This window comes from Kitasatospora sp. NPDC017646 (assembly GCF_044329365.1).
GTDB lineage: Bacteria > Actinomycetota > Actinomycetes > Streptomycetales > Streptomycetaceae > Kitasatospora.
Map to the genome: position 1 here is coordinate 1 of NZ_JBIRJC010000048.1, position 48,103 is coordinate 48,103.

Consider the following 48,103-nt stretch of genomic DNA (forward strand, 5'->3'; position numbering starts at 1 on the left):
TCCGATCGGTGAAGTCCCGGTACTTGAACCGCTTCTGGATCTCCGCCGCGTGCTCGTACACCGTCGATCGGCGCTCCGGGTACCGCTTCACGCACGAGGCGTCGGCGATGCCGAGCTGCCCGGCCAGGTACTCCACGGCCTCCCACGGCACCGCGAGTGGGTCCTCACCCAGGAACCGGCCGATGTAGCAGACCGTGCAGATCTGCAGGGCCATGCCCAGGCGATGTGCGTCCGTACGACGCAGGGCGATCAGGTCACGGTCGTCATCGTCGAGAAAGAAGAACCGCTCCAGTTCCGGGCGGGTGGGCACCTCGGTGAACGTCCCGTACGCCTCGGCCTGCTCATCAGAAATTCCACCGGCATGCGGCGGACGGTAGCCATGCCCCGACAGCGATCGAGGATCTTCCTCTGAACCCCCGCAACAGGCCGATCACGTGTGCTAGAAGACCATGATCGTTCTCACCGGGATTTTCCTGTACCTCAACTACTCCACACCCGCTACCGGCAGGGCAAGGTCTCCTGGGTCATCATCCCCGTGTACCTGCCGACGCCGCTGGTCGGGGACGAGACGGCCGGCGCCGACCCGTCCTGCGCGCCCTGGCCGCCCACGACGCCCGGGTCGTGGGCCGCATCACCGAGTTGCGCGCCCACCGCGCCCAGCCCCAGTACGCCAGGGCCTGCTCGATGCCGTTCGGGCCTCGGAGCTGGACGCGCTCGGCATGATCTGGTCCAAGCACGCAGGCGCCTGGGAACGCGGCTACGCCTACGCCCGTGCCTGGGCCGCCCACCACGGCCACCTCGCCATCCCGGCGACGGAGAAGCTGGACGGCTACGCGGGGGGCGCGTGGATGCGCCGTCAGCGTAAGGCCGAGGCCCTCGGCGCCGACCAGGTGGCGAAGCTGGGCGCGCTGGATGAGCTGTGGCGCCTGGAGCCGGACTGGAACAGGTCGTACCGGCGACTGCTGGCCTACCTCGCCGCCGGCGGCACCCTGGACGGCCCCGCCAACCGCACCGGCGGCGAAGCGGACCCGGCGTTCCGGCCCGGCGCGTGGCTGCGCAAGCAGGACAAGGCGCGTAGCGACGGGAAGCTGACCGAGCAGCAGACCGCACTCCTGGACGCGCTTCACCGGCACGCCGAGACCGTCGCCGGCTGACCTCGGCGCCGAACTGGCCGCCGAGCCCGCCGAGTGGATCGAGCAGTGGCTGGTCCCCGTGTTGGGCGGGGCGCTTCACGGCTCTCCGGCTGCCGGCTGACCCCGGTGGCGGGCGCGGCAGGCCCTATCCCAGCGCACGGTCGAGGTTGAACGCGGCGCTGATCAGCGAGAGATGAGTGAACGCCTGCGGGAAGTTGCCGAGCTGTTCCCCGGTGCGTCCGATCTCCTCGGCGTAGAGGCCGAGGTGGTTGGCGTAGGTGAGCATCTTCTCGAAGGCCAGCCGGGCCTCCTCCACGCGTCCTGCGCGGGTGAGCGCCTCGACGTACCAGAAGGAGCAGATCGAGAAGGTGCCCTCGGGTCCTTGCAGACCGTCCGGGCTGGCCTGCGGATCGTAGCGGTAGACGAGCGAGTCGGAGACCAGATCCGTGCTGAGCGCGTCCAGAGTCGACAGCCACTTGGGATCGGTGGGGGAGATGAACTTGGCCATCGGCATCATCAGGACCGAGGCGTCGAGGACGTCACCGTCCAGATCCTGGAGGAACGCCCCGCGTTCCTCGGACCAACCCTGTCGCATGATCTGCCGGTATATCTCGTCGCGGCACCGCTGCCAGCGGGGGAGGTCAGCCGGCAGGCCCCGCCGGTTCGCTATCCGGATGGCCCGTTCGATTGCCACCCAGCACATCAGGCGCGAGTAGACGTAGTTCTTCCGGCCGCCCCGGGTCTCCCAGACGCCCTCGTCGGGCTGGTCCCAGTGGTCGCAGAGCCAGCCCACGACGGCGCCGACCTCATCCCAGCGGTCGCTGCTGATCGGCTGACCCCACTTGTCGTAGAGGTAGACCGAGTCGATCAGGGCTCCGTAGATGTCGAGTTGGAGCTGTTTGGTCGCGGCGTTGCCCACCCGCACGGGAGCGGATCCCAGATGGCCTTCGAGGTGGGACAGGTCGGTCTCGGGCAGGTCGCTTCGCCCGTCGATGCCGTACATGATCTGCAGCGGTCCCGTGGGGCCGGAGCCTCGCATGATGCCCCGCTCGGACAGGAAGCCCATGAAGGCCTCGGCCTCGGAGGTGAAGCCCAGCCGGAGCATGGCGTAGATGCAGAAGGCGGCGTCGCGGACCCACACGTAGCGGTAGTCCCAGTTGCGCGCGCCACCGACCTGCTCGGGCAGGCTGGTCGTCGGCGCGGCCACGATCGCGCCGGTCGGCACGTAGGTGAGCAGCTTCAGGGCCAGGGCGGAGCGGTGCACCATCTCGCGCCACCGGCCGCGATAGCGCGACTGCGAGAGCCAGCGGCGCCAGAACCGGACCGTCGTCTCGAACTCGGCCTCCGCCTCGGCGGCCGGACAGGCCCGGGGCCGCACGTCGTCGCTGATCCGGTCGAGGGCGAACACCACGGACTCACCTTCGAGCAGCTTGAAATGCGACACCACGTCCATGCCGTCGGGTTCCAGCGGTGCGGTGGAGGTCAGCGCGAGGGAGAGCGACGGGGACTCGAAGACGGCCTCGTGTCCCCGCACGCGCACGGTGTGCGGTTCGGCCCCGTAGCCGAAGCGCGGAGCGATCCGGGCGGCGAACGGCAGGGTGCCGCGTACGCAGACCACCCGGCGGATCAGCCGGTGCCGGGCCGCCTCGCGAGACTCGTCTGCGACCGGCATGAAGTCCTGGATCTCCGCCACCCCGTCGGCTGCGTAGAACCGTGTGATCAGCACGTTGGTGTCGGGGAAGTAGAACTGCCGGGTCCGGGCCGGCACGTCGGCGGCCAGCTGGAACGAACCGCCCTTGTCGGCGTCGAGAATGGCGCCGAACACGCTGGGCGCGTCGAAGCGAGGGCAGCAGTACCAGTCGACCGTGCCGTCGGTACCGACCAGTGCGGCGGTGCGCAGGTCGCCGATCAGACCGTGCTCGGAGATCGGCATGTAGCGCGGGTCGTCCACCCAGCCGGACACGCTTCCGATGGCCATGCCCGCCTCCCTACCGTTCGGCTGTGGGCAGGTGCGGCCTCTCCAGGACCTCACCCTCCATGGTAGATCGCGTCCGGCCTGCGGCCAGTCGGCCCGAGGGCAGCCGGGTGGGGGCCCGATGCCCCCGGCCGTGCGAATCAGTTCGGTCTGGTGATGCCGACTCGCCCGGTCGGTGATAACGCGAACCTGCCCGGCGTTCGAGTCCTCGACGACTCGCGACCGGCGGTGTCCGCCCACCGCCACCGGGCCGCACACCCGCGCAACCAGCACCTTCAAAGGCTCGGGCCCCAGCCGTCGTCGGGCCCGGCCGATCGCGGCGGTCGTGGGCACCTGCCACGACCGCCGCCCGTTCCCGAGCCCCTCGCCCAGGAGCCGGGCGACCTCCTCATAGCCCTGCCCGAAGAACAGGCACATCGCCGGCACGAAGTTGACCCCCGCGCCAAGGGTGACGGCCTCACCGCGCCTGTGCAGCGCGGCCGTGCACGTGCGCGGGACGCGGCAGTGGGCCTTGTGCCTGGACGGGGGCGTAGGCGACGGTGGTGCGGTAGGTGTTGCCGCCGGGCCCGGCGGAGCGGGCGTCGCGTGTTCGGGCTCGGCGTGCTGATCGCGCTGCTCGGCCCGGTCTCCGGCGCGCACTTCAACCCCGTGGTCACGCTGGCCGCCTGGTGGACCGGGCGCCGCGGCGGCAACGGGTCGAACCTGCGCGAGGTGGCCGCCTACGTCCCGGCCCAGATCGCCGGGGCGATCGGCGGCGCGGTGCTGGCGGACGCGATGTTCGCCGAGCCGCTGGTGCACTGGTCCGCCCACACCCGCTCCGCGCCGCACCTGTGGCTGGGCGAAGTCGTCGCCACCGCCGGGCTGGTGCTGCTGGTCTTCGGCCTGACCCGGGTCGGCCGCGCGCACCTGCCGCCGGTCGCGGTCACCTCCTACATCGGCGCCGCCTACTGGTTCACTTCCAGCTCTTCCTTCGCCAGCCCGGCGGTGACCATCGGCCGCGCGTTCACCGACACCTTCGCCGGCATCGCCCCCGCCTCCGTGCTGCCGTTCGTGGCCGCCCAGCTCGTCGGCCTGGCCGCCGGCCTCGCCCTGGTCGCCGCGCTGTTCGGCCGCCCCACGCCGACGGCGGCCGAGGACCAGGCCGTGGCGGAGCACGGCGGGCACCACCCCGCCGCCGTCCCCGGCTGCTGAACCCGCCCCGCTTCGCTCCTGCCCGAAAGAAGAACCCGTGAGCTCTGCCGCCGTCCCCACCGTGCTGTTCGTCTGTGTCCACAACGCCGGCCGCTCCCAGATGGCCGCCGCCTTCCTCACCCACCTCGGTCGCGAGCGGGTCGAGGTCCGCTCGGCCGGGTCCGCCCCGGCCGATGCGGTGAACCCGGCCGTGGTCGAGGCCATGGCGGAGGCCGGGATCGACATCTCCGCCGAGGTGCCGAAGGTGCTCACCACCGAGGCGGTGCAGGCGTCCGACGTGGTGATCACCATGGGCTGCGGCGACGCCTGCCCGTTCTTCCCCGGCAAGCGGTACCTGGACTGGAAGCTGGAGGACCCGGCCGGCCAGGGCGTCGCCGCGGTGCGCCCGATCCGCGACCGGATCGAGCAGCTGGTCCGCGGACTGCTCGCCGACCTCGGCATCGCGGCCGCGGCCTGAGCCCAGGCCGCTAACCGAGGCCGGCCCCGGCAGTTACGGGACGTCACGGCGCTCACGGTGCCAAGGGTCGGCCGGGTCGACGAGACCAACGATCCGGTCCTGCCCTACCGGCTGCTCGACCGGGACGGGGTCGAGGTGGTGGCGGTCAGCGAGTTCCTGCTCAACATGCTCGCCGACGACGACAGCCCGGCCGCGCTCCGCCAGAACTACTACCTCGACGCGGCAGGCCGTCTGTGCTGGCGCACCGCTGACGACGGCGGGCTTCCGCCCTCCTCCTCGGCGTCCGATGAACAAGTGGTGCTCATCGGGTGATGTTGTTGCCCCACAGCGTCCGGTCGTCGACGTTCTCGCGGGTCACCAGGGGCGCCGGCAACCGGTCCTCCAGGCCGTTGGGCAGGGCGACGATGGTCGAACCGTGATCGGTCGGGCCGGTAGGGAAGGACCTGTTCTCGGCGGCGGCCCGCGCGTAGTACAGCGCGTACTTGGCGTAGAGGTCGGCGGGTTGGCTCACCGTGGCGTCGATCTGGCCCTTGCGGATGGCGTCCAGTTCCTCGGGGATGCCGTCGTTGGAGACGATCGTGATGTGCCCGGGCTGGCCGGCCGGCTTCAGCAGGCCCTTCTGCTGCAGGAGCGACAGCGTCGGCTGCAGGAAGACTCCGCCTGCCTGCATGTAGACGCCGTTGAGATCCGGGTTGGCGGCCAGCGTGTCCTGCAACTTGGCCGAGGCGGTGTCGCCGTTCCACTCGGTGGGGAGCTCGATCACCTGGATGCCCGGATACTTGGCCTTCATGCAGCCGGCGAACCCGCGGGTGCGCTCGTAGGCGTTGATCGAGACGAGTGCACCCTGCAGTTCGGCGACCTTCCCCTTCCCCTTGAGCTGCTTGCCCAGGAATTCGCATGCCTTGGTGCCGTACGCGACGTTGTCGGTCCGGACCACCATGTACACCTCGCCGTGTTCGGGCTCGGTGTCGACGACCACCGTGTTGATCCTCTCGTAGGACAGGTGGTCCAGAATCTGGTCCGTGTTGGGGGTGGACTGCGGTGCGATCACCACGGCCTTCACCCGACTGGCCTCGAAGTGCTGCAAGTTCGCCTTCAGCTGGGCCTCGTCGTTGTGCGAGTCGGTGATCGGCAGGGTGCGCGCATCCCCGGCCGCTATGCCGTCCTTCAGGTAGCGCTCGTACGACTTCCAGAAGGACGAGTCGTCACGCGGGATGTCGATGCCGATGTCCGCGCCGCTCGCGTCGGCGGAGGTGGAGTCCTTCGTGCAACCGGTCAGTGACCCGGCGATCAGGACGGCTCCCGCCGCCGCGCCGGCGACCGCGCTTCGGCCCTTGAAGTGGTGCATTGCTTCAGCCCTTCTTTGCAGGGGGATGGTGACGTGGCGGTGCTGTGGTCGAGCCACTCCTCGACGGCCACGACGTGCATGGCGGCGGCGCACGCGGCCAGGCTCGCGTCGCGTGCGGTGAGGGCGCGCAGGATCGCCTCGTGTTCGGTCTGCGCCCGGGCCCGGGCCCGGGCGTCGCGGGTGCCGCGGACGATGCGCAACCGCTGGGTGTGGGTGGAGAGGGTCGACAGCAGGGTGGACAGGACCGGGTTGCCGACGGAGGCCACGATGATCCGGTGGAACTCGATGTCCAGCTCGACGAACTCCTCCACACCGATGTCGCCGGCCGACCGGGCGAGGATCCTTTCCAGTTCCGCGAGCTGTTCCGACGTCAGGAGGCCCGCCGCCTGCGCGGTGGCCGGGGGCTCCAGCAACCGTCGTACATGGAGGAGTTGCCGTGCTCCGTCACCGGCCGAGACGTCGGCTGCGAAGGCCATGGTCTCCATGAGGCGGTGGGGTTCCAGGCCGGAGACGTACGTGCCGTCGCCCTGTTTGGGCACCAGGATGCGCATGGCGGTGAGCGCGCGCACGGCCTCGCGCAGCGAGTTGCGGGACAGACCCAGCTGCTCGGCGAGGTCCGCCTCGTTGGGCAGGCGCGAACCCGGTTCCAGACGTCCCGTCACGATCATCTGTTTGATCTTTGCGATCGCCAGATCGGTCACGGCCGTTGGAGACGCCTTGCGGGCGCCGTTGTTCGGGCGTTCTGGCATGCTTCAGCGACCTCCTTTCGCTCGCGGGGAGTCTGTGTGGGCAAGGGGGAGCAGCCCGCGCGGTACGAGCACCCGGCGCAGGCGATGCACGGGGGCGGTGCGCCACGCGGGCTGCGGTGCCGGATCGTCGGGGGGTCAGTCCTGTTGCTCGCCGGAGGTGAAGCGGGAGACGATCAGGGCGAGGATGATGATCACGCCGTTGAGGAACTGGTTCCACAGCGGCGGCACCCCGGCCAGGGTCATGACGTTGACGACGAGTTGGAGGGTGAGCACACCGGTGAGGGCGCCGAAGAGCGTCCCGCGCCCGCCGTTGAGGCTGACTCCGCCGATGACGGTGGCGGCGAACACCTGGAAGATCCATCCGTTGCCCTGGTCGGCGGAGATCGAACCGTAGTGGCCGGTGTAGAGGATGCCGGCGAAGGCGGCCAGCACCCCGCCGAGGACCAGGACGGTCCAGGTGATCCGGTCGACCCGGATGCCGGCGGCGCGGGCCGCCTCGGCGTTGCCGCCGATCGCGTACAGGGCACGGCCGTGGCGCAGCCAGGCGAGTGCCGACCCGCCGACCAGGAACAGCAGGCCGCAGATCCAGATCGCGGCGGGGATGCCCAGCCAGGAGGCGCCGCCGAGGTAGCGGAAGGAGTCGGGCAGGTTGACGATCGACTGGCCCTGAGATACGGCGACCTGGAGGCCGCGTAGCAGGGTCAGCGCGCCGAGGGTGACGATGAAGCCGTTGAGGCGCAGCTTGAGGATCAGGAAGCCGTTGACCGCTCCGATGAGTGCGCCGATCAGCAGGCAGAGTGGAATGGCGGCCCAGCCGGGGAAGAGGCCGAGGCCGTTGAAGCGCGCGCCGTGGTCGGGAAGCACGAGCCACACCGCGATGACGGGGGCGACGCCGATGGTGGACTCCAGGGAGAGGTCCATCCGTCCGGCGATCAGGATCAGGGCCTCGGCGAGCACCAGCACGCTGAGTTCGGTGGCCTGCTGGCCGACTCCGAGCAGGTTGTCCGTGGTCAGGAAGGCGGGTGAGACGGCGAAGCCGATGATGCCCAGTACGAGCAGGACCGGCAGCAGGGACAGGTCGCGGTAGCGGGCGAGGTCGAAGCGGCGGCGCGATGCCGTGGCGGCGGTGGGCGCGTTGAGTTCAGTGGCGGCCATGGCCTTCCTTCGTGTCAGGGGAGTCGGCCATGCCTTCCATGGCGGCGACCAGTTGTTCGTCGCTCCAGCCGCGGTCGAACTCCGCGACGATCCGGCCGTGGAACATCGCCACGACGCGGTCGCAGACCCGCAGGTCGTCGAGTTCGTCCGAGACGATCAACGCCGTCTTCCCGCTGTCTGCGACCTGGCGGATGGTGCCGAGCAGGGACTCCTTGGACTTGACGTCGACGCCGTTGGTCGGGCGGATGGCGACCAGGACGTGGGGCCGGGTGGCGAGCGCCCGGGCGATGACGACCTTCTGCTGGTTGCCGCCGGACAGCGCGGAGACCGGGGTGGTGGGGCCGGGCGTCTTGATGTCGAGATCGGCGATCATCCGCTCGGCGAAGGCCCGAGTGCGCGAGGGCAGTACTGTTCCGTACGGTCCGAGCTGGTCGGAGACGGTCAGGGTGGCGTTCTCGGCGACGCTGCGCTGGGGGACCAGGCCCTGGATGTGCCGGTCCTCGGGGACGAGGCCCACCCCGGCGGCGAGCGCGGCGGGTACCCGTCCGGTGCGCACCGGACGGCCCGCGACACTGATCCGGCCGGCGCGCGGGCGGTGCAGGCCGGCGATGGTCTCCCCGAATTGGACGTTGCCGCTGGTGGTGGCGCCGGCCAGCCCGACGACCTCGCCGGCCCGGGCGAGCAGGGTCACGTCCCGGTAGGCGCCGGGCAGTTCGAGGCGGTCGACGTCGAGCAGCGCAGCGGCGTCGGCGGTGGGCCCGGGACCGGTCGGTGCGGGGCCGGTGCTCACCGTCGCGGCCTCTCCGGTCATCGCCTCGACCAGCGCGTGTCGGCCGAGTTCGGCGACCGGGGCGGTGACGATGTGTCGGGCGTCGCGGTAGACGGTGACCGTGCTGCAGAGGTCGTAGACCTCCTGGAGATGGTGCGAGATGAAGAGGAAGGCGACACCCTGGGCCTGGAGTTCCCGCAGCTTGGCGAAGAGCCGGTCGATGCCGCGGGCGTCGAGCTTCGCTGTGGGCTCGTCCAGGATGATGAACCGGGCGCCGAAGGAGAGGGCCCGGGCGATCTCGATGAACTGCCGCTGCTCGACGGTCAGTTCCTCGGCGCGGGCGGTGGGGTCGACCTCGACGCCGTACTCGCCGAGCAGGTCGGCGGCGCGCAGGCGCAGCTGTCGCCAGCTGATCGGGCGCAGCGATCGGAGGCTCTGCCGGTCCAGGCTGTGTCTGTTCAAGAACAGGTTCTCGGCGACGGTGAGGGCCGGGATGACGGTGGAGCGCTGGTAGACGCAAGCCACCCGGGAACACCAGGCGTCGGTGTCGCCGGGCGCCGGGGCGGGTTCGCCGTTGAAGCGCAGGGTGCCGGTGTCGGGGGCCTGCAGGCCGGTCAGGATCGAGACGAGGGTGGACTTCCCCGCGCCGTTGCGGCCGACCAGGGCGTGGGACTCGCCGGCCTGGACCGAGATGCGGGCGTCGCTCAGCGCGACGGTGGCGCCGAAGTGCTTACTGATCCCATCGGCCTCGACGACCGGGCTCCTGGGGGGACCGGAGTCCGCCATGGCGGGTGTCCTTTCCGCTGGATGGGTCGGTGGGCGGCGGTGACGCGCCGTCGGGCCGGGCGCCGGTCCGCCGCCCACGGGTGGACCGGGGTCACTTGCCGACGTTGTTGCCCCACAGGGCCTTGTCGTCGACGTTGTCCTTGGTGACCAGCGGCGCGGGCAGCTGGTCCTCCAGGCCGTTGGGCAGGGAGATGATGGTCGAGCCGTGGTCGGTCGGGCCGGCCTGGAAGGTCTTGCCCTCGGCGGCCGCCTGCGCGTAGTACAAGGCGTACTTGGCGTAGAGGTCGGCGGGCTGGGAGACGGTGGCGTCGATGTCGCCCTTGCGGATGGCGTCGAACTCCTGCGGGATCCCGTCGTTGGAGACGACCGCGATGTGGCCCGGCTGCCCGGCGGGCTTGAGCAGGCCCTTCTGCTGGAGGAGGGCGATCGTGGGCTGCAGGAACACACCGCCGGCCTGCAGGTAGATGCCGCCGAGGTCGGCGTTGGCGGCCAGGGTGGACTGGAGCTTGGCGGAGGCGACGTCGCCCTTCCAGTCGGTGGCCAGCTCGATCACCTGGATGCCGGGGAACTTCTCCTTCATGCAGGCGGCGAAGGCTTCGGAACGGTCGCGCCCGTTGACCGAACTGAGGGCCCCCTGGAGTTCGGCGACCTTGCCCTTGCCACCGAGCTGCTGCCCGAGGAACTCGCAGGCCTTGGTGCCGTAGGCCTTGTTGTCGGCGCGGACGACCATGTAGACGTCGCCCTTGTCGGGGCGGGTGTCGACGCTGACGACCGGGATCTTCTTGGCAGACAGCTGGTCGAGGGTGGAGGCGATCGCGCCGGTGTCCTGCGGGGCCATCACCACAGCCTTCGCTCCGGTGTTCTGGAAGACCTGGACGTTGGCGACCAGCTTGGTCACGTCGTTCTGCGAGTTGCTCACCGGCAGGGTGTTCAGGCCCTCGGCGGAGGCGTCCTGCTTGACGTACTGCGCGTAGGAGTTCCAGAAGTCCGAGTCCGCGCGGGGCAGGTCGACGCCGATCGCCGGCTTGCCGGCGGCGGAACCGCCCGAGGAAGCGCTGCCGCGGTTGCATGCGGTGCCGAGGCCCAGCAGGAGGACCGCCGTGGCGGCCGCGGCCACGGTCCGAGAGGTACGAGGCTTCACAGTGACGTTCTCCTTGGATGGGTGTCCGGGGCGCGTGGGTGCGGGCGAGCGGGGGCGCTCGGCTCGGCGGGACGGGCGATGCCCTCGAGTGGGGGAGGAGGCGTCGGCCCGCCCCTGTGGCCCTCCCAACGGAAGGGTGGGCCGGCACCTGCTGGATGCGGTCGGGTCGGGGCGGTCCCAGCCGCGGGCCTTTGCCACCTTCGACACCCACATAATCATCGGATGGCTGATGGGCAAGAGGAGACTACGAGCTTGTCGCTGGGGCGACAAGACCGGACCTCGGATGATTCCAAAACGTGACGTTCGGTCCGGGATTGAGCGCCTTCTGCGCGGCCTGGCCTGGAAGTTGGCCTTGATCACCACGAGCAACGGGAAAACGTCGGAGGACTTCTTGTGCTTCCTGTGGAGCATCCGTATGGTTCAAGCACCTCCGATTCATCCGATGTATGGCCGGAGGGGGAATGCTCCCTTCAGCGTCGAGAGGCATGACATGAAGCTGCTGCGCGTCGGAGCCCCGGGCGAGGAGGTTCCGGCCGTCCAGGACGCGGACGGACGCACCTTCGCCCTGTCGTCGGTGACCGATGACATCGACGGGGCGTTCCTCGCCTCCGGCGGCGTCGAGCGGGTCCGCCAGGCGCTCGCCGCGGGGACCCTCCCTCCGTTCGACGTCGCCGACCGCCGCATCGGTTCACCGGTGGCGCGCCCCGGCAAAGTGGTCTGCATCGGGTTGAACTACCGCGACCACGCGGAGGAGACAGGTGCACCGGTCCCCGAACGCCCGGTGGTGTTCATGAAGGACCCGTCCACGGTGATCGGCCCCCGCGACACCGTGCTGATCCCGCGCGGATCGGCGAAGACCGACTGGGAGGTGGAACTCGCGGTCGTCGTCGGCGAGCGGGCCCGCTACCTCGCCGACCGCGCGGAGGCCGCGCGGTGCATCGCCGGCTACGCGATCAGCAACGACGTCTCGGAGCGGGAGTTCCAGCTGGAGTTCTCGTCGCAGTGGGACCTCGGCAAGTCGTGTGAGACCTTCAACCCGCTGGGTCCCTGGCTGGTCACCCCGGACGAGGTCGGTGACCCGCAGTCACTCGGGCTCCGGCTGGACGTCAACGGTGCGCGCCGGCAGGACGGCCACACCGAGAACATGATCTTCGATGTCCCGTACCTGGTCTGGTACCTGAGTCAGTTCCTGGTCCTCAATCCGGGTGACGTCATCAACACGGGGACCCCCGCCGGCGTGGCCCTCGGGCTGCCGGGCAACCCCTACCTGCGCACCGGCGACATCGTGGAGCTCTCGATCGACCGCCTCGGCAGCCAGCGCCAGACGTTCATCAACGCGTGAAAGGCACCTCCTTGTCCGCAGACACCGCGCGGATCGTCGCCGTCGACACGTACGACATCCGCTTCCCGACCTCGCGCGAGCTGGACGGCTCCGACGCGATGAACCCCGATCCGGACTACTCCGCCGCCTACCTGATCCTGCGCACCTCCGCGGAGGGCTTGGAGGGCCACGGCTTCACCTTCACCATCGGACGGGGCAACGACGTCCAGGTGGCCGCCATCGAGGCGCTGCGCGAACACGTCGTCGGCCGCTCCGTCGCCGAGCTGTGCGCCGACCCGGCCTCGCTGCACCGGGACCTGATCGGTGACAGCCAACTGCGCTGGCTGGGGCCCGAGAAGGGCGTGATGCACATGGCCATCGGCGCCGTGGTCAACGCTGCCTGGGACCTCGCGGCCAAGCGCGAGGGCAAGCCGCTGTGGCAGTTCCTCGCGGACGCCGACCCGCAATGGCTGGTCTCCCAGGTCGACTTCCGCTACATCGCCGACGCGATCAGCCCCGAACGGGCACTGGAACTTCTGCGCCGGGGCAAGGACGGCGCCGCCCAGCGCACCGCCGAACTGCTGCGCCGCGGCTATCCCGCGTACACCACCTCGCCCGGCTGGCTCGGCTACTCCGACGAGAAGCTCACCCGGCTCGCCCGTCAGGCCGTCGCCGACGGCTTCCGGCAGATCAAGCTCAAGGTCGGTGCGGACCTGGAGGACGACGTCCGCCGCTGCCGCACCGCGCGGGCGGCCGTCGGTCCCGACATCCGGATGGCGATCGACGCCAACCAGCGCTGGGGAGTCGAGCAGGCCGTCACCTGGACCACGGCGCTCGCGGAGTTCGACCCGTACTGGATCGAGGAGCCGACCAGCCCGGACGACGTCCTCGGGCACGCCGCGATCCGTCGGCAGGTCGCCCCGATCCGGGTGGCCACGGGCGAGCACGTCCAGAACCGCATCGTCTTCAAGCAACTCCTCCAGGCCGGTGCCGTCGACATCGTGCAGATCGACGCCGCCCGTGTCGGCGGTGTCAACGAGAACCTCGCCATCCTGCTGCTCGCCGCCCACTACGGCGTCCCGGTCTGCCCGCACGCCGGCGGCGTCGGCCTGTGCGAACTCGTCCAGCACCTCTCGATGTTCGACTACGCGGCGCTCTCCGGCACCACGGAGGACCGGGTCATCGAGTACGTCGACCACCTCCACCAGCACTTCCTCGACCCGGTGGTCGTCGACGACGGCCACTACCGCGCTCCCACCGCGCCGGGCTTCTCCGCCGCCATGCACGGTGCCTCCATCGAGACCTACCGCTACCCGGACGGGGACTTCTGGACGGCGGACCTGGCCGCGCGCCGCGCGGACGAGCAGCAGGAGGTGCGGGCATGACCATCGACCTCGACGGGCTCACGGCCCTGGTCACCGGCGGAGCGTCCGGCATCGGGCTCGCCACCGCGACCCTGCTCGCCGGAGGCGGCGCCCGCGTCGCCGTCCTCGACCTCGACCCGCGCGCGGTGGAACCGCCGCTGACCGGCTTCACCGCCGACATCGCCGACGACGCCTCGGTCCGCACTGCGGTCGAGGACGCGGCAGGGGCGCTCGGCGGGATCGACATCCTGGTCAACAACGCCGGCATCGGCGCTGCCGGGACGGTCGAGGACAACCCGGACGAGCAGTGGCACCGGGTGCTCGACGTGAACGTCGTGGGCATCGTCCGCACCACCCGCGCCGCCCTGCCGTACCTGCGCCGCTCCCAGCACGCCTCCGTGGTCAACACCTGCTCGATCGCCGCCACCGCCGGCCTGCCTCAGCGCGCGCTCTACTCGGCCAGCAAGGGAGCCGTGCTCTCGCTCACCCTGGCCATGGCCGCCGACCACGTCCGCGAGGGCATCCGGGTCAACTGCGTCAACCCCGGTACGGTCGACACTCCGTGGGTCGGCCGGCTGCTCGACGCCGCCGACGACCCGGCCGCCGAACGCGCGGCCCTCGACGCCCGCCAGCCGCACGGCCGCCTGGTCACCGCCGACGAGGTCGCCGCCGCCATCGCCTACCTCGCCTCGCCCGCCGCCGCCTCCGTGACCGGCACCGCACTCGCCGTGGACGGCGGCATGTCCGGTCTGCGACTGCGCCCGGCCGCCCGGTGAGGGGCACGACGATGCACCGTGCACCTCTCGGGCGTAGCGGCGCCACGGTCACCCGGCTCTCCTTCGGTGCCGCAGGGATCGGCAACCTCTTCTCCCCTGTTCCGGACGAGGCCGCAGCGGGCGCCGTCGAGGCGGCGTGGGCAGCCGGCATCCGTTCCTTCGACACCGCGCCGCACTACGGGCTGGGCTTGTCCGAGCGCAGGCTCGGCGCCGCCCTGCGCCGGTACCCGCGCGAGGAGTTCACCGTCGCCACCAAGGTCGGCAGGCTGCTCGTGCCCACGACGCCCGTCGACGGGGACGACCGGGCGAACGGCTTCGCCGTCGCCGCGACCCACCGGCGGGTCTGGGACTTCACCACGGACGGCGTACGACGCTCGATCGAGGCCAGCCTGGAGCGGCTCGGGCTGGACCGGATCGACATCGTGCACCTGCACGATCCGGACGACCACTACGACGAGGCCCTCGGCCAGGCCTATCCGGCCCTGGAGCGACTGCGCGCCGAAGGAGTCGTCCGGGCGATCGGGGTGGGCATGAACCAGTCCGCGATGCTGACCCGGTTCGTCCGCGACACCGACGTCGACGCCGTACTGCTGGCCGGACGGTACACCCTGCTCGACCAGGGGGCCGTGGCCGACCTGCTGCCCGAGGCGGCCGCGCGCGGTGTCTCGGTGATCGTCGGAGGGGTCTTCAACTCCGGTGTACTGGCCGCGCCCAGCCCCGGCGCCACCTTCGACTACGCGGCCGCGCCGGCCGCGCTGATCGACCGGGCGCTGCGGATGCAGGCGGTCTGCCGACGCCACGGCGTGCCGCTGCGCGCGGCGGCGGTCCGCTTCGCCCTCGCGCCGCAGGCCGTCACGGGCGTGCTGATCGGAGCCCGCTCGGCCGAGGAGGTCACCGATGCGGCCCACCTGCTGGAGCTGGACATCCCGGAAGCCCTCTGGTCGGAGTTGACGGCTGAAGGTCTGCTGCCCGGTGGGCTTCCCCTTCCCGAGGCAGGTTAGCCATGCGCATCGCCCTGTTCATCACCTGTATCAACGACTCGTTCTACCCCGGCACCGGTCGGGCCGTCGTCACCGTACTGGAGCGACTCGGCCACACCGTCGAGTTCCCGCAGGAGCAGACCTGCTGCGGGCAGATGCACTTCAACACCGGCTACCGCCCCGAAGCGCTACCCCTGGTCAACCGCTTCGCTCGCACCTTCGCCCCGTACGACGCCGTGGTCACTCCGTCCGCGTCCTGCGCCGGAATGGTCCGCGAGAACCATCTCACCGTCGCCGAGCAGCACGGCAGCCCCGCGCTCGGTCGTCAGATCGCCGAACTCGCCCCGAAGGTCCACGAGTTCACCGAATTCCTGACCGACGTGCTCGATGTCACCGACGTCGGCGCCCGCTTCCCGTACCGCGTCACGTACCACCCCACCTGCCACTCCCTTCGCGGCCTGCGCCTCGGCGACCGGCCACAGCAGCTGCTGCGGGCCGTACGGGGCCTGGAACTCGTCGATCTGCCCGCCGCCGACTCGTGCTGCGGCTTCGGCGGCACATTCGCGGTCAAGAACGCCGACACCTCCGCCGCGATGCTCGCCGACAAGACCGCGGGGGTCCGCTCGACCGGCGCCGAAGTACTGTGCGCCGCCGACAACTCCTGCCTGATGCACATCGGTGGTGGCCTGTCCCGTCAGGGCGCGGGCGTGCGCACCATGCACCTGGCCGAGATCCTCGCCGCCACCGAAGGAGACCCACGATGAACACCCCCGAGAGCCGGGGCGTGGTGTGGCTCGACTCACCGTCTTTCCCCGAGGCCGCCCGTGACGCCCTGAAGAACGCCCAGCTGCGCGGCAACCTGAAGCGGGCCACCACCACCATCCGTGACAAGCGCCTCCAGGCGGCCGGCGAGCTGGAGGACTGGGAGCAGCTGCGCGAGGCCGCCGAGGCGATCAAGAAGCGCACCACCCGTCACCTCGACCGGTACCTGGTGCAGTTGGAGGAGACGCTCACCGCCGCAGGCGGCACCGTACACTGGGCGACCGGCGCCGCCGACGCCAACCGGATCGTCACCGAGCTGATCCGGGCCACCGGAGAGCGGGAGGTCGTCAAGGTCAAGTCGATGACCACCCAGGAGATCGGTCTGAACGAACACCTCGCCGAGGCCGGCATCACCGCGTACGAGACGGACCTCGCCGAGCTCATCGTGCAGTTGGGGGACGACCGGCCCTCCCACATCCTCGTTCCGGCGATCCACCGCAACCGGACCGAGATCCGCGACATCTTCAACGCCGCGATGGGCCGGTGGGGCCGCCCCGCCCCCGACCGGCTGACGGACGACCCCCGCGACCTCGCCGAGGCCGCGCGACTGCACCTTCGGGAGAAGTTCCTCACCGCCAAGGTCGCCGTCTCCGGCGCCAACTTCGCGATCGCCGACACCGGCACGGTGGGCGTCGTCGAGTCCGAGGGCAACGGCCGGATGTGCCTCACCCTCCCGCGCACCCTCATCACCGTCATGGGCATCGAGAAGGTCCTGCCCACCTGGACCGACCTGGAGGTGTTCCTCCAGCTCCTGCCCCGCTCCTCCACCGGCGAGCGGATGAACCCCTACACCTCCACCTGGACCGGCACCACCGAGGGCGACGGCCCGCAGGAGTTCCACCTCGTGCTGCTCGACAACGGCCGCACCGGCACGCTCGCCGACACCGTGGGCCGACAGGCCCTCGCCTGCATCCGCTGCTCCGCGTGCCTCAATGTCTGCCCGGTCTACGAGCGGACCGGAGGCCACGCCTACGGCTCGGTGTACCCCGGCCCGATCGGCGCCGTCCTGACCCCCCAACTCGTGGGAGTGGGCGGCGACACCAGGAATGCGGCCGCCACCCTGCCGTTCGCCTCCACCCTGTGCGGCGCCTGCTACGACGCCTGCCCCGTCAGGATCAACATTCCGGAGCTGCTGGCGCACCTGCGCGCCGAGGTGGTCGAGAGCAAGCGGGCCTCCCGGCGGGTCCCGAGCGCCGAGGCGTTGTTGATGAAGGCGGCCGCCACCGTCCTGGACAGCCCGGCCCTCCTGGCCGGCGCCCAGAAGGTGGGCGCGCTCGCCGCCAGAGCGCTGAGCCGGGACGGCCGCATCGGACGCCTTCCCGGTCCCCTGAGCGGGTGGTCCGACACCCGCGACACCCCCGTACCGCCTGCGGAGTCCTTCCGCAGCTGGTGGCGCGAGAACCGGGAAGGTGCCGAATGAGCAGCCGAGAGACGACCCTGAGCCGCATCCGCGCCGCACTCGCCGACGTTCCGGCCGACGAGCAGCCCGCCGACGTCGCGGTACCCCGCGGCTACCGGCGCAGCCACGTCCGCGCGGGCCAGGACGTCGTCGCCCTGTTCACCGAACGCGTCGGCGACTACCGGGCGACGGTCGTCCTGGCGGATCCGGCCGGTGTCCCGGGCGCGATAGCCGCCGCGCTCACGGCGCGCGGGGTCCGCCGCCTGGCGCTGCCGAGCGGATTCCCGGCCGAACTCCTGCCGCCCGGCGACTGGCAGTGGCACCCCGAGCCGCTGGACGTCCCCGCCCTCGACACCCTGGACGGCGCGCTCACCCTCGCCGCGGCCGGCATCGCCGTCACGGGCACCATCGTCCTGGACGCCGGGCCGGGCCAGGGCCGACGGGCCCTCACCCTGATCCCCGACCACCACCTGTGCGTCCTGCGCGCCGAGCAGATCCACGGCGACGTCCCCGACGCGCTCGCGCAGCTCGATCCGGTACGCCCGCTGACGTTCGTCTCCGGCCCGTCCGCCACCAGCGACATCGAACTCGACCGGGTCGAAGGCGTCCACGGCCCGCGCACACTGGACGTCATCGTCGTCATCGAGGAACAGTCATGAGGAGACCAGCTGTGAGAGTGGCCCTGCACACCCGCCTGCGCCCCGACCGGATCGCCGAGTACGAGGCCGCCCACCGAGAGGTGCCCGCCGAACTGGTCCGCGCGATCCGGGCGGCCGGCGCGACCTCGTGGACCATCTGGCGCAGCGGCACCGAGCTCTTCCACCTGGTGGAGTGTGAGGACTACCCACGGCTGCTGGCCGAGTTGGCGCACCTGCCCGCCAATGTCGTATGGCAGTCCCGCATGGCGGAGCTGCTGGAAACCGTCCACGACTACTCGCCGGAGGGCGCCGCGGCCGGCCTGCCGAAGGTGTGGGAGCTGTGACCGGGCGCCGCATCATCGACGCCCACCACCACGTCTGGGACCTCGCGGTCCGGCCCCAGCCCTGGATCGCGGGCGATGCGCTGAAACCCCTGGCCCGCTCCTTCTCGGTCACCGACCTCGAACCGCAGGCCCGCGCGGCAGGAGTTACGGCCACCGTGGTGGTGCAGACCGTCTGCGTGCCGGAGGAGACCCCGGAGCTGCTGGCCCTCGCGGCCGAGGACGGTCCGGTGGCCGGAGTGGTCGGCTGGACGGACCTGACGGCCCCTGATGTGGCCTCCGCCCTGGCCGCGCTCCGCGAGTCACGGGGCGGGGACCGCCTGGTCGGCATCCGCCACCAGGTCCAGGAGGAGTCCGACCCACGGTGGCTGCTGCGCACCGACGTACGGCGCGGCCTGCACGCCGTCGCCGAGGCGGGTCTCGTCTACGACCTCGTGGTCAAGCCGCACCAGCTGCGCGCGGCCGCCGCAGCCGCGGCCGGGCTGCCCGGTCTGACGTTCGTCCTGGACCACCTGGGCAAGCCCCCGATCGCCTCGGGGACACTCGACGCCTGGGCAGCCGACCTCCGCGCGCTGACAGCCCTGCCGAACACGGTCTGCAAGCTCTCCGGCCTGGTCACCGAGGCGACGCCCGGCTCCTGGACGGTCGAGGACCTGCGGCCGTGCGCGGAGACGGCCTTCGACGCCTTCGGCCCGCACCGCCTGCTGTTCGGCTCCGACTGGCCGGTCTCCACCCTGGAGGCCGGGTACGGGGAGATCGTCGGGATCGCAGACCGGCTCACCGAGGGGCTGAGTGCGGACGAGAAGGAAGCGGTCTTCCAGCGCAACGCCGCCCGCGTCTACCGGCTGACCCAGTAACCGCTCGTCTGGGCCCGGCGCAGCCACTGCGCCACCCCGGTGATGTGGACGGTGGCCACCGCTCGGGCGGCCTCCACGTCGTGTGCGGCGATTGCGTCCAGGAGTGCCCGGTGCTCCGCGATGGTCTGCGCCACGGCGGACTCCTGGGTCAACCCGCGCCAGATCCGGGCACGGGCCGTCCGAGCGGCCAAGGAGTCGATGAGCGAGCTGAGAACGCTGTTGCCGGCCGCCGCGGCGATCCGGGCGTGGAACTCCAGGTCGGCGGCGACCAGCGCCTCCACCGCGGGGTTGTCACCGAGGTCGTCCAGGTTGCTGCGGAGCTCGGCCACCTGGTCATCGGTCATCCGCTGAGCGGCCAGCGCTGCTGCCGCCGGCTCCAGGATCGCCCGGACCTGGAGCAGTTCCAGCACCGACTCGTCGCGCTGCAGGTCCAGGATGAAGGTCAACGCCTCCAGCAGAAGGGCCGGCTCCAAGCTGCTCACATAGGTGCCGTCGCCCTGCCGGACGTCCAGCACGTTCAGCAGCGACAGTGCCTTGACCGCCTCGCGGAGCGAGCTGCGGGAAAGACCGAGCTCCGCGGCCAGGTCGGGCTCCTTGGGCAGCCGGGCGCCAGGCTTGAGGGTTCCGGAGAGGATCATCGCCTTGATCTTCTCGATGGCCTCATCGGTGACAGCCACGTCCGAGCCTTCCACTGGTCCGATGTTTGACCAGTAAGTATGCACCCAGCCGGCGGATCGGGATCCGGTGAGCCGGTCAGCGGGGCGAGACCTCCGGCGGGCTCTACCCCGGTTTGTGGGCACCTCGACTTGGGTGCGTTTCTCGTTGAGTGATGTCGGCGAGGACGCCGTGTCCGGCGTGATGGCTGTCTCGTTGCGATGACTGGTTGATCAGCTGGCGCGGGAGGCGGGTCGGGTGAGCTGCGACGAGGTGCTGCGGCTGCTGCGGGAGAGGGAGGCGGCCTGCCGGGGCGAAGCGGAGCGACTGCGGTCCGAAGCGGAGCGGATCACGGCTCTGCTGGCGTTGTGCGAGGAGGAGTTGGCGCGCATCTCGACGGCGTGCGAGGTCGTCGGTGAGCTTCCGCGAACCGCACGGGTGACGGCTGCCACTGCTGGCGTGGTTCCGGCTCCGCGCCTGGGCGAGCGGCCGCCGAACACCGAGGACCGCGAGTGCCTGCTGGAGGTACTGGCCCGGTATGCCGGTCCGGTGCGCTGCCGGCAGGTGGTCGAGGATCTCGGCCTGGAGGTGACGGCCCGCCGGGTGGAGACGGTGCGGCACCGGCTGAAGAAGGCGGTCGCGGCGGGTGCGGTGGTGCAGACCCCGGGCGGCTTGTTCACCCTGGCGCGTGGCACGGTCGTGGCGGGCGGGTGAGCTTGGGCAAGAGGAAGGTCTTCTCCTCGTTGGCCGGGTTGAACCGCCTGACCGCGTAAGAAAGAAGACCTGGTGGCAGTCTACTCTCCCGAGCCCGCCGCAGCCGATGCCTTCACCGCCAGTCGTACCCGGATGGAGGAGATGCTCGCGCATCTGTCCGAACCGGCGATGATGGCCTGCACCCAGGAGCGGCTGGAGGACTACGTCACCACGGCGGGACGGGAGTTGCTGCGGCAGATGATGCAGGACCAGCTCGATGCCCGCGCCGCGGGGAGGTGACCGGCGCGGACGGGCGGACGCGCACCCGGGCCGAGCGCGGGCACCGGCGCTGGCTTGCCACCACCGTCGGGCGCGTGGAGGTGTCCCGGATCGCCTACCGGGCCCCGGCAGCGGCGAACCTGCACGTCGCGGACGCGGTGCTGTCGCTTCCCGTCCAGCTGTACTCCCGCCCGCTGCAGCGGGCGGTCGTCCACGAGGTGGCCTCCGGCTCCCTGCGCGCCGCCGCCCACGGCATCGAGCGCACCACCGGGCACAAGATCGGGACCCGACAGCTGATGGAGGTCTGCGTGCGGGCCGCCGCCGACATCGACGCCTTCTACACGGCTGCCGCCCATGGCGCCATCGATGCGGGACCGTGATCCGGCTATTGCGGGCGACCGTGGGCGTCAGGTCGATCCCGCAGTCGTAGTCGTCGGCGGGCAGCGGCCGAAGCCGGTCGCGCTCGGCCTCGAAGTCGAACCCGATCGAGGTCGGACGGCCGTGGATGTGCCTTGCGTCCTCCGCGACGTCGATCGCGGCCAGGCGCTCGTTCAGCTCCGCCAACGAGTCCACCTGCGGGGGCGGCACCAGGTGCTTCCTGCGGAACCGGCCGCCCTCGTGCTCGACGCCGCCCTTCTCGTGTGCCCCGGCCTCGCCAGGGGCGCAGTAGAAAGCCGAGAACTGGTACCACGACTTGAACGACGCCCACCTGGTCGACTCCAGCCGTGAGCGCCCGAACAGCACCTGTTTCACCGCGGGCTTCAAGTTGTCGTAGCGGATGTGCACCGACGGCACCCCGCCCAGCACGGTGAACGCCTCCGCGTGGCCTTCCAGGAACGCCTCCTGGGAGGCGGTGGCGTAGACCCGGTGGACGGCCTTGCCGGAGTATGACAGGCGCAGGGTGAACAGCACGCACTTGCGGCGCTGCCCGGCCAGGTCCAGCCAGAAGTCCGCGAAGTCGACCTCCGCCTCCTCCCCAGGCCGTTTCGCCTGCGGGACCACGCCCTCCAGGTGCCGCCGCCCCTCCAGGGCCTCCGCCTTGATCTCCGGACGCCGTCTGGTGACGTACTCCGACACCGTGGTCTGCCGTGCCAGCTCGAAGTCGTGCTCCGCGGCCAGGCGCTCCATGATCCGCACGATCGTGTGCTTCTGTTTCGGCGGCGCGTCCAGGTCCTCGCGCAGCATCGCGTCGATGAAGCCCTTCACCGGCTCCAGCACACTCGGACGCGGCGGCGGCGACTTCCGCTTCGGCGGCAAAGGCGACTCGATCGCCTGCCGCACCGTCCGCCGCGACACCTTGAACCGCGCGGCCAGCTCCCGCCCCGACAACCCCTGCTCACGATGGGCCCGGCGGATCCTCTCGAACAACACCTCACGCGACCTGTGCACCAGCGGTCTCCCTGACCTGGACCGTGATCAACAAGCACAGCGTGACGGCCAAACGGCCCACCACCCCCGATTACTCCGAAAGCGGCATGCGGCTGCGTTGTGCCCACGACAGCCACCGGTCCAGGGCGTCGACGGCTGCGCCGGCGTCCTGCTCGCGGGCGATGGCGAAGACCGTGCGCAGGCCTTCCTTGAGCAGGTAGGCGCGATGCAGCCGGGGGTCGGAGGTGGCGATCCAGGTCAGTTTGGCCTGCTGGCGGTCGGTGAGGTCCTCCGGGTTCTTCCACAGGGCGAAGCGGGAGTCCTTCAATGCCCGGGCGGTGCCGGCGTCCCGGGCCTGACGGCGGGCCCGGTTCCACGCCGCGCGGCGCTCGGCGTCCAGCGCCTCGGTGGCCCAGGCGACCACGTGGAACGGGTCCATCGCGCGTACCGCCTGCGGCGCGTGCGCGGCGACGGTGTCCGCGATCCACCGCGCGCCGTCGGCGGAGACGTGCGTCAGCTTCGCGGCCCGCTTCGGGCCGAGCGCGGTGAAGAAGGCCTCCGGGACGGCACGGCCGTGTCCGTCGGCCATCCACACCACCTGCCGGGTGTGGTGGTCGACCACCACGGTCATGTACCGCTGCCCCTTGCGGTAGGAGATCTCGTCGATGCCGATCCGGCGCAGGCCTGCCAGCCGGTCGAGACCGGCATCGCGGTCGGCCACGAACCGCTCCACGATCGCTCCGACCGTGCGCCGGGAAGTGCGCATCAGCTGCGCGACCGCGGACTTGGAGCACTGCCGTGGCAGCCCTGACCGGCCCGGGGCCCGCGTGAGACCGCCAGCACGGCGCAGCGGCCCGCACCCGCCCCGGCGACGGCGCTTTGCGACGCGGGCGGCCCAGGCGTACCGACGCAGCCCGCCAGGTCCCTTCCGCGGCGCCCTGCACTTCCTGGACGCGAGCTCTCCGCCGACCTTCGCCGCCGAGTACCGTCTGTTCCTCCTCGACGGACAGATCAGAGCAGATGCGCCAGGACGGCACGGACCAGGTGCTGGGGCGTAACTATCGCCCGGGCTTGCTCCTCCGGGATGTCCATGCCGAATGCGCTCTCCACAGCCATGACGATTTCCACCATGTCCAGCTCGTCCGCGCCCAACTCGTCGACGAGTCCCTCGTCCGGGCCTATGTCGTCCGGGTCGATCCCGAGTTGCTCGCCGATGATGGCCTTCACCTGATCCACGGTCTCCAGGATCACGTCGTTGCGAGCTGGCAACGCGACGATCCCGGCGCGCAGTTCCTCCGACGCGGCGAGCAGGTCCCCGTAGGCTCCGGGGTCGGCCGCGGCAAGCGCGCGGTGGAGAGCGAGGGATTCGTCGATGGCGGCGAGACTGGGCCGACGCCGCCCCTGCGTGGCGAGGGCACGGGCGAGGTGGTGCAGGTTCCTGGCAAGTTCCGCTCGGTGGCGGCCGGGGAAGCGCTCGGCCAGGTCCCGGAAGACGTCGACCGCGCGGATCGCCGTCTGCAGGGCATCGTACGGCTGGTTCAGGTCGGTCAGCCGCATGAACCTCCGGTCGAGTGCGGTCCCGAGTTCCGCCTGGTAGGCGTCGGGGTAGTCCTCCGCCAAGCGCTCGAACATCGTGATGGCCTCGTCGGCGGCTGCCAGTGCCTCTTGGATCCGCCCGACGGCGGTCAGCCTGGCCGAGAGGTTGGAGACGAACCGCGCCAGGATTGGCAGATAGGTACCGCGGGGATGTCCCTGGTCCAGCACCCGGTAGGTGGCAACGCAATCCTCGGCCGCAGCCAGCGCCTCCTCGGTCCTCCCGAGCGCCCCCAACTCCACGGCCATGTTCCCGAGGACCATCGCGAGGTCCGGAAGGTGGGCATCCGGGCGGCGCTCGGCCATCGGCCGGAGACTGGCAAGTGCGCTTTCCAGCGCGGCGAGCGACTCCTGCCGCCGTCCCACCGCCGCGAGTCTGGCCCCGTGATTGGCCGTGATCCTGGCAAGCTCGGGGAGGTACTTCTCGGGATCGGAATCAACCAGAAGACGATAGTCGAACAGCGACTGCTCGACCGCTTCCAGCGCCTCCCGATGCCGGCCCATAACGGACAGTCGGGCGGAGAGGTTGTTAAGCGCCATCGCGTGGCCGTCGAAGGATTCGAGGAGCAGCTCCGCCGTGCTGAGCCGGCCCTCCTCGGACCGGGAGAGGTGAGCGGACAGGTCCTCCGCCGCGGCGTTGTTGGGGAAGATCTCCGAGAACAGCGCCCCGGTGAGCTGGCTGCGGATCCGTACCGAGGTCTCGATCGCCGCGAGGGCCTCCTCGTGCCGTCCGAAGTCGCTGTATCGGTTTGACAGGTTGTTGAGAGCCTTGGCGTAGTCGCGCAGGTGCGATGGGTCGCTCATGGCCAGCGTTCGGCTGACCTCGACGGCCTCCTCCACGGCGGCCAGTGCCTCCTCGTGCCGTCCCACGTTGCTGAGCCTGTTGGACTGCTCGATCAAGGCGTTGGCAAGGAGCGGCAGCCGGTTCGGGTTGCCCGGGGGGATGTTGCGCGTGCGGTTCGCGAGCAGCGTGGCGGCCCTCGCCACCCAGGCCGCGAGGCGCTGGGTGGATTCCGGGACCCAGTCGACAAGGCGTCGCAGTTCGTCCAGCGCGAGCTGGTCACCGGTGATGCGGTCAAATGCCGCCAGCAGCGGGCCGGGGTGCTCGGTCTGGATGGCGACGTCGATGAGTTGCGGAACGAACCTGGTGCCGTTCCGCACGCAGAGACCGGTCAGTCGGTCGTCCAGGCGACCGCGGACCTCGGGGTAGGCCGCGGCCCGGCTGTAGACGGTCAGCAGCTGTGCGACCTGCAGGTCGTCCGCCCCCTGCACCAGGTTCTCCGCCAGTTCCGGGTCCTTCTCGAGCCGCAGCCCGACGAACCGCTCGGCCAGCCGGTCGGGATAGAGGCTTCCCCACAGACGGCCGGAGTCCAGCGACGGGAAGATCGCCACCAGCCAGAGCGCGACGGCCTCCCGTCGGTCGCGTGGCAGTTCGGCCAGCCGGGCCAAGCGCCGCAGGGTGGCCTCCGCCTGCGCGCCGTCGGAGGCACCGACGAGCAGGGCTGCGGTGACCGCGTCGTGCAGGGTGGCCTCGAGTATCCCGGTCAGGCCTTCGGAGCCGGCCGTTCGCGTCCAGTAGCGGGTCTCGTGGCCGAGCAGTCGTTCTTCCACGCTCGGGCGCGGCGCGGTCGTGAGGGAACCGGGCCAATCGGCCTCGTCGAGCAGGTCGGCAAGGGCCGTCATCTGCAGGGTCAGCGCATTTCCCAGGCCTTCTCGGGTGAGCTGCGGAACGGGGAGCTTGGCGGCCACGCGCGGCCAGTTGTGGTGCTCGTAGCCCTTGACCCGCGAGAGGCTTCCAGCGAAGGCCGTCGCCGCGTCCTGGTAGGCCTTCAACCGGTCCGGTGGGTCGGGATCGAGCGGGGGGAGGGCGACGTCCGGGGTGCCCTCCAGGTAGCTCTCCGTGATGCTGGTGAGGTTCTTCGCCCGGCTCCACCAGTCACCGGCCGTCCGGGCCAGCAGCAGGACCTTGAACGGGCTGCCGCCGCCGTGCTCGGCGGCGGCCTCCACCAGTCCGGCGATCTGGTCGGTGCGCGTCTCCGCATAGTCGACGACGATCAGGAGCGGCTTGGCGGCGCGTCTCAAGCCCCGGAGCTCTGCTGCGGTGGCCCCTGCGCGCAGCCACAGCACGGCCCATTTCTCCTCGGCGAGGGTACCGGCAAGATGGCGGGCGATTCTGGTCTTGCCTTGGCCGCCGGGCCCGTGCAGCAGCCAGGCGCCGAACCCGCCCAGGCCGCACCAGGCCCTCAACTGGTCCATCAGCTCGACCCGGCCGCGGAACGGGACCGTCTGCCGGTCCGCCGTGAGCAGCGCCGCCGGTGAGGCCGGACCCTTGTTGAGGGTGGGCTCCACGGCGGCCAGGTCCTGGAACTCCACTGCTTCCAGTTGCGGTCGTCCCCCACCGTGGGTGGCCAGGGCGGCACGGAACGAATCGTCGTGGTGAAGCACGTAGGCAGGGACGACCTTCAGCGCAACGCGTTCGGAGTGCGCCGACTCCGCGAGGACCACACCGGTCAGCAACCGGTCGCAGAACATCGCACCGCCCGACAGCCCTCCCCAGGGTGAGGTGGCGTCGGACGGCCAGCTCGGCGGGTGCGCACGCAGGTCCATGACGTAGTGGTTGTTGACGAAGCCAGTGCCGGGGTTGAGAAGACCGCGCTGCTGACTGGCCTCGACCGCCGTGCCGCGCCGCTGGATCAGCTCGGGCACGCCCCAGGTCTCGCATTCCTGGCCGGGCCGCGTGGTCGCGAGTCGCCCCCAGCGCACATCCGGTCCCGACGGCGGCCGCCAGCCGGCGTCGGTCACCACGACCAGAGCGGCGTCGTCGATGTCGCCCGGTGTCCCGCACCACACGCTCTCGCCCACGAACTGCCGGTCGCCACCTGGGTGGAAGACCTTCACCCGCGCGCCGTACCGCGCCACGACGTGCGCCGAGGTCAGGATGAGCCGCGGCCCGACCGCGTACCCCGATCCCCGCCCGCCCGCGCCGGTGACCGCCACCAGCCTCGCCTCGTCCACCACTGACCCCCAGCCCTCTCAGGCGACCGACTCCCTGTTCCCGACGCACCGTCAGTGCGGGATGTGCCGACTGGTGTCGCCCGGCCCGTCCTCAGCTCCCAGGGCCCCGCTGATCAGCAGGTCCGCTCCGCTCGCACTCTTGGGCGTCAGCGTGAACGCGACCCGGTGCGTCCGCCCCCGGGAGACCCCTGCCTCCGTCTCCCCGGAGACCGCCCACAGACGGAATCCGCCTTTCGCTTTGACGTCGGCACGCAGCTCGACCTGGAACTCCATCTCGACGGGTCCTACCGCGAACTGGATCTCCTGGTCCACACCCTGCGCCGCTGCGGCCAGCAGCTCGTCACGCACTGCCGCTACGGCGTCCACCAGAGGAATGTCCATGTACCCCACCCCCGACTCTGACACTGCGTTACATCGACCGCTGGTCAGCATAGGAGCTGGAGCCGGTGCCATGCAGAACAAACCGCGAATCCTGTCGTGGAGCGGTCCGCGTCGCGCCCGGCAGACCGCATGGAGCGCCGCCTGGGTCAGCGCAGAACCGCGGCCAGCACGTCACTGCCCAGCGTGGTCAGCGACGCCGGGTCGAGCGTGTAGCTGACGTACCGCCCGTGCCGGCGGGTGGTCAGCAGACCGGCGCGGCGAAGCAGCGCGAGGTGCCGGGCGACCTCCGGGGGTCAGGTCCCAGGCCTGGGCCAGTTCGACGGTGGTGTGCGGGCCGTTCGGGCCGCCCTGGCCTGAGTGGGACGGGCGGTCCGTGCGGGCCGCCCCGGGGCGGGGGTCGGTGGTGCAGTCGTGGTCGGCCTCGACGTAGTCGCCGTCGGCGAACTGGGTCTCCAGGGCCCAGCCGCAGGTGCCGCATTCGGCGCGGCCGTCCCAGTTGATCTCGGGTCCGTCGTCGCTGCTGCAGTCGTGGTCGGCGTCGACCAGGGTGCCGTCCTCGAACAGCGCGTCGCCACCGTCGCGGCAGGCGGCGCATTCCCACTGGGCGTACCAGGAGATCTTGGGGGGCCGAGTGGTAGGGGTCACTCTGCGGGTGCCGGTTAATCATCCGGCCTGGTCAAGCGGCGTGTCGGTACTCGTGGAGGGTGCCGCCGAGTCGGTCTCTTCGGCGGACCTGAAGCTGCTTGACGTGCGCAGGCGGGTTGATCAGGTCGGGTAGCGGGCGGAGCGGAGCGGCTTGGTCCAGGGTTCGGTGTGGCCGGTGCTCGTTGTAGAAGGTCTCGAACTCGCGGAGTGCGTGGAGGAGGTGGCGCTGGTTCCAGATCAAAGTGCGGTCGAGGAGCTCGTGGCGGCAGGTCTGTATCCAGCGCTCCATCAGGGAGTTCATCCGCGGTATCCGGATGCCGGTGGTGACGATTTCGAGTCCGGCGTCGGTCAGCAGGGCGTCGAAGGCGGCGGTGAACTTGGAGTCGCGGTCGCGGATCAGGAACCTGGCCCTGCTGCCGGGCGTCCTCAAGGTCCATGAGGAGGTTGCGTCCGAGCTGCACGATCCAGTCCGCGGTCGGGTGTGCGGTGGCACCCAGGATCCGGACCCTGCGGGCGGCGTGCTCGATGACGGCGAAGACGTACAGGCGCGCACCGGCCAGCGTGCGGACCTCGAAGAGATCCCAGGCGAGCAGGGCCTCGGCCTGGCCGCGCTGGAAGTCGGCCCAGCTCGTGCTCTGCCGCTCGGGCGCGGGCGGGATTCCGTGCTCGCGGAGGATCTCCCAGACGGTGGAGACTGCGACCTTGATACCGAGCGCGGCGAGTTCGCCGTGGATCCTGCGGTAGCCCCACGAGCTGTTCTCGCGGGCCAGGCGCAGCACCAGGGCACGGACCGAGCGGACGGTGCGCGGGCGCCCCGGTCGCTTCGGCACGCAGGTCGCGCCGTGGCGCCGCTTGATCAGGTGGCGGTGCCAGCGCAGGAGCGTATCGGGGCGGACCAGCACCAATGCCCTTTGCACATGAAGACTCCCGAAGCGGCTGGCGGGTATGGCCGGAGATCGGTGATCAAGGCGGCGACCTGCGCGAATGATTTATCGGCACCCGCAGAGCCGGTCGACCTGACCGTCCCGGAGATCCGCCGCCTGATCGGCGCACTGTTCAGCCCGCCGATCACAGCCCCGAACGCACTCCTGCACTGGTCGAACTGGCGCAGAAGCCGCCAAGCTTCGGCACGTCACAACCGCTACCAGCATGGCTCCCCGCCCCCTCAGCGCGTAGATCGCGAAGTCACACTGAGTACCAGTCGGACACGCCTTGGTGCACCGTGACTCCGGCGGGCAGGTGGAGGCACGGATCAGTCTGCCCCCCGCTCAGGAACTGCCGGAACGCGCTACCGGGTTGGGCCCACAGGACGGCTGTGACGTACGGGTTCGCCATGAGCGTCGGGCATTCGACGCGCTGCCAGGTGTTCCCCCTCCGTACGACGTCGCCGAAGACGATCCGGATCTCGCCGCGGGCCGCCTCGGAGAATCCCACCGAAGCGTTCCGCCAGAAGGCCGCGGCCCTCTCGGAGTAGTCGGAGTAGTACGGGGTCTGCAGGTTGAGGTCCTCGATCAGCATCATCATCGTTCGCCCGCCGTACCTCTTGGCCGTGGCCTTCGCCGACTCCTCGACCGGCTTCCCCCGGTAGGTCCCGCAGTAGTACCACAGGGCGGTGGGACCAGCACTCTTGGTGGCGTTGCGCATCTGTTCCCTCGTCACCCACCGGGACACGTCGTCCGTCTGGCCGGGCAGGACGACGCCGCCGCCGTTCGTCGGTGCCTGGTCCGCGTAGGGAACCCACTCCCCGAGCAGCTCGGCCCTGATGCTCCCGGCGGAGCCTGGGTGAGGTATCGGGGGCGGGCCGAGCAACATCCGAGGTCCTCTCTCTGGGGCTGCGCGTGGGAGACCGGACCATCCGCGCTGCGGAGCCTGTCAGATCGGGAGCATAGGCCGTAACGACACCACCGACGCGGCGCCGCCCCCGACGCCACCGCACCCTGCCGCCGCCGCGCCGACGCTTGCACGGATCCGTTCCACCGCTGCGACGGCGCACAGTGCCCAACCCGCGGCGCCGCCGGCGTCGCCCTGCGCCAGCAGGGCCCAGGCGGCACGGACACTGCCGGATCGGAGCATGTCATGGAATTGTCAATTCTGCCCGAGTCAACGCGAAATCGTATCTCCACATTGCGCCAGCGCGCACAGCTCCGGTCGACACCCACCGCAATCGGGGCACCCCGCCCGGCGTGCATCCGAGCCCGTACGGCGCGGTCGGCTGCACGCTGGCACGCTCCGGGGAAACCAGAACAGCACGACCCCGGCCCGGCGCAGGTGCCGGTACTCCCAGGCGACTCGGTCGGCTGCCGGGATCGGCGAACTCGCTGCATTCTGACGGGGTTGAGCACCGCAACCTCGTTGTCACCGAACATCCGGGTCGCTGTGGCCTGCCAGTCCGGGGCACCCGGTGATGCGGCCCGCCAGGAACACCGTGGGCCGGCAGCCGGGGCGGTGCTCGGCCGGAGCCTTGAAGCATCCCATCAGTTGCTCCCACACTGGTCGGGCCAAGCCGGAAGCGGCCCGGGACCGCCCATGGTCCGGGCTGCGGCAAGGGGACGTCCAAGGCGGCGAGGCGGTCTGCCGCCGACCGCGGAGAGAATCGATGGAACCGTCCCCGCCCCGCCATGCACGCTTCGGGGGAAGAGTCGGGAGTTCCTTGTGCCCTCCGGACCGGGGCCCATAGCTTCGAGGCGTCTCAGCAAGGGACAAAGCATTCCGGTGGAGGCCGGTCGATTCCCCGAACGGCCTCCACCGGTGTTCCGGAATCTTGGAGGAATTGTGAGCGACACCCAGAACACCACCTCGGAGACCGCCAACGACGAGTTCGCGGCCGAGATCGGCGACGAGGACCTGGAGGCCATCTCGGGTGGTCTCGAGCGCATCTGACGTCCACTTCTCGGCCGGGGGTCGGCGCTGCTCGCCGGCCCCCGGCCGGCCGTCCGTACGGAGGCCCGCGTTGAACCTGCCCAGCGACCTGGCACACGCATCCGAGCGGCTGCGCGAGCGCATCACCCGCAAGGCGTCGTCCCGCTGGTTCCTGGAGAAACGCCGGGAGATCGAGGACCTGGCGCCGTACGATCCGGACCGGGGGCGCGAACGCCTCGACCACCTGCTCGCCACCGCCGTGGACCGGGCGCCGTACTACTCCGCCCTGCGCTCCGACGAGCGGCCGGGCCTGCGCCACTTCCCGCGGGTCCACAAGAGCGACCTGCGCGAGCGCTTCCTCGACTTCGTCACCCGCGACGCGACCGGCCGGATGTCCCCCGGCGCGTTCTTCCTGTCCCAGACCAGCGGCAGCACCGGACAGCCCGTCACCCTCCTCTCCACCGCGGAGACCGGCGGGCTCCTGACCAACGTCATCCGTGAGCGGCTCAGCGCCTTCCTCGGCCTGCCGGACACCGGCACCGTGCTCAACCTGGGCCTGCTGTTCCCCGGCACCCGCCTGCTGGAGCCAGTGATGCTGCCCCGCCCCTACGTCAAGTGCAACCTGCGCGGATACGACCCGGACGACCCCGACATCGTCGCCGACTACGAGGCCGTGGTCGGCCGCCTCCCCGTCGACCAGATCACCGGTACCTCCAGCCGTGTCATCGCCCTGGCCCGGTACTGCCTGCAAAGCGGCATCGCCCTGCGCCCGCGGGCAGTCGTCGCCACCTACGAGCAGATGCCCGACAGCGGCCGCCGGCTGGCCGAGGAGGCCTTCGGCTGCCCGGTGACCATGCTGTACGCGACGGCGGAGACCGGCTACGCGGCCTTCGAGTGCGGGCGGCGGCGCCTGCACTTCCAGGACGACTTCGTCCTGCCCGAGATCGAGCCCGCCGACGGCCAGGACGTCGGCGAGATCGTCCTGACCTCCCTGGTGTCCACGCCCATGCCGGTCATCCGCTACGTCACCGGTGACCTCGCACCCCGCCCGATCGCGTGCGACTGCGGCCTGCCCGGCACCGTCACCGAAGGGCTTGTGGGCCGCGCCCGCAGCAGCCTGGTCGGCCGGGACGGGGCCCTCTACTCGCCGTACGCGCTGCTCGCAGCGCTCGCCGCCGCCGGCCTCCCCGACTACCAGATCGTCCAGGACGAACCTGGCGCGCTCGACCTCGTCACCGCCGGCCCCGCGGAACCCGCCGCAGCCTGCGTCCGCGACCTCAACACCCGGCTCGCCGCGCACTTCGGCCCCCGCCAGGGCTTCCGCCTGCGTCACCGCCCGCACCAGGAATTCCGGTTCACCCCGGGCGGCAAGCGCAACCCGGTGGTCCAGCACCTGCCGTTCCCGGACGGCCCCGAACGCTCGGGCTACCTGTGACGGTCGGCGCCTACCGCGGCCCCAGAGCCGAGCCAGGCGACGATTGGGATCCCCTGGAGGCCGAGTGCTGCCCAAGAACGACGGGGGACTCCGACTACTCGGACCGGGCCGAAGCCATATGACATCTCGCCCCGGCACCCTCTTCCACCCCCTGCCGAGCACCTGGCGCACCGACCCCCGGCACCGACTGCCCCCGGCATCACCCTCCACTGACGATCGCCACGACGAGGTGACCATCACCTCGCGCGCCCCGTCGGTCGTCGCCCCATTGGTGGGCTCGGCAGGTGCGCCTGGTCGACGGCAGAGCTAACCGCCCGGGTTCGGCCTCCTTGCGCCGGGCCAACTCCGCCCCGCCGCTCGAGGCCCGCAGGCGGCTCGGTTCTCGGGGGGCGAGGACGATGCCCACGTGTGCTGCCGAAACCCGGTCCCAGCGGTGTGGGGTGGTCGGCGAACGGCCGCCGCCGATGGACGCGGCGTGCCCGTGACCCCGGTGTCGGGGTCGCGGGCACGAGGGCTCACACGTACGGCGGGTAGGTCGGCTGACCTCCGTCGCCGCCGCCGATGGCCTCCAGGTCCCCGTCGCTGATCTCCTCGTCGACCTCCGTGCCCGCCACGGCGGCGGCGTCCTCGGTGGCGGTGTTCCGGGAGGTGTCGTCCTTCATGGTGGTGTACTCCTCTGGTGGTGTTTCGCGGGGTGTGCCTGGCAGTGCTCAACTGACAGCTGTGGGGACCTCGTTGTATCCGATGACCTGGGCCTTCGACCCCGAGGCTGCGGTCGGGACGTACGTCAGGAAGGTCTGCAGCCGGCTGATGGTGAACCGGTTCGCCGTCGCGCCACCGGGTTTGCCCAACTGCGCGGCGTCGCTGCTCCTCGGTCCCAGGGAGACGGTGCCGTCGGCCTGGACCGGGGTCAGCGTGTCGGTGACGACGTCGGCGGTGAACACAAGCACGCCGCCGTCCTCGGTCCGCAGGGCGTAGGTCTCGGGGAACGTCCGGGTCAGCACCCGGGACAGGGTCGTACCGCGACCGCTCAGGGCCTTCGTGCCGGCTGCGAACCCGTTGGAGAGGTTGTCGTCCAGCGGCGCGCTGGAGGAGAACCTGTCCTTACCGACGAGGTTCTGCTGGTAGTGGGCGAGGATCTCGGTCGCCAGTGATCCCGGGGTGATCAGCAGGCCGTCCGGGCTCGTGACGGCGGTGGCGGTGCCCGCACCGTCGACGGCGATCTTCGGCACCGGCCCGCTGGCCGTGAGCGAGTACGCGGCCAGGTAGGGCGCTCCGGGGCCCGCCTGCACGAAGACGCGGTACGTCGGACCGGGGAAGGGCTTGCCTCCCTGTGCCCGGCTGGACACGGCCAGGAACCAGCGGGGATAGGCCGAACCCGCCGTGGCGTGGATGGTGATGCCCTGGTCGCTGATCGGGGCGACCGACTGGTTCAGCTCCTTGCTGATACGCATCCAGGCGACGTCCGCGCTGAGCAGCGGTTCGGTCTCGATTCCGGGCAAGCCCGTGCTGTCGAGGGCCCCGTTCACCCGGTTGTTCTCCTCGTCGTAGCGGCCGACCGCCGCCGTCGCGCCCGCCTGGGAAACGACCGCCTCCGGTGCCGAGGCCTGTGCGCCGGTGGCGCCACCGCGCACCGAGCCGCAGCCGGCCGTACCTCCGAGCACCAGCAGGACGGTGGCCGCGGTGGCCTGCAGACGGAGTCTCCTCCTCCTGTGGTTCATGTCATCGCTCCTTCTGATTCGTGCATCTGCCTGCGCACCAACTGGTGGAAGAGGCTCATGGGGTCGTCGAGAAGTTCGGAGGGAGGACCGCACTCGGCGACCCGGCCCTCGGCGAGGACGACGACCTTGTCGGCGTCGAGGACAGTGGAGAGCCGGTGTGCGATGACGACCCGGGTCGCCTTCAGCCGCTGGGTGCTCTCGGTGACGACCCGTTGGGTCTCGTTGTCCAACGCGCTGGTGGCCTCGTCGAAGAACAGGATCCTGGGGCGGCGGATCAGGGCGTGCGCGATCGCGAGGCGCTGCCGCTGGCCGCCGGAGAAGGTACCGCTGTCGCTCACCATCGTGTGCATCCCCATGGGCATGGCGCGGATGTCCGCGGCGATGCCCGCCAGTTCAGCGGCCGCCCACGCGTCGTCGTGGCTGTAGTTGAGGGTGCCGGTGATGGCCTGGAAGACGGTGCCGGCGAACGGCTTCGTCTGCTGAAGGACGACGCCGCACTGCCTGCGCACCGCGGCGCTGTCCAGGGTGGCCAGGTCCTGACCGTCGTACAGGACGTTGCCGCTGGAGGGGGTCTCGAAGCCCAGCAGCAGTCGCAGCAAGGTGGACTTGCCGCACCCGCTGGGGCCGACGATCGCCACGAACTCGCCCGGCCGCATGCTCAGGGACACGTTGTCGAGCACCGGTGGACTGTTCTCGTCGTAGCGGAACGTCACCCGGTTCACCTCGATCTGCCCGGTCAGGTCGCCCGGCACCGTGTGCGTCTCCGAGGCCTCAGGCAACTCGGCGAGCAGCGGCTTCATCCGCTTGAACACGGGTATCACGGCGAAGGCCGAGGAGAGGGAGTTGGTCACCTGGATGACGGCCGCGAGGACGATGCCCAGGGCCGCGTTGAACGACAGGAACCTGGTCATCGACAGCGTTCCGCGGGCCGGCCCGCTGATGATCACGAAGGTAAGCAGCACGCAGACGAGCGGGTAGACGGCGTTGAACGTGGCTGCCGCGTTCTGGTACCTGCCGATGCGCTTCTGGAGCTCCTTCTGCTGCGCGAACTCGTTGGCCCAGGCCGCGAAGGCGCGGTTCTCGGCACCCGCCACCCGCAGTTTGGGGAGTCCCCGCAGCCTCTGGTACACCCGGTTCGCGAGTTTGTGCTCCAGGTCCAGCGACCGGGTCTGCCACTTCATCTGCCGCGCGCCCAGCACGAGGAAGAACACTGCGCTGATCAGGACGTACAGCCCGGTCAGCAGGGCCAGCGGCACGCTGAACCAGAACATCAGAGCGAGGTTCACCACCGCGACCACGCTGGAGTAGAGCACCACGTAGCCCACGTTCATCAGCACCGTACGGATGTTCTTCACCCCCAGGGCCGCACCGGCCAGTTCACCCGTGGAGTACCGGCGGAAGAACGGCGCCGGCAGGCGCAGCAGCCGGTCCCAGACGGCGGCCTGCAGGGTGGCCTCGAAGCGGCCACCGACGCGCAGCAACGCCAGGTTCTCCAGCACCGCGAAGCCCGCCGACGCGAGGGCGGCCACCAGGGACAGGACGCACACCTGCACGATGAGGTTCGTCTCGGCGTACGGGACGAAGGTGCCGAGGACCAGCCCGGTGCTGATGGGCACCGTGGTGCCGACGGCCACCGCGACCAGGGTGAAGGCGATCAGGTTGCGGATGTCCCGCCCGCTGCCCTTCAGGCCGAAGAGGATCAGCCGTCCCGTGCCGATCGGCCGCTCGGGCAGGGGCGGGTAGAACAGCACCCCCGTGTCGTCGAACTCCCCAGCAGTCCGGTCCCGCACCGGGTCCTGCTCGCCGGTGACGGGATCCCAGGCTACGTACCGTCCGTGCCGCCAGACGAAGGCCACCGGATCGCCGGAGGCGGCGCGGCGCCCGACGAACGGGCCGATGTTGATGCGCCACCAGTGTGCGTCCAGGTCCACTGCCCGGATGCGGAAGCGCGAGCGCACCGCGATGGCCTCGATCGGGCCGGTCTTGCCACCGGCCGCCGAGCCGCGGGCGGGCAGGATGGAGATGCCCAGTTCGTCGGCCACGATCCGGCAGGCCGCCTCGGTGGGGTCCTCGTTGTGGACGGGGCCGCTGTGCGAGACGTGCTCGGCCGGCTCGAGCACGGCCCGCAGGACCCGGTTGGCCTTGTCGGTGAGCGCGTCCTCCATCTCGCGTACGGCCCGGATCCGGGACTCGGTCTGCTCCCCCTCGGCGGCGATGACCCGGTCGGCCATCCGCATCAGGCGCCCGTTGGCCTCGGCCAGACAGTCGCGCCACCGGCCGTCGGCCAGCAGGTCACTGGTCGAGCTGGTGGTGAATGAGGCCGTGGGGTCGCCCTGGACGGTGCTGCCCCCGGTGACCACGAACGTGTCGCCGCGGTGGAGCCACTCGCCGCTGTCGGGCGTTCCGACCCGCAGCCGACCGGCGCGGACCTCGATCCAGACCAGTCCCCCGGCCGCGCGGCCGCGTTCCCCTTCGGACAGTTCGCCCCGGCTTCCGGCGCTCAGGAGCACGTGGTCGCGGGAGCCCGGCTGCTCGGCGACGAAGCCGAGGAGGCCGTCGAACCAGACGTCGATCCCCCGGGCGAGGGCCGCACGCCCTTCGGAGGACTCCCGGGTGTCCCCGGAGCCGGCACGCAGGAGTCCTGCCAGGTCCGCCGCGTCCACCCGCAGGACGCGGGCGCCGAGGACGGCTCGCAGGACCGGTACGCCGACGGGGCCCAACGGGGGTGCGGCGAGGACGGCACCCGGGGTGAAGCGGTTGACGTAGTGCCACGGACCGCCCTCGGCGGCCTCCATCACGAACAGGTCGACGGCTCCATCGGTCACCACCCACAGCGCGTCCGTATCCGTCAACCGGACGTGTCCCTCACCAAAGTCGACCTCGGTCCCGATCCCGGCTGGGGGTCGCCAGGCCGCCGTGACCTCGGGCCCGGAGGATGTCGTGCTCATACGTCAGTGCTCCCGGACGAGCTGGGCGTAGGCGCCGCCGGCCGCGGACAGGGACTCGTGCGTTCCCCGCTCGACCACGTCGCCCCGGCTCAGCACGACGATCTCGTCGCTGTCGCGGATGGTGCTCAGCCGGTGGGCCACGACGACCGTGGCGCAACCGTGACGGCGGATGTTGTTCATGATCAGGCGTTCCGTCTCGGCGTCCAGGGCACTGGTCGCCTCGTCCAGGACGAGCAGCCGGGGGTTGCGGACGAGCGCCCGGGCGATCTCCAGCCGCTGGCGTTGTCCGCCCGAGAAGTTGCGGCCGTCCTCCGCCACGTGCGCGTAGATGCCGCCCGGACGTGCCGACACCACGTCGTAGATCGCGGCGTCGCGGAGCGCGGCGATGACCTGGTCGTCGGAGATGGAGGTGTCCCAGAGCGTGACGTTGTCCCGCACCGTCCCCTCGAACAGGAAGACGTCCTGGTCGACGAAGCCCACCGAGGCGGCGAGCACTTCCGGCGTGATGCTCTCGCGCGGGAGGCCGTCGATGTCCACCGAGCCCTCCCAGGGCCGGTAGAGGCCCGAGATCAGGCACACCGCGGTGGACTTGCCGCTCCCCGAGCCGCCGACCAGCGCGACCTGTCGGCCGGGGCCCACCGAGAAGGAGAACTCGGTGACCAGCGGGGCGTCCAGCGGGCTGTAGCCGAAGGTGACCCGGTCGAAGGTCAGGTTGCCGGCGAGCCGCCCGGCCGGGGCGTCGGAGGCGTCCGGGCGTGCTTCCGCCCGGTGGTTCTCCACGTCGCGCAGCCGGGTCACCTGAACCGCGAAGTCCTGGACCCGCTGGGCCACCGCGATGAGCTGCGCGATGGGGTTGACGAAGGCCGATACCAGGGCCTGGAAGGCAACGAGCAGCCCGACCGTCAGGTCTCCCTTCACCGCCTCCAGGCCGCCGATCAGCAGCAACAGCGAGGTGGTGACGGAGGCCAGGGTGGGGGCGACCACCGCCATGATGGCACTCGGCACGCCGATCTTCTGCTGCCCGGTGACGACAGCGGACTGTTCCTTGGCCCAGCGTCGGAAGAAGGCGTTCTCGCCGCCGGTGGCCTTCATCGTCTCGATGAGCTGCAGGCCACTGTACGAGGTGTTCAACAGCTGCGCCTCGTCCGTGGCCAGCCGGCTGACGCCGCTGGCCCTGATCCGGGCCACCGTGCGCAGGGCCACGATGTTGAGCAGGGACAGCGACACGCTCAGCACCGTCAGCCAGGGGTCGTAGGCCCACAGCAGGCAGGCGTACAGCACGATGGCCAGCGCGTTGACCAGGACGCTCGACAGGTCGTTGGACAGGGTCACGGCGACCTGGTCGTTGGACTGCATGCGGCTGCTGATGTCCGCCGGACTGCGCTGGACGAAGAAGTTGACGGGCAGTCTGAACACGTGACGCAGGAAGCGACTGCTGTTGATCGTCGCGTTGGAGATGCGCAGCCGTAGCAGGAAGGTCTGGCGCAGGAAGGTGAGCACGCCCGTCACCAGGACGGTCGCGGCCATCAGGCCGAAGAACGACATCAGGAACGAGCGGTCGCCGCCCAGCAGGATGGAGTTGACGAACGCCCGGGTGAGCGCCGGGTACGCCACACCGACCACCGCGAGCAGCACGCTGACGTAGGTGCTGAGGGCGAGCAGCCCCCAACTCCCGCGCAGCCTGGTCGGCATGCTCGCGAGGAAGCCGGGCCGCCGGCCGCCGGGGCGGAACCCCTCCCCCCGGGACATGGTGAGCACCACGCCGGTGAAGCTCTCGTTGAAGTCCGCGAGGTTGACAACCCGCGGCCCGCTGCCGGGGTCGTTGAGGTGGACAACGTCCTGGCCCTGGCGCCGGCCGAACCCGTTGAGAACCACGAAGTGGTTGAACTCCCAGAACAGGATCGCCGGGGGCTCCAGCTTCGACAGGGCCTCGATGTCCATCCGTCGTCCGGTCGCCGTCAGGCCGTAACTGCGAGCGGCTTTCAGGACGTTCGACGCCTTCGAGCCGTCCCGCGAGACCCCGCAGGCGACCCGCAGCTCCTCGAGCGGTACGTAGCGCTTGTAATGGGCGAGGACCATGGCGAGGCTGGCGGCCCCGCACTCCAGTGCTTCCATCTGGAAGATCACCGGTGGCTTGACGCGGCGGGCCGTACGGCGCCTCCGCCGGGCCCGCGTCTTCGACGTTCCGTCGGTGGTGGTGAGTACGGACATCTACGACAACACCCAGCCAATCGGTCTGACCGATGGCAAGTGCACGGAAGCGCTCACCAGCGTGCGGGAATCAATCAGGTACGGCGGGCCGGTCCGGGTGGACCACTGGAACCCGCTCGTGGTGCCCGGTTCCGTCAACAGCCTCACGACCACTTGCATCGGTTGGCCCTGGCCGGAGAACTGGCCGGCCAGTTGGGCATCGCCCAGGAAGCCGGCGATCTGCTTCTGCGTCTGGGAGAACTGGCTGACCGACTGGACGACGCCGCGCAGTACCCCGTACTCCTGGGCCGGAGCGGACCGCAGGTCGAGGTCCACGGTGCTGCCCTGGGTGATGAGGCCGGCACTGCTCGTCGGTGCGTACAGCACCGCGATCAATGGATCGGTCGGTCCGCTGACGCGCTCGACCACGGCGAGGTTCGTGCCCGCGGTGACCACCTGACCGACCTGCGCCAGGATCGCCGTGGTGCGTCCGCCGCTGAAGGCGCGGACTGTCTGCTGGGTCGAGTCGACCTGGACGGTGAACAGTGGAGCCTGCGCCGGGAAGGTCGTACCCTGCTGGGCGAAGACCCCGGTGACCTGTCCGGAGACGGGGCTGTCCAGGGTGTAGCTGCCCTGACCGTAGGTGAGGATGCCGGGCACGGTGACCTGGCGCGGTATCGCCCCGGTGAACGCCCACAGTGATCCTAAGGCGACGAGCACCGTGACCATGAGCAGCGCGACCAGGCTGCGCGGTTTGGCCAGCATGGCTGCTGTGCCGAGGTCGGTGGTGGACTGGAGTCTGGCGAGTGCCTGCTCACGGAACTGCACGGGTGAGCTTCCTTCCTTCCTGCGGTTGAGGGGCTGACCGGCTGTCAGACGGTTCGGAGGGTGCCGGCATCCGAGTGCGCCCTGCCCAGCGCCCTCTCCGTGCGCAGGAGCATCCGGACCACGTCAGCGAGCCTGGCGTTCGGGTCGTCGTGCACCGGGAGGCCCGGACGGATCAGCCGCGGCGTGGCCCGCACGTCCTCGCGGCGCACGTGACCGAGCTCGGCGCCGACGGCGATGGGCTTGAACGTCGCCCCGGGCGATGCCGACTTCGTAGAGCGCGATCGGCTGCGTGGACGCCTTCTCGTTGCCTCCACCAGCGATCGCACGACCAGGAGGGTCGTTCCGTTCAGGGCACAATCTTCTCTGCGGGGCGGAAAGCCCGTCAGCGGTCGGCGCGCCGTCGAATTCGACGAGCCTCTCGATTTCCGCCCGCTTCTCCGCGCGACGGGCCGACCGACGGAATCGGGTCAGCGTCTCGCTGGGATCCGCACCTCGTTTTCGAGTCGGAAGCATGACTCTGCATCACGAACACCCCCTTTCGACCGGTTGCCGAGGACTCGCCTGTCGCGGGCCGCCCACCGGACTGGATCCTGGGCGCGACACCGAGTGCCGATCCGTCACATGTCCGATGAGCAGCCTCTTTGCCGACACCCAGAAAGGACTCGGACGGAACACTCGGCTTCGCTCGGTGGTGATGCAGACGCTATTTCCGGGCGCCGACGGCCGGCAAGCCTTCTGCGGAACTGCCACCAAGACGCGCAGGGAAACGCTCCACCGTGACAGCGATCCGTGTCATCGACCGCGATTCACCGGCGTCCGCGATGCTCCGGCAGGCCGAGATGACCCCGGATCGTTCCGGACCAGTACCCTGCGGGATGCCGGAAAATGATTCCGGGGCTGTCATTCTCCGGGGCCCGCCGAGCGGAGGTCCGGAAAGGCGGTGGCGCCGAAAAACGGCAGCGGCACGATTCGGTGGAACTGTCCGGATTCACTCGTGCCCGTACCCGAGCAAGTGTCGGCGAATTCTTGCGCCGCCCGTTCGGCGAAGCCTAGATTCGGCGCGAGATCGCCCCCGATTCGGAAGGCCACTCCCCCGAATGGAAACTCTTCGCTCCCTGGTGGGCGACCCCGCACCGTTCCTGGAGACGGCGTGGCGTCGCCGGGCCTGTCTGCTGCGCCCGCCCGCACCGCTCGCCGCGCCGGTCGCCCTGGCGGACGTCGACGACGTCCTGGCCTCGGGCATGCTGCGCGTCCCGTACCTCGAGCTCGTCGCCCAGGGGAGGACGCTGGAGCAGGAGGAGTACACCAGCGCCCGCCACCTGATCGACCGCAGCTTCCGCGGCTACGCCGACGCCGCCAAGGTGATGCGCCACGTCGATGCCGGCGCCACCTTACTGATGCGCAACGTCGAGCACTGGCACTCCGGGGTGGCGGCGCTCGCCGGCCGCCTCGCTGCCGAGCTGAACCGGGGTGTCGAAGCCTTCCTCTTCGTGACCCCGCCCGGCCGGAAGGGGTTCGGCTCCCACCGGGACGACGCGGACGTCCTTGTGCTCCAACTGCACGGCAGCAAGCGGTGGCAGGTCCACGCGATCCCCGAGGACGGGTGCTGGCAGAGCGGCCTCGAGCCGGAGCCGGGGCCCGTACAGCTGGAGACCACGGTGCACGCGGGCGAGGTCCTCTACGTCCCGCGCGGCGCACCGCACTCGGCCGTCGGTCACACCGACGGTCTGTCCTTCCACCTGTCGCTGACCGTGCGGCAGCCCGGCACCACCGACCTGCGCTCGGCCCTCACCCGTCGCTTCGAGGACGGTCTCGACCTGCCTCCGCTCCCGGTGGACCCGGAAGAACTGCGCCGGACCGCAGCGGAGTTGCTCGACCACTACCGGAAGCGGCTGGCTGAGCTCACCCCGGAGGAGCTGTGCGCCTCCGTGGAGACCGTCTCGTCCTCGACGACCGGTGCCGCTTCGACCGAGCCGCACCGCACCCTGGCGAACCTGGCGCCGGCACTGAACGGCTGAGCCGTGGTGGTGAGCGCCGGAGCCGGGTCCGCAACGGCCCGACCCGCGCGCCCGCCGTCCCGGTCCCCGGTCCTCCGGCGGATCAGTAGGGCATCTCCGGAAAGCCCTGGACGCCCACGCCGGCCACCAGCGCGTCCAGTTCCTCCTCCGAGAGGTCCCGCTCCTCGAAGCGACCGGGGCGGGGCACGAACAGCGTGAGCCGGCCGCTGACGGCTGCCTCCTCCCAGGACCGGATCTGCGCGTCCAGTACGTCCGGTGCCGCGGGCCGGTCGCGGTCGACGACCACGGTCGTTCCCGTCGGCACCCGGATTCCGTGCTCGGCGAGCAGGATGCGCGGGTCCTCGGCCAAGAGCCTTTCCTGACCCCGATCGGACCAGACGGCGGCCACCGCCGCGCTGTAGCCGGAAGCGAAAGCGGTGCGTTCGGTGGCGTGCATGGCGCGGTCCTCTGCTCTCGGGTGCGGTGGGGGAACATGTCTCTGCCGGGCCGGGGCTCCCGGGGCGCGCAGTCTCATGCCGGCTCCCGGCCGTCGGGCGGGCAGGAACCAAGAACAAACTCGGCGACGGCCGGCTCGGCCAGCGTGTCCAAGCCGGCCAGTGCGGAGAAGGAGGCCGTGTCGCCCGCACCGAGGGCACAGGGGGCGAGGCCCATGTCGGTGGCGACCAGGTACATCCAGGCGCTCAGGATCCCGGCGTCCTTGAGTGCCAGCGTGTACGGGATCCCCTCGTACTTGCGCATCAGCGGTCCGACCCGGGCCGTGATCACGAACAGGACCTGCGGCGGGCCCGGCATGGTGGCCGTTCCCCGGGCGAAGGACAGCATCCGTTCGGTCGCCGGCCCCGGCGCGGCCACCGGCGCGAGCCGGTGGTGCGTCGAGTCGTAGTGGTAGAGGCCGCCGGGCAGGCCCGCGCACCGCGAGACCAGCGGGTAGACCTCCAGCTCACCGAGACCGCCCGCGCCTGGATAGGGCCGGACTCCGGTCGTCTCGCCGTCGCGGTCACGGATTTCGAGGCGCTGCACCCGGTGGAGGAACTCGCCGAGCTGGGCCAGGGTCACCGGCCGACTGTCGTCGTGCCCTCGCACGCTGCGGCGCCGCGCCATGACCGTCGACAACGAACTGGACTCCCGGGCCGCGTACGGGGGTGCGGGCAGGGCGATCGAGGAGCGGCCCTCGGCGGCGGCCGTCCGCCCGCAGTCCGCCGCCGGCGGACTGCGGAAGCGGTCGGTGGCGCCGATCGGCGCCGCGTGGCGCTCCGGGCGGGAGCGGTCGTGCAGCCAGAGTTCCTCCGCCGACCAGAGGGCCATCGGTGCCGCACGGGTCTCGGCCCCGGCTTCCTCCGGGGTCACCAGGAGGCGGGCGGCGAGCAACTCGTCCAGCAGGAACCCCGCCCCCGACTCGTCCACCCCCGACTCCTCCGCCACCTCGCCGAGGCCGATCTCCTCCGCACATGCTCGGGCTAGGACGGCGGCCGGCCGGAACCCGGAGAAACTGATTCCGACGGTGCTCAGCGGCGAGTACGCCACCATCCGGCCCTGCTCGGCACGCATCACCGCGAACCTGGACATCCGGTAGACCGCTCCGGGCCGGTGGCGGCGCTGCGGCGGAACGCTCTTGGCGCCGATGCTGCGGGGCACGACATCCAGCAGGGCGCGGGCTCCGACGGAGACCCGGCGTTCCAGCCAGGAGTGCAGCAGCAACCGGCGCACCAGCAACTGGGTCGGCAGCAGCCGCGAGTCACCCTCCAACCCGGTGACTAGCTGAGCGATCTGCAAGTCGCTGAGCCAGTTCTCCACCATCCGCAGCAGCACCGCGCGGCGCCCTGCCTCCAGCCCGGGCAGGCGCAGCCGGTAGCGGGACTGTTCGAGGACGAGCGAGCCCCCCGGCCCCTCGGTCAACCGGGCGTCGCTGCGGAGCCGGTAGCTCTCGGTCTTCACCGTGCCCAACAGGGGAGTTGTTCGATTCACTGGTTCTTCATGCTTCCGGTACTGAGACGGCCGTACGGCACGTCGGCAGGGCTTGTGGTACTTGAGGACCCGCGGGCGCGGCACCGCAACTCCGTTGGTGACGGCGCACCCTGGCGGAGTGCTGGCGATGCGACTGTTCTACAAAAAAGGAACGGGATCGGGCGTGCCATCGGCTCACGATTGCACCGATTCCTGCCACCGGCCGGACGCTGCGGGCCAGGCCGCGCCGGTTCATCCGTTCTCGACCACCAGGTGCTCCTCGACCCAACTGTCGGAACCGTCAGCGTCCATGAGCAACTCGGTGACGATCTCACGGCCCCGATCCTCCGCGGCGGCCCGGAACGTGCTGACCAGCAGCTCCACCACGCCCTCGGTCAGCCGCGCGATCCGCTGCCCACCGGCCGGCCCTCGCACCGCCGCCGGTGCCGAAGAACCCTGTTCCTCGGCGGCGCCGGCGAGGAGTTCCGCGCTCGACGAGGCGACCAACTCCTCGGCGGCGCTGGTGATCCGGTCCAGCGAGCGGGCCAGGCACCGCAGGGCGGCCGTCGGCGGGACGCCGGTCCGCACGAGTTCCACCGTCGCCCGGTGCACCTCCGGCCGTGCGACGGTCACGGTGCCGTCGGCCTCCCAGCCGAGCATGCCGTGGCGGTTCAGGGAGCAGAACACCGCGAGCTGGTCGCGCACCGCGCGGTTGACTGCGGAGGCGAGCCGGGCCTCCTCGGCGTCTCGGTCCCCCACCCCGAGGAAGGCCGCGATGGACACCAGGTTGAAGCCCTGGCGCTGCAGGTGGACGATGTGGCGCAGCCGACGGATGTGGGTCTCGTCGTAGTACCCGACCCGACCCCGGCGGGCCGGCGGCGGGAGCAGCTTGCGGGACTGGTGGGCCCGGATGTTGCGCGGCGACATCCCGACCAGCCTGGAGACCTCCTCGACCGTGTAGGACGCGTCCGGACGATCCGCGTGGAGTACGGCCTGCGGCGGACTCGGTTCCATCTGTTGCTCCTCGGTGGTGCCATGGCCTGGTGGTGCCGCTCGGTCCCCGTCCTGCCATCGACGGGCCCCCTCTGGCGGCGGCGGGCCGGCTGCCCGCCGCCGGTCCCCTTCCCGCCCCTCACTGGCGGCGATCTGGTTCGTCGGGACGCCGCCCTGTGGACCGGCGGCACCCCGGGTGGCGCCTCTGGCCACGGCGGCGCGCCTGGCCACCGACGCGTGGGGCCGGATCATCACCGCCCCCCGGCGCTCGGTCGCCGACCCCTGTGTGTACACGGTCGGGGACGCCGCCGACCCGGTGCGGGTCGGCTGGGCCCCGTGACCGACCACACCGAGAAGGAACCGCTGCCGATGCGAGTGCCGCCGCCCGCGACGAGAAGGGCCGGCGCAAGGCGATGCTGATCCGCGCCCCGATCTACATCGCCGGTACCCACCTGTTCGCGGGCTTCGTGATCCTGCTGTTGTTCCTGGACGGGCGTCGGCTGAGTCAGCCGTGGTCGGGGACGACCAGCTGGGAGATGACCTTGCCCGCAGAGTCGTAGACGGTGACCTTGCGGACGTCCGAGTGGAACGGGTGCTGCGGGTCGATGGCGTGGCGCGGCTTGAACGGGCCACCGTCGGCGTACCAGACACCCCAGCCCGGGTGGCCGGCCAGCGTCAGGATGTGGCCGGAGAGGGTGTCGTCCTGGGTGGCGATCTCGACCCGGGCCGCATCGCCCGTGCCCATGAACACCCCGGACAGGAACAGCCGCCCGTTGACGCCCTCCTGCTGGGCACTCGCACTTCCCGGCGCGAGGTTGCCGTCCACCACACTGCGGAACTGATCGCTCTGCTCCGGGGCGGACCAGTGCTTGCCCTCCGCGGTCAACCACAGCGTCACACCAGGCAGGGCCTGCACCTTCTCCCCGGCGGCCACCACCCGCACCGCCGAGGGCACTGCGGTGGGTGCCGCGGTGGGTGCCGCGGTGACTGCCGGAGCGATCCGAGCGCGGTCGGCGGCGGAGAGGTGGTCGGCGGCGGAGAGGTGGACGGCGGCGGCTGCGAGGGAGCCGAGTAGCAGACCGCAGCAGACCGCCAGCCCGGCCGCGCGCCGACGCTTGCGGGCGCGGCCGGCCCGTTCGATGGCGGCCAGCGGGGGCGGGGCCGGCGTGATGTCGTGCGCGGTTTCGGCGAAGACAGCGCGCATCCGTTCGGCGTCGGACCGGGAGGTCATCTGGCGGCTCCGGCGGCAGTGTCGTGGGCGAGCAGGGGGTTGGCGCGGAGGGCCTGCAGACCTCGCCGGATATGGGTCTTGACCGTACCGAGCGAGCAGTTGAGTACTGTGGCGGTCTCCAGCTCGCTCAGATCCTCCCAGAACCGCAACACCATGACGGCGCGTTGACGGGGCGACAGTGCCTCCAGCGCCTCGATGAGCGCGGTGCGGTGTTCGATGGACTCGGCGTGCCCCTCCTGGGAGCCGTGCACCGACTCCGGCAGGAAGGGCATCAGCAGCTGGGCGACGCGTTTGCGGCGCAGTCGGCTGAAGTTGTTGTTCACCAGCGCCCGGCGCACATACCTGTTGACCTCGTCGCGCGGGATCCGCGACCAGCGGGCGTAGACCTTGACGAGCGTGGTCTGCACCAGGTCCTCGGCCTCGTGGAAGTCGCCGGTCAGCATGTGCGCCGTGCGCACCAGCCGTGGCCAGGCCAGGGCGGCGTAATCGGCGAAGTCCGCGGAACTGTCATGCGTCACGAGCGGCGGTTCCTCTGGATCAGGGCGTCCGGGGCGGGGCGGAGGGGCCCGGACATCGCCCGGACCCCTGGGGCACATCAGCCGTGGTCGGGGACGACCAGCTGGGAGATGACCTTGCCCGCAGAGTCGTAGACGGTGACCTTGCGGACGTCCGAGTGGAACGGGTGCTGCGGGTCGATGGCGTGGCGCGGCTTGAACGGGCCACCGTCGGCGTACCAGACACCCCAGCCCGGGTGGCCGGCCAGCGTCAGGATGTGGCCGGAGAGGGTGTCGTCCTGGGTGGCGATCTCGACCCGGGCCGCATCGCCCGTGCCCATGAACACCCCGGACAGGAACAGCCGCCCGTTGACGCCCTCCTGCTGGGCACTCGCACTTCCCGGCGCGAGGTTGCCGTCCACCACACTGCGGAACTGATCGCTCTGCTCCGGGGCGGACCAGTGCTTGCCCTCCGCGGTCAACCACAGCGTCACACCAGGCAGGGCCTGCACCTTCTCCCCGGCGGCCACCACCCGCACCGCCGAGGCCGCCGAGGCCTTGGACGACTCCAACGGCTTGGGCGTGGCGGTGGACTTGGCGCTGGCTGCCGGGGCGCTCGCGACGTGTGTGGCCGGGCCGACCGGCTTCGTGTCGGCGAACGCCTGGGCAGTGGTGGCGGCACCCGCCATGGCAGCCGCGACCGCCGCGGCGGCCAGGTACTTCTTCATCCGCGTCATGATGTACAGCTCCTTGCGGTTTCCGATCGAACAGGACGGAGTGGGCGCCTCTCCACCCGTAAGAACCCCGTTCGCCCGGAGCGCGGATGACACTACTTCCATTTTTCTTTTTGTCAGACTGACGCGGGCGCAGGCTCCTGCTCGGCGGCAGTGGTGCGACCGGCTCGGGTTTCGGGCGCGGGGCCGCGCGGGATGAGCGCGGCTGCGTCTTCCCCGGAACCGTCACCGCGGCTGCTCGTTATCCGGGCCCGCACCTGACCGCGTGCCACGACCTGACCCGCCGCCGTCCATCATCTTTCACCAGAGAGGTGGGATCCATGAGTAGCCCCGAAGGCACCCACTGCGGCGGCGTCGACTGCGACGCCCGTCATCGCCTGCCCGAGCGCTGGGACGAGGTGCAGCGCAGGGCCAGCAACCGCGAGCGGTGCACCAGCAAGGGCGCGGCCCGGCCTGCGGCCACGACGCCGTTCGTCGGCCGCCGGGACCCGGACGAGCTGGCCGCCGACACCTACAGGGACGACTACACCGGCTCCCGGATGGACTGGTGACTCTCAGCTGGAAGGCGTGACGAAGGCGCCGGCCGGGACAGCGAACTGTCCCGGCCGGCGCCTTTGTGGTTGTTGGTCAGCTGTCGGCGGCCGGGGTGGCCAGGCCGCCGGGCCCCAGCGGGCGGCGGGTGCCGGACGCGAGCCGTGGAGACGGCGCCACGGGTTCGAGGAACGGAGCGTGCTCACCGCGGTGAGCCGGGCCTCGGGGGACGCCTGGACGGCGGCCGGGTCGCTAGGTGTACTGCCCACGGAGGTTGGTGACAGGGGTCACGGTCAGCTGATCTTGAAATGAGTGAGGGCCTTCTGGCCAGGTGTGGATTGCGAGAT

General features: G+C 70.8%; 45 protein-coding genes and 3 pseudogenes. 21 read left to right on the plus strand and 27 right to left on the minus strand.

The annotated features are described in order from the left end of the window. The coding region (locus ACH4J0_RS37285; RefSeq protein WP_396245666.1) for a DUF4158 domain-containing protein at positions 1 to 352 on the minus strand (352 nt) is incomplete at its 3' end. A 367-nt stretch (positions 353 to 719) separates the two neighbouring features. On the opposite strand from ACH4J0_RS37285, the gene ACH4J0_RS37290 reads away from it, so the two are divergent. Then, positions 720 to 1,154 (plus strand): helicase associated domain-containing protein, encoded by a 435-nt coding sequence (locus tag ACH4J0_RS37290; RefSeq protein WP_396245628.1) that lies wholly within the window; start codon positions 720 to 722, stop codon positions 1,152 to 1,154. Positions 1,155 to 1,278: 124 nt separating this feature from the next. On the opposite strand, the gene ACH4J0_RS37295 is transcribed toward ACH4J0_RS37290, so the two are convergent. After that, the gene (locus tag ACH4J0_RS37295) at positions 1,279 to 3,111 is read right to left on the minus strand and encodes a glycoside hydrolase family 15 protein (RefSeq protein WP_396245667.1); all 1,833 of its coding nucleotides are present in this window, start codon (positions 3,109 to 3,111) and stop codon (positions 1,279 to 1,281) included. A gap of 324 nt (positions 3,112 to 3,435) precedes the next feature. Next, a pseudogene (locus ACH4J0_RS37300) lies at positions 3,436 to 3,525 on the minus strand (hypothetical protein); the annotation flags it as partial. Positions 3,526 to 3,693: 168 nt separating this feature from the next. On the opposite strand from ACH4J0_RS37300, the gene ACH4J0_RS37305 reads away from it, so the two are divergent. The 3 genes from ACH4J0_RS37305 to ACH4J0_RS37315 are packed head-to-tail and all read left to right on the plus strand — an operon-like array spanning position 3,694 to position 5,068. Next, positions 3,694 to 4,299: an aquaporin gene (locus ACH4J0_RS37305; protein ID WP_396245629.1), complete on the plus strand. Its 606-nt coding sequence runs from the start codon at positions 3,694 to 3,696 to the stop codon at positions 4,297 to 4,299. Between the two features lie 37 nt (positions 4,300 to 4,336). Beyond that, positions 4,337 to 4,756, plus strand: a complete 420-nt coding sequence (locus tag ACH4J0_RS37310) for an arsenate reductase ArsC (protein WP_396245630.1) — start codon at positions 4,337 to 4,339, stop codon at positions 4,754 to 4,756. Between the two features lie 57 nt (positions 4,757 to 4,813). Continuing rightward, positions 4,814 to 5,068 (plus strand): hypothetical protein, encoded by a 255-nt coding sequence (locus ACH4J0_RS37315; RefSeq protein WP_396245631.1) that lies wholly within the window; start codon positions 4,814 to 4,816, stop codon positions 5,066 to 5,068. Here the strand turns inward: ACH4J0_RS37315 and ACH4J0_RS37320 are convergent. From ACH4J0_RS37320 to ACH4J0_RS37340, 5 genes are all read right to left on the minus strand, one after another. Beyond that, positions 5,058 to 6,104, minus strand: a complete 1,047-nt coding sequence (locus ACH4J0_RS37320; RefSeq protein ID WP_396245632.1) for a sugar ABC transporter substrate-binding protein — start codon at positions 6,102 to 6,104, stop codon at positions 5,058 to 5,060. The genes ACH4J0_RS37315 and ACH4J0_RS37320 overlap by 11 nt on opposite strands. Further along, the gene (locus ACH4J0_RS37325; protein ID WP_396245633.1) at positions 6,047 to 6,853 is read right to left on the minus strand and encodes a FadR/GntR family transcriptional regulator; all 807 of its coding nucleotides are present in this window, start codon (positions 6,851 to 6,853) and stop codon (positions 6,047 to 6,049) included. The genes ACH4J0_RS37320 and ACH4J0_RS37325 overlap by 58 nt, the downstream gene beginning before the upstream one ends. Positions 6,854 to 6,988: 135 nt before the next feature. Further along, positions 6,989 to 8,008 carry an ABC transporter permease gene (locus ACH4J0_RS37330; RefSeq protein ID WP_396245634.1) on the minus strand — a complete coding sequence of 340 codons (1,020 nt, stop codon included), beginning with the start codon at positions 8,006 to 8,008 and terminating at the stop codon, positions 6,989 to 6,991. Further along, positions 7,995 to 9,563, minus strand: a complete 1,569-nt coding sequence (locus tag ACH4J0_RS37335) for a sugar ABC transporter ATP-binding protein (protein WP_396245635.1) — start codon at positions 9,561 to 9,563, stop codon at positions 7,995 to 7,997. Before ACH4J0_RS37335 ends, ACH4J0_RS37330 begins: the two co-directional genes overlap by 14 nt. A 91-nt stretch (positions 9,564 to 9,654) precedes the next feature. Further along, positions 9,655 to 10,704, minus strand: a complete 1,050-nt coding sequence (locus tag ACH4J0_RS37340; RefSeq protein ID WP_396245636.1) for a sugar ABC transporter substrate-binding protein — start codon at positions 10,702 to 10,704, stop codon at positions 9,655 to 9,657. Between the two features lie 490 nt (positions 10,705 to 11,194). Between ACH4J0_RS37340 and ACH4J0_RS37345 the strand changes: the two genes are divergently transcribed. Genes ACH4J0_RS37345 through ACH4J0_RS37385 form a run of 9 tightly spaced genes read left to right on the plus strand, consistent with a single transcriptional unit; the run spans position 11,195 to position 19,202 of the window. Beyond that, on the plus strand, positions 11,195 to 12,046 hold the full coding sequence (locus tag ACH4J0_RS37345) for a fumarylacetoacetate hydrolase family protein (protein ID WP_396245637.1): 852 nt from the start codon (positions 11,195 to 11,197) through the stop codon (positions 12,044 to 12,046). Between the two features lie 11 nt (positions 12,047 to 12,057). Beyond that, a complete protein-coding gene (locus ACH4J0_RS37350; protein ID WP_396245638.1) occupies positions 12,058 to 13,410 on the plus strand; it encodes an L-fuconate dehydratase in 1,353 nt (450 codons plus the stop codon). Continuing rightward, positions 13,407 to 14,165, plus strand: a complete 759-nt coding sequence (locus ACH4J0_RS37355; protein WP_396245639.1) for an SDR family NAD(P)-dependent oxidoreductase — start codon at positions 13,407 to 13,409, stop codon at positions 14,163 to 14,165. Before ACH4J0_RS37350 ends, ACH4J0_RS37355 begins: the two co-directional genes overlap by 4 nt. Positions 14,166 to 14,176: 11 nt before the next feature. Beyond that, complete coding sequence (locus ACH4J0_RS37360; protein WP_396245640.1) at positions 14,177 to 15,166, plus strand: aldo/keto reductase; 990 nt, start codon at positions 14,177 to 14,179, stop codon at positions 15,164 to 15,166. A gap of 2 nt (positions 15,167 to 15,168) precedes the next feature. Further along, positions 15,169 to 15,909 (plus strand): (Fe-S)-binding protein, encoded by a 741-nt coding sequence (locus ACH4J0_RS37365; RefSeq protein ID WP_396245641.1) that lies wholly within the window; start codon positions 15,169 to 15,171, stop codon positions 15,907 to 15,909. Further along, positions 15,906 to 17,387 (plus strand): LutB/LldF family L-lactate oxidation iron-sulfur protein, encoded by a 1,482-nt coding sequence (locus tag ACH4J0_RS37370; RefSeq protein ID WP_396245642.1) that lies wholly within the window; start codon positions 15,906 to 15,908, stop codon positions 17,385 to 17,387. The genes ACH4J0_RS37365 and ACH4J0_RS37370 overlap by 4 nt, the downstream gene beginning before the upstream one ends. Next, positions 17,384 to 18,025 carry a lactate utilization protein C gene (locus ACH4J0_RS37375; protein WP_396245643.1) on the plus strand — a complete coding sequence of 214 codons (642 nt, stop codon included), beginning with the start codon at positions 17,384 to 17,386 and terminating at the stop codon, positions 18,023 to 18,025. Before ACH4J0_RS37370 ends, ACH4J0_RS37375 begins: the two co-directional genes overlap by 4 nt. Positions 18,026 to 18,036: 11 nt before the next feature. Further along, positions 18,037 to 18,348, plus strand: coding sequence for an L-rhamnose mutarotase (locus ACH4J0_RS37380; protein ID WP_396245668.1), 312 nt, complete (start codon positions 18,037 to 18,039; stop codon positions 18,346 to 18,348). After that, the gene (locus tag ACH4J0_RS37385) at positions 18,345 to 19,202 is read left to right on the plus strand and encodes an amidohydrolase family protein (RefSeq protein ID WP_396245644.1); all 858 of its coding nucleotides are present in this window, start codon (positions 18,345 to 18,347) and stop codon (positions 19,200 to 19,202) included. The genes ACH4J0_RS37380 and ACH4J0_RS37385 overlap by 4 nt, the downstream gene beginning before the upstream one ends. On the opposite strand, the gene ACH4J0_RS37390 is transcribed toward ACH4J0_RS37385, so the two are convergent. Continuing rightward, positions 19,184 to 19,879, minus strand: a complete 696-nt coding sequence (locus tag ACH4J0_RS37390) for a FadR/GntR family transcriptional regulator (RefSeq protein WP_396245645.1) — start codon at positions 19,877 to 19,879, stop codon at positions 19,184 to 19,186. The two genes, ACH4J0_RS37385 and ACH4J0_RS37390, sit on opposite strands and share 19 nt — an antisense overlap. A gap of 235 nt (positions 19,880 to 20,114) precedes the next feature. Between ACH4J0_RS37390 and ACH4J0_RS37395 the strand changes: the two genes are divergently transcribed. The 3 genes from ACH4J0_RS37395 to ACH4J0_RS37405 all read left to right on the plus strand — a co-directional run bounded on the left by ACH4J0_RS37395 (position 20,115) and on the right by ACH4J0_RS37405 (position 21,208). Further along, positions 20,115 to 20,570: a hypothetical protein gene (locus ACH4J0_RS37395; RefSeq protein ID WP_396245669.1), complete on the plus strand. Its 456-nt coding sequence runs from the start codon at positions 20,115 to 20,117 to the stop codon at positions 20,568 to 20,570. 72 nt (positions 20,571 to 20,642) lie between these two features. Then, the gene (locus ACH4J0_RS37400) at positions 20,643 to 20,849 is read left to right on the plus strand and encodes a hypothetical protein (RefSeq protein WP_396245670.1); all 207 of its coding nucleotides are present in this window, start codon (positions 20,643 to 20,645) and stop codon (positions 20,847 to 20,849) included. After that, positions 20,846 to 21,208, plus strand: coding sequence for a hypothetical protein (locus ACH4J0_RS37405; protein WP_396245671.1), 363 nt, complete (start codon positions 20,846 to 20,848; stop codon positions 21,206 to 21,208). Before ACH4J0_RS37400 ends, ACH4J0_RS37405 begins: the two co-directional genes overlap by 4 nt. A 67-nt stretch (positions 21,209 to 21,275) precedes the next feature. Here ACH4J0_RS37405 and istA read toward each other — a convergent pair. From istA to ACH4J0_RS37440, 7 genes and pseudogenes are all read right to left on the minus strand, one after another. Further along, positions 21,276 to 22,217, minus strand: a pseudogene (istA, locus tag ACH4J0_RS37410) (IS21 family transposase); the annotation flags it as partial. 70 nt (positions 22,218 to 22,287) lie between these two features. Then, on the minus strand, positions 22,288 to 22,917 hold the full coding sequence (locus ACH4J0_RS37415; RefSeq protein ID WP_396245646.1) for a transposase: 630 nt from the start codon (positions 22,915 to 22,917) through the stop codon (positions 22,288 to 22,290). A 290-nt stretch (positions 22,918 to 23,207) separates the two neighbouring features. Further along, positions 23,208 to 26,804, minus strand: coding sequence for a tetratricopeptide repeat protein (locus ACH4J0_RS37420; RefSeq protein ID WP_396245647.1), 3,597 nt, complete (start codon positions 26,802 to 26,804; stop codon positions 23,208 to 23,210). Between the two features lie 51 nt (positions 26,805 to 26,855). Next, positions 26,856 to 27,185, minus strand: coding sequence for a trypco2 family protein (locus tag ACH4J0_RS37425; protein ID WP_396245648.1), 330 nt, complete (start codon positions 27,183 to 27,185; stop codon positions 26,856 to 26,858). 171 nt (positions 27,186 to 27,356) lie between these two features. Continuing rightward, on the minus strand, positions 27,357 to 27,830 hold the full coding sequence (locus ACH4J0_RS37430) for a hypothetical protein (RefSeq protein WP_396245649.1): 474 nt from the start codon (positions 27,828 to 27,830) through the stop codon (positions 27,357 to 27,359). A 31-nt stretch (positions 27,831 to 27,861) separates the two neighbouring features. Further along, a pseudogene (locus tag ACH4J0_RS37435) lies at positions 27,862 to 28,777 on the minus strand (integrase core domain-containing protein). A gap of 238 nt (positions 28,778 to 29,015) precedes the next feature. Then, the gene (locus tag ACH4J0_RS37440; RefSeq protein WP_396245650.1) at positions 29,016 to 29,474 is read right to left on the minus strand and encodes a hypothetical protein; all 459 of its coding nucleotides are present in this window, start codon (positions 29,472 to 29,474) and stop codon (positions 29,016 to 29,018) included. Between the two features lie 1,306 nt (positions 29,475 to 30,780). Between ACH4J0_RS37440 and ACH4J0_RS37445 the strand changes: the two genes are divergently transcribed. Next, positions 30,781 to 32,124, plus strand: coding sequence for a hypothetical protein (locus tag ACH4J0_RS37445; protein ID WP_396245651.1), 1,344 nt, complete (start codon positions 30,781 to 30,783; stop codon positions 32,122 to 32,124). A 515-nt stretch (positions 32,125 to 32,639) separates the two neighbouring features. Here the strand turns inward: ACH4J0_RS37445 and ACH4J0_RS37450 are convergent. From ACH4J0_RS37450 to ACH4J0_RS37470, 5 genes are all read right to left on the minus strand, one after another. Continuing rightward, positions 32,640 to 32,786: a hypothetical protein gene (locus ACH4J0_RS37450; RefSeq protein ID WP_396245652.1), complete on the minus strand. Its 147-nt coding sequence runs from the start codon at positions 32,784 to 32,786 to the stop codon at positions 32,640 to 32,642. A 48-nt stretch (positions 32,787 to 32,834) separates the two neighbouring features. Then, entirely contained in the window at positions 32,835 to 33,845 is a 1,011-nt protein-coding gene (locus ACH4J0_RS37455) for a hypothetical protein (RefSeq protein ID WP_396245653.1), read from the minus strand. Next, positions 33,842 to 36,697, minus strand: coding sequence for an NHLP bacteriocin export ABC transporter permease/ATPase subunit (locus ACH4J0_RS37460; protein WP_396245654.1), 2,856 nt, complete (start codon positions 36,695 to 36,697; stop codon positions 33,842 to 33,844). The genes ACH4J0_RS37455 and ACH4J0_RS37460 overlap by 4 nt, the downstream gene beginning before the upstream one ends. A gap of 99 nt (positions 36,698 to 36,796) precedes the next feature. Next, a complete protein-coding gene (locus ACH4J0_RS37465) occupies positions 36,797 to 39,004 on the minus strand; it encodes an NHLP family bacteriocin export ABC transporter peptidase/permease/ATPase subunit (protein ID WP_396245655.1) in 2,208 nt (735 codons plus the stop codon). Further along, complete coding sequence (locus ACH4J0_RS37470) at positions 39,005 to 39,811, minus strand: HlyD family efflux transporter periplasmic adaptor subunit (RefSeq protein WP_396245656.1); 807 nt, start codon at positions 39,809 to 39,811, stop codon at positions 39,005 to 39,007. 1,097 nt (positions 39,812 to 40,908) lie between these two features. On the opposite strand from ACH4J0_RS37470, the gene ACH4J0_RS37475 reads away from it, so the two are divergent. Further along, positions 40,909 to 41,829 carry a JmjC domain-containing protein gene (locus ACH4J0_RS37475; RefSeq protein ID WP_396245657.1) on the plus strand — a complete coding sequence of 307 codons (921 nt, stop codon included), beginning with the start codon at positions 40,909 to 40,911 and terminating at the stop codon, positions 41,827 to 41,829. Between the two features lie 82 nt (positions 41,830 to 41,911). Here ACH4J0_RS37475 and ACH4J0_RS37480 read toward each other — a convergent pair whose 3' ends face one another. From ACH4J0_RS37480 to ACH4J0_RS37490, 3 genes are all read right to left on the minus strand, one after another. Next, positions 41,912 to 42,265 (minus strand): hypothetical protein, encoded by a 354-nt coding sequence (locus tag ACH4J0_RS37480; protein WP_396245658.1) that lies wholly within the window; start codon positions 42,263 to 42,265, stop codon positions 41,912 to 41,914. Positions 42,266 to 42,339: 74 nt separating this feature from the next. Then, on the minus strand, positions 42,340 to 43,764 hold the full coding sequence (locus tag ACH4J0_RS37485) for a SagB family peptide dehydrogenase (RefSeq protein ID WP_396245659.1): 1,425 nt from the start codon (positions 43,762 to 43,764) through the stop codon (positions 42,340 to 42,342). A gap of 261 nt (positions 43,765 to 44,025) precedes the next feature. Next, a complete protein-coding gene (locus ACH4J0_RS37490) occupies positions 44,026 to 44,787 on the minus strand; it encodes a MerR family transcriptional regulator (RefSeq protein ID WP_396245660.1) in 762 nt (253 codons plus the stop codon). Positions 44,788 to 44,962: 175 nt separating this feature from the next. Between ACH4J0_RS37490 and ACH4J0_RS37495 the strand changes: the two genes are divergently transcribed. Next, positions 44,963 to 45,106 (plus strand): hypothetical protein, encoded by a 144-nt coding sequence (locus ACH4J0_RS37495; protein WP_396245672.1) that lies wholly within the window; start codon positions 44,963 to 44,965, stop codon positions 45,104 to 45,106. Further along, a complete protein-coding gene (locus ACH4J0_RS37500) occupies positions 45,051 to 45,326 on the plus strand; it encodes a DUF6126 family protein (RefSeq protein WP_396245661.1) in 276 nt (91 codons plus the stop codon). Before ACH4J0_RS37495 ends, ACH4J0_RS37500 begins: the two co-directional genes overlap by 56 nt. Here ACH4J0_RS37500 and ACH4J0_RS37505 read toward each other — a convergent pair. The 3 genes from ACH4J0_RS37505 to ACH4J0_RS37515 form a co-directional block, all read right to left on the minus strand. Further along, positions 45,272 to 45,997, minus strand: coding sequence for a hypothetical protein (locus tag ACH4J0_RS37505; protein ID WP_396245662.1), 726 nt, complete (start codon positions 45,995 to 45,997; stop codon positions 45,272 to 45,274). The two genes, ACH4J0_RS37500 and ACH4J0_RS37505, sit on opposite strands and share 55 nt — an antisense overlap. Beyond that, on the minus strand, positions 45,994 to 46,515 hold the full coding sequence (locus ACH4J0_RS37510; protein ID WP_396245663.1) for a SigE family RNA polymerase sigma factor: 522 nt from the start codon (positions 46,513 to 46,515) through the stop codon (positions 45,994 to 45,996). The genes ACH4J0_RS37505 and ACH4J0_RS37510 overlap by 4 nt, the downstream gene beginning before the upstream one ends. 77 nt (positions 46,516 to 46,592) lie before the next feature. Next, a complete protein-coding gene (locus ACH4J0_RS37515) occupies positions 46,593 to 47,228 on the minus strand; it encodes a hypothetical protein (RefSeq protein WP_396245664.1) in 636 nt (211 codons plus the stop codon). Positions 47,229 to 47,545: 317 nt separating this feature from the next. Between ACH4J0_RS37515 and ACH4J0_RS37520 the strand changes: the two genes are divergently transcribed. After that, positions 47,546 to 47,776, plus strand: coding sequence for a hypothetical protein (locus tag ACH4J0_RS37520; protein WP_396245665.1), 231 nt, complete (start codon positions 47,546 to 47,548; stop codon positions 47,774 to 47,776). The last annotated feature ends 327 nt before the right edge of the window (positions 47,777 to 48,103 follow it).

What these genes read in the sequence shown, in the direction of transcription:
- ACH4J0_RS37290 (WP_396245628.1), top strand. Translation starts at nt 720, where the DNA reads ATGATCTGGTCCAAGCACGCAGGCGCCTGGGAACGCGGCTACGCCTAC.
- ACH4J0_RS37295 (WP_396245667.1), bottom strand. Translation starts at nt 3,111, where the DNA reads ATGGCCATCGGAAGCGTGTCCGGCTGGGTGGACGACCCGCGCTACATG.
- ACH4J0_RS37320 (WP_396245632.1), bottom strand. Translation starts at nt 6,104, where the DNA reads ATGCACCACTTCAAGGGCCGAAGCGCGGTCGCCGGCGCGGCGGCGGGA.
- ACH4J0_RS37325 (WP_396245633.1), bottom strand. Translation starts at nt 6,853, where the DNA reads ATGCCAGAACGCCCGAACAACGGCGCCCGCAAGGCGTCTCCAACGGCC.
- ACH4J0_RS37330 (WP_396245634.1), bottom strand. Translation starts at nt 8,008, where the DNA reads ATGGCCGCCACTGAACTCAACGCGCCCACCGCCGCCACGGCATCGCGC.
- ACH4J0_RS37335 (WP_396245635.1), bottom strand. Translation starts at nt 9,563, where the DNA reads ATGGCGGACTCCGGTCCCCCCAGGAGCCCGGTCGTCGAGGCCGATGGG.
- ACH4J0_RS37345 (WP_396245637.1), top strand. Translation starts at nt 11,195, where the DNA reads ATGAAGCTGCTGCGCGTCGGAGCCCCGGGCGAGGAGGTTCCGGCCGTC.
- ACH4J0_RS37355 (WP_396245639.1), top strand. Translation starts at nt 13,407, where the DNA reads ATGACCATCGACCTCGACGGGCTCACGGCCCTGGTCACCGGCGGAGCG.
- ACH4J0_RS37360 (WP_396245640.1), top strand. Translation starts at nt 14,177, where the DNA reads ATGCACCGTGCACCTCTCGGGCGTAGCGGCGCCACGGTCACCCGGCTC.
- ACH4J0_RS37365 (WP_396245641.1), top strand. Translation starts at nt 15,169, where the DNA reads ATGCGCATCGCCCTGTTCATCACCTGTATCAACGACTCGTTCTACCCC.
- ACH4J0_RS37370 (WP_396245642.1), top strand. Translation starts at nt 15,906, where the DNA reads ATGAACACCCCCGAGAGCCGGGGCGTGGTGTGGCTCGACTCACCGTCT.
- ACH4J0_RS37375 (WP_396245643.1), top strand. Translation starts at nt 17,384, where the DNA reads ATGAGCAGCCGAGAGACGACCCTGAGCCGCATCCGCGCCGCACTCGCC.
- ACH4J0_RS37425 (WP_396245648.1), bottom strand. Translation starts at nt 27,185, where the DNA reads ATGGACATTCCTCTGGTGGACGCCGTAGCGGCAGTGCGTGACGAGCTG.
- ACH4J0_RS37440 (WP_396245650.1), bottom strand. Translation starts at nt 29,474, where the DNA reads ATGCGCAACGCCACCAAGAGTGCTGGTCCCACCGCCCTGTGGTACTAC.
- ACH4J0_RS37450 (WP_396245652.1), bottom strand. Translation starts at nt 32,786, where the DNA reads ATGAAGGACGACACCTCCCGGAACACCGCCACCGAGGACGCCGCCGCC.
- ACH4J0_RS37455 (WP_396245653.1), bottom strand. Translation starts at nt 33,845, where the DNA reads ATGAACCACAGGAGGAGGAGACTCCGTCTGCAGGCCACCGCGGCCACC.
- ACH4J0_RS37465 (WP_396245655.1), bottom strand. Translation starts at nt 39,004, where the DNA reads ATGTCCGTACTCACCACCACCGACGGAACGTCGAAGACGCGGGCCCGG.
- ACH4J0_RS37475 (WP_396245657.1), top strand. Translation starts at nt 40,909, where the DNA reads ATGGAAACTCTTCGCTCCCTGGTGGGCGACCCCGCACCGTTCCTGGAG.
- ACH4J0_RS37480 (WP_396245658.1), bottom strand. Translation starts at nt 42,265, where the DNA reads ATGCACGCCACCGAACGCACCGCTTTCGCTTCCGGCTACAGCGCGGCG.
- ACH4J0_RS37490 (WP_396245660.1), bottom strand. Translation starts at nt 44,787, where the DNA reads ATGGAACCGAGTCCGCCGCAGGCCGTACTCCACGCGGATCGTCCGGAC.
- ACH4J0_RS37505 (WP_396245662.1), bottom strand. Translation starts at nt 45,997, where the DNA reads ATGACCTCCCGGTCCGACGCCGAACGGATGCGCGCTGTCTTCGCCGAA.
- ACH4J0_RS37515 (WP_396245664.1), bottom strand. Translation starts at nt 47,228, where the DNA reads ATGACGCGGATGAAGAAGTACCTGGCCGCCGCGGCGGTCGCGGCTGCC.
- ACH4J0_RS37520 (WP_396245665.1), top strand. Translation starts at nt 47,546, where the DNA reads ATGAGTAGCCCCGAAGGCACCCACTGCGGCGGCGTCGACTGCGACGCC.